The following is a 57,154-nucleotide window of genomic DNA, read 5'->3' as shown; positions in this document are numbered from 1 at the left end:
AGCGGGTGTTCCCCGACCCGGAGGGGATGCTCGCGCGGCTGCACGAGCGGGGCCTCAAGGTGTCGCTCTGGATCAACCCGTACATCGCGCAGGCCTCCCCCGCGTTCGCCGAGGCGGCCGCCGCCGGCCACCTCCTCCGCCGCCCCGACGGGTCCGTGTGGCAGTGGGACCTGTGGCAGGCCGGCATGGGCGTCGTCGACTTCACGAGCGACGCGGCGGTCGCGTGGTTCCAGGAGAAGCTGCGCGTCCTGCTCCGCCAGGGCGTCGACGCCCTGAAGACCGACTTCGGCGAGCGGATCCCCGTCGACGTCGTGTACGCCGACGGCAGCGACCCGCGCCGCATGCACAACCTGTACGCGGAGCGCTACAACGCGGCCGTGCACGAGGTGCTCGAGCAGGAGCGCCCGGGCGAGGCCGTGCTGTTCGCCCGGTCGGCGACCGCCGGCGGCCAGCGGCACCCGGTGCACTGGGGCGGCGACTCCACCTCGACCTTCGCGTCGATGGCGGAGACGCTGCGCGGCGGCCTGTCCCTGTCGCTGTCGGGCTTCGGGTTCTGGAGCCACGACATCGGCGGCTTCGAGGGCACGCCCGCCGCGGACGTGTTCAAGCGGTGGGTCGCGTTCGGCCTGCTGTCGAGCCACAGCCGCTTCCACGGCTCGGACTCCTACCGGGTGCCGTGGCTCTTCGACGACGGCGACGAGGCCGACCCCGAGAGCGCCACCTCCGTCACGCGGCGGTTCGCGAGGCTGAAGAACCGCCTCTCCCCCTACCTGCTCGCCGCGGGTCGCGAGGCGGCCGAGACCGGCACGCCCGTCATGCGCCCGATGGTGCTCGCGTTCCCCGGGGACCCGACGGCGCGGCCGCTCGACCGGCAGTACCTGCTCGGCCCGGACCTCCTGGTCGCCCCCGTGTTCTCCGCGGAGGGCGACGTCGAGCTCTACCTGCCCGCCGGCACGTGGACGCAGCTGCTCACCGGCGAGCGCGTCACCGGGCCGGTGTGGCGGCGCGAGCGCCACGGCTTCGACTCGCTGCCCGTGTACGTGCGGGAGGGCGCGGTGCTGCCGATCGGCGAGCGGGACGACCGGCCCGACACGGACCACCTCGACGGGCTCGTGCTCGTCGCCTTCCCGGGCGGCGACGAGGTGCGCGAGGTGCGGGTCGGCGACGCGGTCCTCACCGTCGAGACGACCGACGAGGAGGTCCACGCGACGGGCCCCGAGGGCCGGTGGTCGCTGCGCGTCGGCGGCGCGCAGCAGGCGGCCGAGGCCGGCTCCGCGCACCTGCGCCGCACCGCCGAGCCCGCGCCGGGCGACGTGCTGCCGGAGGCGCGCTAACCTGGCGACGAAACAGCACCACGGCTGGTGCGAAAGTTTCGTGACGAGGGGGTCACCGTGCCGAACGCGCTGCAGCCGATCCGCACCGACGGATCGCGGTTCGTCACGCCGGATGGGGCGACCGTGCTGCTGCGCGGCGTCTGCCTCGGCGGCTGGCTGAACATGGAGAACTTCATCACGGGGTACTCCGCGAACGAGTCCCTGATGCGCCGCACGGTCGCGGAGCGCATCGGCCACGACCGCGCCGAGCGCTTCTTCGACCGCCTCCTCACGCGGTTCTTCGGCGAGGAGGACGCCGCGTTCCTCGCCGAGCAGGGCTTCACCGTGGTGCGGATCGCGGTCGGCTACCAGCGCCTCGAGGACGACGCGCGGCCGTTCGAGCTGCGCCCCGACGCCTTCGCGCACCTCGACCGGGCGATCGACGCGCTCGCGGCGCACGGCGTGTACTCGATCGTCGACCTGCACGCCCTCCCCGGGTCGCAGAACCAGCACTGGCACTCGGACAACGAGACGCATCGCGCGGAGTTCTGGCGGCACCCGCACTTCCAGGACCGGGTCGTGCACCTCTGGCGCGCGATCGCCGAGCACTACCGCGGGAACCCGGCGGTGGCCGGCTACAACCTGCTGAACGAGCCCGCGGACGAGACGCGCGCGGTCGTCGGTCCCTTCTACCGGCGCCTCGTCGCCGCGATCCGTGAGGTCGACCCCGACCACACCGTCTTCCTCGACGGCAACACGTACGCCACCGAGTTCGACCTCTTCGACGAGGACCCGTTCGACAACGCCGTCTTCACGCTGCACGACTACGTGCCCGCGGGCCTCGGCCGCAGCGACACGTACACGGCCGAGGAGGCGCGGGCGAAGTTCCTGCAGCGCTCGGCCTACGCGCGCTCGACCGGCACCCCGATCCTGATCGGCGAGTTCGGGCCGATCTACACGGGCGACGAGCAGCAGGACGCGCTGCGGCGCCGGATCCTCGACGACCAGCTCGCGCTCTACGACGAGTTCGAGGCGAGCTGGGCGCTCTGGATGTACAAGGACCTCGGGCGGCAGGGGCTCGTCTCGGTGCGCGAGGACACCCCGTACCGCCGCCGGTTCGACGCCTTCGTCGCGAAGAAGCGGCGGCTCGGCGTGGACCAGTGGGGCTCCGACGGGATCGATCCGGTCGAGGTCACCCGGCCGGTCCAGGAGCTCGTCGCGCAGGAGTTCCCCGACTTCGACCCGTACCCGTGGGGCCGCGTCGACTTCGTGCGGACCCTGCTGAACAACATCCTGCTCGCGCAGCCCATGGCCCACGAGTACGCCGACCTGTTCCGCGGCCTCGGCGACGACGAGCTCGACGCGCTCGCCGACTCGTTCGCGTTCGCCTCCTGCGAGGTGCGGACGCCGCTGCGCGACCGGCTCGTCGCCTCCCTCCCCGGGGCCCGCGCATGAGGGCCGCGGTGCTGCGGGCCGCGGGCGAGCCGCTCGCGATCGAGGACGTCGAGCTCGACGCGCCGGGCCCCGGCGAGGTGCTCGTGCGCATCGAGGCCGCGGGCGTCTGCCACAGCGACCTCCACTACATGACGGGCGACCTGCCCGCGCGGCTGCCGATCGTCGTGGGCCACGAAGGCGCCGGCATCGTGGAGGCGCTCGGGCCGGGCGCCGGCGACCGCGTCGCGATCGGCGACCGGGTCGCGCTGCTCTGGCGGCCGCGCTGCGGCGAGTGCGACGCGTGCGTCCGCGGCAACCCCGTGCTCTGCCGGTACGGCCGCGTGTTCGCGCAGACGAACGGCCTCTTCGACGGCACGACCCGCCTGCACGCGCCCGACGGGCACGGCGGCGACGAGCGGATCCACCACCTGATGGGCGTCTCCTGCTTCGCGGAGCGGGTCGTCGTCTCGGAGACCAGCGTCACGCGGGTACCGGACGGGGTGCCGCCCGAGGTCGCCGCGATCGCCGCGTGCGCCGTCATCACCGGCGTCGGCGCGGTGCTGAACGCCGTGCACTCCCCCGGCGGACGGCCGATCGGGATCATCGGCGCGGGCGGCGTCGGGCTCGCGGCCGTGATGGGCGCGCGCCTCGCGGGCGCCGAGCCGATCATCGCGATCGACCTCGACCCGGCGAAGCTCGCGCTCGCGCAGCGGTTCGGCGCGACGCACGTGATCGACGCCGGGAACGAGGACGTGGTCGCGCGGGTGGCCGAGCTGACGGACGGCGGCGCGCCGTGGATGATCGACGCGGTCGGCGCGCCGGCGACGATGCAGCAGGGCGTCGCCGCGCTGGCTCCCGAGGGCACGCTCGTCGCGATCGGCCTGTCGCGCGCCGACGCGACCTTCCCGGTGCCGATCAACGAGCTCGTGCAGCGGCAGAAGCGGATCGTCGGGTCGCTCTACGGCTCGAGCAACCCGCGGGTCGACCTGCCGCGGATCTTCGCGCTGTACCTCGCCGGGCGGCTGCCGCTCGACGAGCTGATCGGCACGCGCCGACCGCTGGACCAGGTCAACGAGGCGTACGCGGAGCTGCGGCAGGGCGCCGCGGGGCGCGGCATCCTGGTGCCGTAGGAGGGGATCACATGGTTGCGGAGAACATCGGCGGCGGATCGCGGGAGCGGCTGCGGAGCGACGAGTGGTACGGGTACGGCGACGGGGACGGCCGCGACGGCTACATCCACCGCGCGTGGATGCGGCGGGGCTACCCGGAGGACGCGTTCGACGGGAAGCGGCCGCAGATCGCGATCGCGAACACGGCGAGCGACCTGACGCCCTGCAACATGCACCTCGACGAGGTGATGCAGTCGGTGAAGCTCGGGGTCGCCGAGGCCGGCGGGATCGGGCTCGACCTGCCGGTCGTGTCCCTCGGCGAGACGCTCGTCAAGCCGACCGCGATGCTCTGGCGCAACATGGCCGCGATGGCGATGGAGGAGATGTTCCGCGCCAACCCGATCGACGGGCTCGTCCTGCTCGGCGGGTGCGACAAGACCATCCCGGCGCTGCTCATGGCCGCCGCGTCGGTCGGCATCCCCGCCGTGGTCGTGCCGGGCGGCCCGATGATGAACGGGATGTTCCGCGGCAAGCGGATGGGCTGCGGCACCGGCACCTGGCAGCTGAGCGAGGAGGTGCGGGCCGGCACCCTGTCGAAGGAGGCGTTCCTCGCCTCCGACCGCTCCATGATCCGCAGCAAGGGCCACTGCAACACGATGGGCACCGCCTCGACGATGGCGGTCATGGCCGAGGCGCTCGGCATGACCATCCCGGGCCTCGCGGGCACGCCCGCGCCCGACGCCCGCCTCCTCGAGGGCTCCCAGGCGACCGGCCGGCTGATCGTCGACATGGTGCACCAGGGCCGGACGATCGGCGACGTCATCACCCGCGGCTCCCTGCTGAACGCGATCACGGCGATCGCCGCGTGCGGCGGGTCGACGAACGCCGTCATCCACCTGATGGCGATCGCCGGGCGGCTCGGCATCGAGCTGACGCTCGACGACTTCGACGAGGTCGGGGCGCGCGTGCCGCTGCTCGTGAACCTGCAGCCGTCCGGCGCCTACCTCATGGAGGACCTCTACAACGCGGGCGGCCTGCTGGCCGTGCTCGCGGAGGTGAAGGACCTGCTCGACCCGGCGCCGATCACCGTCACGGGCCGGCCGCTCGTCGACTACCTCGACGACCGGGCGATCTGGAACACGGAGGTCATCGCACCCCGGGACGCGCCGCTCATCTCCGCCGCGAGCGACGACACCGCGGGCGCCGGCATCGCCGTGCTGCGCGGGAACCTCGCGCCGAACGGCGCGATCATCAAGCCGTCCGCCGCGTCCCCGCACCTGATGCAGCACCGCGGGAAGGCCGTCGTGTTCGACTCGATCGAGGACTTCCACGCCCGCGTGGACGACCCGGACCTCGACGTCACGCCGGACTCGGTGCTGATCCTCCGCGGCTGCGGCCCGATGGGCTATCCGGGCATGCCCGAGGTCGCGAACCTGCCGCTGCCGCAGAAGATCCTGCAGCAGGGCGTGCGCGACATGGTGCGCATCAGCGACGGCCGCATGTCCGGCACCGCCTACGGCACGGTCGTGCTGCACGTGGCGCCGGAGGCCGCGGCCGCCGGCAGCGTGCTCGCGCTCGTGCACGACGGCGACGAGATCGTGCTCGACGTGGCGAACCGCTCGATCGTGCTCGACGTGCCGGAGGAGGAGCTCGCCCGCCGCACGCCCTCCCCCGCCCTCGTCGAGGGCTACGCGAAGGCGACCCGCGGCTGGGAGCGGCTCTACATCGAGCACGTGCAGGGCGCCGACACGGGCGCGGACCTCGACTTCCTGGTCGGCGCGAGCGGCGGCGAGGTCTCCCGCGAGTCCCACTGACCCCACTGACGCCGTCTGCGCTCGCACCTCCCCCGCCGGTCGAGGTGCGAGCGCAGCGCGCCTCGAGACCACCGACGACGACACTTGCGCGCCGCAGTCCCAGTTGCGCCGGAGCGCTCCCGGACAACTGCGACTGGAGCGCGCAGCTCCGCCCCGCCCCTGCCGAGCGCAGCGGGCCTCGAGACCGGCCGGTCCCGAGGCCCGCGGGGCGCGAGCCGCCGCTCAGCGGCGGTGCGGAACGCCCTTCGCCGTGCGGAGCACGGTCTGCAGGGCGGTGTACTGCGGCTTCGCGACGAGGTTCTCGTCGTAGAGGTCGGCCGCGCCCTCACCGGGGAAGACGCCGGGGATCCACGAGTACTCGTCCCCGAAGCCCCACACCGTGTACGAGATGCAGGCCTTGACCAGCAGGCAGGCCTGCAGCGTCTCGCTGTAGCCGGCGTTCTGCGCCGACTGCTCGACCGGGGTCACCGGCAGGGTGGTGCGCACGTCGACCTCGGTCTCCGCGGTCTTCAGCCCGAGCTTCGCGAACTTCTTCATCGTGGTCTCGAGGTCCGGGATGCCGTACTGCGTGTCGAGGTGCGTCTGGAAGCCGACGCCGTCGATCGGCACGCCCTTCTTCTTCAGGCCCTTCACCAGCGCGTAGGCGGCGTCCTGCTTCGGGCCGCCGTACTCGATGTTGTAGTCGTTGTAGAAGAGGAGCGCCTTCGGGTCGGCCTCGTGGGCCCACCGGAACGCCTTCTCGATGTAGCTCGGGCCGATCTTCTGCAGCCAGAGGCTGTTGCGCAGCGTCCCGTCCTCCTCGAACGCCTCGTTGACGACGTCCCACTGCCAGATCCGGCCCTTGAAGTGCGTCACCTCGTCGATGACGTGCTGCTTCAGGATCGCGGTGGCCTGCTTCTTCGTCAGGCTCGGCCCGAGCTCCACCAGCCACTGGGGCAGCTGGTTGTACCAGACGAGCGTGTGGCCGCGGACGAGCTGGTGGTTCTTCTTCGCGAAGCGGATCAGCTCGTCGGCGTCGGCGTAGTCGAACTGCCCCCGCTGCGGCTCGACCGCGTCCCACTTCATGACGTTCTCGGGCGTGACGGAGCTGAACTGCCTCGCGGCGATCCGGTCGTAGCGGGCGTTCGACCCGAGCTCGTCGGTGTTGATGGCGGTGCCGATGCGGAGGCCGGTCGGCTGGGCGAGGGCGCGCAGCGTTGTGCGGCCGGTGCCCTCGGTGGCGGCGGAGGCGTTCATCGCGCCTCCTGCTGCGAGGGCGACGGCGAGCACCGCGGCGGCGGAGACGGCGGCGGAGCGCCGCGCGAGGGGTGGGCGGAAGGACATGGACGTGCTCCTAGCGGTGGTCGACTTCATCGTGACCGGGGCCGGCGCCGGCGGCGGTTGACCAGAAGGAGAAACGTTTTCCATAGCCCCTGTCAACGGTTTCGATCGGGTTTCGAAGGACGCGCCGGAGCCGCCCGGCACCGGGTGCGCACTCGGGGAGGATGCGCCAGGCTTGAGGTGCCCGCGCGATGCCGCCGGGCGGATCGGAGGAACCCCGTGAGTCCCGCTGACGTGCCCCAGGGCGCGATCCGGCACGTCCTGACCGCCGACGGCGACCGGTGGGTCGTGCGCCGCGACGGGGAGGACCGGCTCATCGAGGGGGGCCTCGCGGACCTGCTGGCGCTGCCGCTCGACGAGGCGCGGGCGCGGCTCGACGCGGCGACGCCGACCGACGCCGGCACGGGCGTCGCCGCCCCGGTCGACCTGCAGGAGGTCTGGGCAGCGGGCGTGACCTACGAGCGCAGCCGCGACGAGCGGATGGCCGAGTCGACGGAGGCGTCGATCTACGACCGCGTGTACGTCGCCGAGCGGCCGGAGGTGTTCTTCAAGGCGCCCGCGGGCCGCGTCGTCGCGCCCGGCGAGCCCGTCGGCATCCGCGTCGACTCCGACTGGGACGTGCCGGAGCCCGAGCTCGGCCTGGTCTTCACGAGCCGCGGCGAGCTCTTCGGGTACGTGCCCGGCAACGACATGTCGAGCCGCTCCATCGAGGGCGACAACCCGCTGTACCTGCCGCAGGCGAAGGTCTACGAGGCCGCCTGCGCGCTCGGCCCCGCCATCGTCCCGGCCTGGGAGGTCGAGGGCCCGTTCGACATCCGGCTCGAGATCGAGCGCGACGGCGCGACGGCGTTCGAGGGCACGACGTCGACCTCGACGATCACCCGGACCGCCGAGGACCTCGGCGCGTGGCTGTTCGCCGCGATGCCGTTCCCGGCGGGCGCCGTGCTGCTGACCGGCACGGGCATCGTCCCGCCCGAGTCGTTCACGCTCGCCGCCGGCGACGTCGTCCGCGTGACGATCGACCGCGTCGGCGTGCTGGAGAACCCCGTCCGCGAGGTCGGCACCGACCTGCGCGGCCGCGCCGCTGGAGGAGCCCGATGACCGACACCGCCCCGGACGAGCTCGACCGCCTGCTCGACGACGCCGTCGCCGCGGCCGCGGTGCTGAAGGGCCGCCCGCCGGCCGAGCGCGCGGGCTGGCTGCGCGCCGCCGCGGACGCGCTCGACGGCGCCGCCGACCGCCTCCTGCCGCTCGCGCGCCAGGAGAGCCGGCTGCCGCTGCCGCGCCTCACCGGCGAGCTGAAGCGGACCACGTTCCAGCTGCGGCTCTTCGCCGACGAGGTCGACGCGGGCGCCTACCTCCACGCCGTGGTCGACCACGCCGACCCCGACTGGGGCATGGGCCCGCGGCCGGACCTCCGGCGCGTGCTCGTGCCGCTCGGCCCCGTCGCGGTGTGGGCCGCGAGCAACTTCCCGTTCGCGTTCTCGGTCGCGGGCGGCGACACCGCCTCCGCCCTCGCCGCCGGCTGCCCGGTCGTGCTCGTCGCGCACCCGGGGCACCCGGAGCTGTCCCGCGCGACCGCGGCGGTGCTCGTCGCGGCCCTCGAGGGCGCGGGCGCCCCCTCCGGGATCTTCGCCGTCGTGGAGGGCCAGGAGACCGGCCGCGCCCTCATCCAGGACCCGCGGGTCGCGGCGGGCGCCTTCACGGGCTCGCTGCGCGGCGGCCGCGCGCTGTTCGACCTGGCGAGCGGCCGCGAGGTGCCGATCCCGTTCTACGGCGAGCTCGGCAGCACGAACCCGGCGTTCGTGACGGCGGCGGCCGTCGCCGCGCGGGGCGAGGAGATCGCGGCGGGCTTCGCCGGCTCGATGTCGCTCGGCGTCGGCCAGTTCTGCACCAAGCCCGGCCTGCTGTTCGTGCCGGCCGACTCCCCCGTGCCCGGCCTCGTCGCCGAGCGCCTCCGCGAGGTCGCCGGCGCGCCGATGCTGAACGACCGGATCCGCTCCGGGTACGAGTCCGCGCTGAGGACGCTCGCGTCGCACGAGGTCGTGGAGGTGCTCGAGGGCACGGTCGACCCGGCGGACGACCCGGCACCCGTGCTGCTGCGCACGAGCGCCGCCGAGGTCCTCGCGGACCCGCGACCCCTGACCGCCGAGGTCTTCGGCCCCGCCGCGCTCGTGGTCGAGTACCGGGACGACGAGGAGCTCCTCGCTGCCGCTCGGGTGCTCGAGGGGCAGCTGACCGCGACCGTGCAGGGCGAGCCGGACGACCAGGTCGTGCCGGCACTGCTCGAGGTGCTGACCGAGCGCGCGGGTCGCGTGCTCTGGGGCGGCTGGCCGACGGGCGTCTCGGTGACGTACGCGCAGCAGCACGGCGGCCCCTACCCGGCGACGACCGCCGTCGGCACGACGAGCGTCGGCACCGCGGCGATCGAGCGCTTCCTCCGCCCCGTGGCCTACCAGGACCTCCCCGAGGCGCTGCTGCCGGAGCCCCTCCAGGACGCGAACCCGTGGCGCGTCCCGCAGCGCGTGGACGGCGTCCAGCACCCCTGACCCGCACGTTCGCGGATCCGCACTTCCTCCGCGGATCCGCAGTTCTCGGCCGACACGCCGCTCCGAGCACCGCTCGGGACGGCGTGTCGGCCGATTTCTGCGGATCCGCGTCATCGCCGAGCCCGCGATCGCTCCCTCCCCACGCGGTGGAGGTGCGCGACGGGCTCGACCCGCGGATGCTGCTCGGCCGTGACCACCGACCTCGCGCCGCTCCTCCGGGCCGCCCGCGCCGTGCTCGCGGCGCACGACGGCGTCGCCCACCTGCAGCGGTTCCTCGAGGCGGGCCTCGCCCGCACCGAGGTGGCGCGGCTCCGGCACCTCGGCGTGCTCCTCCGCCCGCGCATCGGCTGGTACGTCGATCCGGCGACCCCGGCGGCCGGCGTGGAGGCGGTCCGGGTCGGCGGCGTCCTCGGCTGCGTCAGCGCCGCCGCGTCGTGGGGCATCGCGGTCCCGGAGCACCCCGACCATCGGCTCGAGGTCGCGATCGAGCCCGGCACGACGCGCCTCCGCCGCTCGGACGACGCCAGCCGCCGGGCGTGGGCGTCCTCGCAGCCCGACGTCCGATGGCACTGGGAGCGTCGGACCGACCCGATCCGGGGCTGGCGCGTCTCTCCCGTCGACGCGATCCTGCAGCTCGCCGCCTGCGTCGAGTGGCGGTGGCTCGTCGCCGCGATCGACTCCGCGCGATGCCCCGCGCGGCGCGAGCCGCTGCTGCCCGACTCCGACCTGTCGCGGCTCCGGTCGCTGCTCCCCGAGCACCTGCGCTCGGCCGTCGACCGCAGCGATCCGCGGTCCGAGACCTCCGGGGAGACGATGGTGCGGCTCGCCGCCGAGGACGCGGGGGTCCCCTTCGTCCCGAACCCGCGCCTCACGAGTGGCTACCGGACGGACGGCCTGGTCGACGGCTGGCTCCCGGTCGAGATCGACGGCATGGAGACGCACGCCGGTCGGGACGCGGTCGAGCGGGACCGGGTGCGGGACGCGACCGTCGCGCAGTTCGGCCAGCACCCCCTCCGCTTCACGCAGAACCAGGCCGTCCGGGAGACCGAGTGGGTCGTGGAGACGATCCGCCGGGTCTGGCTTCGCGGATCCGCAAGAACTCGCCGACACGCCGCGTCCTGACCCGACGGCATCGGCGTGTCGCGAAGGAACTGCGGATCCGCGAAGGAAATGCGGATCCGCGAAGGAGCCCGGGGCGGGGCTACATCCAGCCGCCGTCGACGATCCAGCGCTGCGCGGTGCAGGAGCGGGAGTCGTCCGCCGCGAGCCAGAGCAGCATGCGGGCGACGTCGTCCGGGTAGAGCTTCTGCGGCAGGCACTGGTTCCGGGCGATCGACTCCTCCGCCTCGGGCGTGACCCACTCGGTGAGCTGCTTCTCCGTCATGATCCAGCCCGGGATGATGCAGTTCACCCGGATCGCCCAGGGGCCGTACTCGCGGGCGAGCGTCCGCGTCAGGCCCTCCACCCCGGCCTTCGCCGTGATGTAGCCCGGCAGGTCCATCAGGTCGATGTGCGCGCTGATCGACCCGAGGTTGATCACCGATCCGCCGCCGGCGTCGCGCATGCCTTCCGCCGCCGCCTGCGTCGCGAAGAAGTGGTGCCGCACGTTGACGGCGATGCGGTCGTCCCACAGGGCCTCGTCCATGTCGGCGACCCTGTCGCGGTGGTCGTTCGCGGCGTTGTTCACGAGCACCCGGACGGGACCGAGCGCCGCCGCGACCTCCCGGATCGCCGCCTGCAGCGCCGGCACGTCCCGCACGTCGCAGGGCAGGAACCGCACGGTCCGCCCGGCGTCCGAGAGCCGCCGCTCGAGCGCGCGCCCCCGCTCCTCGTCGACGTCCACGAAGCCGACCCGCGCCCCCTGGGCGGCGAGCTGCTCCACGAACTCCGCGCCGAGGCCGGACGCGCCCCCGGAGACGAAGGCGGTCCGGCCGGCGAGGCTCGGGTAGACGGCGTAGGCGGCTTCTGCGGCGGTGTCGGTCATGCGGACCCCTTCGTCCGGATCGGGAGGCGGGCCAGGAGGCGGGCGGCGGCGCGGATCAGGCGGGCGGGTCGAGCCACCCGTCGGCGGCCGGCACGAGCGCCTCGAGCTCCGCCCACAGGTCGTCCGGCACCGGTACGGCGGCGAGCCCGGCCGTCGCGGCGACGCGCTCCGGCGACGACATCCCGACCACGGTCGAGTGCACGTGGGGCGAGCGCAGCGAGAACTGGAGCGCGGCCGCCGGCAGCGGCACGTCGTACCGAGCGCACGCCGCGGCCATCGCGCGGGCCGCGGCCGCGATCCCCTCGTCCCGCTCGCCGTACGCGTACTTCGTCTGCACGTCGGGGCCCTTGACGAGCATCCCGCCGCCGTAGGGGGCCGCGTTGATCACGCCGATCCCCGCCGCTGCGGCGGCGGCGAAGAGCCCTTCGGCCGAGCGGTCGAGCAGCGTGTACCGGTTGTGGCTCAGCACGACGTCGAAGGCCCCTGTGTCCAGGTAGCGCTGGAGCAGCGGCACCGGTCCTCCGGCGACGCCGATCCGGTCGACGAGTCCCTGCTCGCGGAGGGCGACGAGCGCCTCGAGCGGACCGCCCGGCGCGACGCCCTCCTCGAAGGAGATGCGCTCGGGGTCGTGCAGGTGCAGCAGGGGCACGCGGTCGACGCCGAGGCGCTCGAGGCTCTCCTCGAACGAGCGCCGCACCCGGTCGCCGGAGAAGTCGCTCGACCCGGGCGCCGGGTCGACCTTCGTCGCGAGGACCACGCCGGCGGGCAGCCCGCCCGCGCGCCGGATCGCGATGCCGATCCGGACCTCGGCCTCCCCGTGGTCGCCGTAGCCGTTGGAGGTGTCGACGAAGTCGAACGGCCCGGCGAAGGCGGCCTCCACGGTCGCGACCGCGCGGTCGTCGTCCACCTCGTACCCGTAGAGCCGGGGCATGGAGGCGAGCGGGCTCGTGCCCACGCAGATCGGCGTGACCGCGAGCCCCGTCCGCCCGAGCGGACGGGGTGCGATCGGCGGCGTCGTGCTCACGCGTCCACGGTGGCAGGCGCGTGCTCGGCGAACGCCGCACGGCCCGCGTGGTAGGCGGCCACGATCCGCTCGAGCACGGCGTCCGTGGTGGCGTCCCGCCCGGTCAGCTCCGGGTGCTCGGCACGCCACGCGAGCATGCGGCGCACGGCGCGGTGGAAGGTGAGGCGCTGCCCGAACGCGGGGACGAACCGCTTGATCTTCGTGTTGTCGAACACCGCGCTGTGGGCGAGGTCGCCGACCAGCAGCTCGGACCAGAACCAGTCCGGCGCCACGACCGGGTAGAGCTCGCTCGGCACGTGCACGAGCTTCGCCGGCACCCCGAGCGCCTCGGCGATGGTCGTGTAGATCTGGTCCCACGTCCACACGTCGTCGCCCGTGATGTGGAAGACCTCGCCGATCGCGCGCGGGTTGCCGAGCAGGCCGACGAGGCCGACCGCGAAGTCCTCCGCGTGCGTCAGCGTCCAGAGCGAGGTGCCGTCGCCGTGGACGGGGATCTCGTCGCCGTTCGCGATCCGGTCGACCACGGTCCAGTCGCCGGGCAGGGGCGGGTTCGCGTCGTCGTAGGTGTGCGAGGGCCGCACGATCGTCATCGGGAAGCCGTGCTCCGCGTACGCGTCCTGCAGCACCCGCTCCGCGCGGAGCTTCGCCCGCGCGTAGGCGAGGAACCGGTTGTGGGTCGGGGTCGACTCGGTGACCGGCGTCTGCAGCACGGGCTTGCCGTAGACGGAGGCGGAGGAGATGTAGACGTACTGCCGGGTCAGCGGCCCGAGCACGCGGACGGCCCGCTCGGCGTCGTCGCGGTCGTAGGACAGGAAGTTCACGATCGCGTCGAACGACCGGCCCTCGAGCGCCGCGGCGAGCGCGGCCTCGTCGGTCACGTCCGCGGTGATCCACTCGACGTCGTCGGGCAGGTCCCGCTGCTTCGTGTTGTTGCCCCGGTTCAGCACGGCGACGCGCATGCCGCTCTCGACCGAGAGCCGCACGCACGAGGCGCTGATGGTCCCGGTGCCGCCGATGTAGAGGACGGTCAGCGCCGCCTCGTCCTGCTCCAGCATGGTCTGGTCCTTCCTGGCCGGGCCGACCGGCCCGGGATCGATCGTCGAGCCGGGCCCCCGCGGTCCGGGGGCCCGGTGGTCCTGGTGGGGTCGTCAGCCCGACACGGGGTACGACACGTAGGCGAACCGGCGCGAGTCCGGGGCCCAGCTGTTCACGTTGACGGTGCCCTGCCCGCCCGGGATGCGGATCCGCTTCCGCGGTGCGCTCCAGTCCGCGACGTCGACGACGACGAGCGCCACGTCCTTGTCGGCCGGGTGCCCCTCCGTCCCCGGCGGGAACTCGATGTACACGGCGGTGCGGCCGTCCGGCGCGAGGTGCGGGAACCAGTCGACGGTGCCGCTCGAGTGCAGCCGCTCGACCTCGCCGCCGCCGCCGTCCGGGACGCGGGCGAGCTGCGCGTGCCCGGGCGCGGTGGCCCAGCGCTCGGTGTTGAAGTACAGCCAGGTGCCGTCCGGGCTCCACTCGGGGCCGTCGATGTGCCCCTCCCCCGTGTCGACGATCGTCGAGTCGCCGCCGTCGCTCGCGATCACGGCCAGCCGGCCGGGCTCCTCGAAGGACGCCATCCGCACGTACGCGAGCCGCCGCCCGTCCGGCGAGACGCCGTGGAGGAAGTGCCAGACGCCGTCGTCGCGCGTGATGCGCGCCGCCCGGCCGCCCGCGATCGGCGCGCGGTGGATGTGCCCGTCCATCGCGGACAGGTACACGTGCGCGCCGTCGGGGTCGAGGACGTGGTCGTTGTTGATCTCGGGCAGGTCCTCGTGCTCGATGCGGACGGGCCGGGCGCCCGGCTCGGGTGCGAGGGACCAGAGCACGCCCTGCCCGTTCACGAGCAGCGCGGCTCCGTCGGCGGTCCAGTTCGGCGCCTCGAGCAGCACGTCGGTGCTCTCGTGGACCACCACGTCCTCGCCCGTCACGGCGTCGTGCACGTGGACGCGGGCCGTCTGGCCGGGCGCGAGGGTGCGGAAGTGCGCCATGCGCGGGGCCGTCAGCCCTCGGCCGCGACGTCGTCGGCGGTCGCGAGCGGGTACCAGGCGGCGCCGTGCACCTCGAGGAAGTCGAGCATCACGTCGTCGCGCTTCACGCCGATCGCCTCCAGCTCCTCGACGATCGCGCGCATGCCGGCCTGCTTCTGCTCGTCGGTGTACCCGACCTGCGCGAGCAGCTCGATGAAGATGATGTCGTCGCGCTGCACGCCCGGGAACGTGCGGTTGAAGACGAGCTCGCCGGGCTGGTGGACGCGGAAGGACTGGAAGAGGTCCCACTCCGGCATCTCGAGCCCGCGGACCATCCCCTTGAGGATGGCGGCGCTGTACTCGGCGAGGCGGGGCCGGTGGTGCTCGTGGAGGTCGATCCGGGCGTGCGGCATGGGTGGTTCCTTTCGATGCGGGAGTTCGCGGGCGCGGCGGCGGGAGCGCCGGTGCGCCGATGGGGTCGTGCGGGGTCGGTCGGGGTCGGTCCGGGCGGCTACTTCAGGGCGCCGGCCGCGAGGCCGCGCTCGAAGAAGCGCTGGAGGGCGATGTAGGCGATGACGACGGGCAGCCCGGTGAGGACGGCGGCGGCGAGCACCTTGGTCTGGTCGTTGTTGTACTGCCCGACGAAGAACGACGGCACGAGGGTGATCGTCTGCTGGTCGGGGGTCTGCAGGAACAGGAGCGCGAGCAGGAACTCGTTCCACGAGTTGATGAACACGAGCACCAGCACCGCCGCCATGATCGGCCGGCTGAGCGGGAGCAGCACGTTCCAGAAGACCCGGACGATGCTCGCGCCGTCGACCCGCGCCGCCTCGATCAGCTCGCTCGGGATGCCGTCCACGAAGTTCCGCGCGAGCAGCGTCGTGAACGGGATCTGCAGCGCCGCGACCGGGATGATCACGGCCCAGAGGGTGTTGTAGGCCCCCACCTTCGTCACCGTCGCGAACAGCGGCGCGATCAGCACGACGCCCGGCAGCGTCAGGCAGATCAGCAGCAGCCAGAAGTACACCTCCTTGAACCGGATGTGCAGCTTCGAGAAGCCGAAGGCCGCGGTCATGGTGCAGAACATCACGATCACGATCACGGCCGCCGAGATCAGCGCGCTGTTGATGAAGAACCGCGGCAGCACGGGCAGCGAGAGCACGGTCGCGTAGTTGCCCCAGCCGAGGCCGGCGAGCGAGCCCTGCACCATCGCGTACAGCGGGAACACGAACGGCACGACGAGCACCGTCAGCAGCAGCTGCAGCCCGATGCGGGTCCGCAGGCGTCGCGTCTCAAACACCGCTCCTCGCCTCCCGTCGACGGGCGCCCGCCTGGATCAGCACGGCGGTGCCGACCGCGAGCACGAGCAGCACGATGGAGAACGCGGCGCCGAGGCCGACGTTCGAGTACTGCACGCTGATCCGGTAGATCCGGGTGCCGAGGAACTCGGTCGCGTACGTCGGTCCCCCGCTCGTGATGAGGAACGGGATGTCGAACGTCTTCAACGAGCCGATCGCGGACAGGATCGCGATCGCGATCGTGGTCCCCCGCACGCTCGGCCAGACGATCGAGCCGAGGATCCGCAGGTCGCCGGCGCCGTCGATGCGCGCGGCCTCCACCATCTCCGGCTCGATCTGGCCGATCGCGGCGAAGTAGAGGATGAAGACGACGCCCGTCGACTGCCAGATCTGCACCGACATGATGATGATCAGCGAGAAGGTGCCGTTCGCGAACCAGGCCGTCGAGAGCCCGCCGAGCCCCACGCCCTGCAGCAGGGTGTTGAGCGTGCCGGTCGGGGCGTAGATCTCGCGGAAGACCGGGGCGGTGGTCGCCGGCGCCAGCACCACGGGGATGAAGATCAACACCTTGTAGAGCGTCTTCAGGTACAGCCGCGAGTGCAGCAGGGAGGCGAGCACCACCCCGAGCACCACCTGGACCGAGAAGGTCACGACGTAGAAGACCGCCGTGTTCCCGATGGCCCGCCAGAAGATCGGGTCCTTGACCATCGTCGCGTAGTTCGCGAGCCCGACCGGCAGCTGCAGGGGCGACGCGCCGTCCCACTTCAGGGTCGAGAGGTAGCCGGTGTACCCGATGCAGTAGTAGAGGACGCCGACCGAGACCACGAGGGCCGGCAGCACCCAGGGCAGCCCGGGCGGCCGGGAGAGGCCGCCCCGCCGGCGTGACGACCTCTCGGTCGCCACGCCGGCGGCGTTGTTCGTCGTCGCCGACGTCGTCATGCCCGTCCCCGCTCGGTCGATGTCGCCGTCGTCGCCATCGATCAGCCCTGCGAGTCCGCGACGGACTGGAGGTCGTTCGCGACGTCGGTCGCGGACTTGCTCGTGCTCACCATCGCCTGGCTGGCGTCGATGATCGCCTGGCTCACCTCGGCCGACAGCGTCGTGCCGTACCGCGGGTCGAGCTTGCCGTCGAGCGAGGTCGCGAGCTTCTCCAGCTCGGGGCGCTGCACGTCGGGGGCGACCAGCTCGATCTTGTCGAAGTCCGGCTGCACGCCCTTCAGGGTGGCGACGGAGTCGAGGCCGTTCACGACGGCCTGCTGACCGTCCTTCGTGTGGCCCATCCAGAGCGCGAAGGTGATCGCCGCGTTGCGGTTCTTGCTCTTCGCGTTGACGGCGTGCCCGGCGTCGACGTCGGAGAACACGGTCGACGGGTTGCCCTGGCCGGCCACGTCCGGGAACGGGATCGGGAGCTCGACGACCGAGTCGCCGCCGGAGGACCCGCCGGCGCCCTCCACCGCGGCGGCGAGGTTCTTCTTGACGGAGTACTGGGAGTACCAGGTGCCCATCTGGACCATCGGGACCTTGCCGGTGAGGAAGGCGTTGTTGACGTCCGGGTACTGCATGATGCCGGTCGAGCCCTTGTCGAGGATGCCGTCGTCCTGCATCTTGCGCAGGATCTCGAACGACTTCACGAAGCCGGGGTCGTTCCACTTCGCCTTGCCGGCGAGGGCCTTCGCCCACAGGCCGGGCTCGACGCTGTCGACGATCGAGTGCATCGTGTCGACGATGAAGCCGGCGCTGCCCGCCATGCCCTCGCGGAAGCAACCGAGGCCGTTCGCGCGGAACGTCTTGCAGGCGGCGACCCACTCGTCGTAGGTCTTCGGCGGCGTGACCTTGTACTTGTCGAAGGTCGCCTTGTTGATCCACATGATGCCGGCGCCGACCTTCGCGAACTGGCCCGCGACGAGGCGGCCGTCGATGGTGAAGGCCTTCGTGCCGCCGTCGAACACCTTCGACTTCCAGTCGTCGCCGAGGAGCTTCGTGATGTCCGGCGTGAGGTCGACCGCGTAGGCGGCGAAGGTCTTCGCCGAGAAGGAGCCGGTCGCGTTGACCGAGAACACGTCGGGGCCGTCGTTCGACGCGAGCGCGGGCCGGAGCAGCGCCGCGTAGTTGTCGATCGGCACCTTGCGGTAGTTGACCTTGATGTCCGGGTACTTCTCATTGAAGGCCGCGATCTCCGCGTCCGCCACGTTGTTGTCCGGGGTCCAGCTCCACCAGGTGATCTCGCCCTTGGTGGCGGACCCGCCGTCACCGCCGCCCGAGCCGCTGCTGCAGCCGACCAGGCCCGCGGCGAGGACCGCCACGCTCGCGGCGGCGACCACCGCCTTCATCGTCGAGTGAGGAGAAAACCGCATCGTCTTCCGTCCGTCGGGGTGTGGACGGATCGCATCGCGCCACGTCCACGGGGCTGTGTGGGCGGCAGCCTAGGAGCGCCGACGGGCACAAAGCAACACTTGCGAACGAAAGGTTTCGTGTGTTTTCGTGACCTGTCGTGCCGCCCTGCGGCTCAGACGGAGCGATGGGGCGTCAGATGCCGGTGCAGCACGACGGAGGCCGCACCGAGCGCCGCCGTGTCGGGTCCAGCGACCGACTGCCGCACGACGATCGGGTGCAGCTCCCGCATGAAGGCGGTGCGCTCGACGCGCGCGCGGGCCGCGGTCAGGAACGCCTCGCCGGCGCCCGCGAAGCCCGGCCCGGAGAGCACGACGAGATCGAGGTCGAGCGTGTTGACGAGCGCGACGACCGCCGCGGCGAAGGACTCCGCGGCCCGGTCGAGGATCGCCGCGGCCTGCTGGTCCTCCCCCGCCGCCAGCTCGAGGAACCGCCCGTAGACGCGGTCCGGCGGCGTGCCCTCGTCGACGCCGAGGCGGCCGCGCAGCGCGTCGTCGGCGAGCGCGGTCCGCACGATCGCGCGGGGGCTCGACACGGTCTCGAGGCAGCCCCGCGACCCGCACCAGCACGGCAGGCCGTCCGGGTCGACCGTCGTGTGGCCGATCTCGCCGGCGTTGCCGGACGCGCCCCGGTAGATGGCGCCGTTGATCACGATCCCGGCGCCGATCCCGTGCGACATGTACACCGCGACGAAGTCGCGGGAGGCCTGCGGGCTCGTCCAGTACTCGCCGAGCGCGGCGGCGTCGGCGTCGTTCTCGCGCAGCACCGGGAGGCCCGTGCGCAGCTCGAGCTCGGCCTCCAGCGGGTAGGGCTCCCACACGTCGAAGAACGACGTGTCCACGACGCCGGCGAGCGGCGACCCGCGCCGACCTGCGGCGGCGACGCCGATCCCGGCGACCGACGCCCGGTCGACGCCCTCGCGCTCGAGCAGGCCGTCGACGGCGGCGGCCAGCCGGTCGAGCGCGACGCCGGGCTCGTCGAAGCCCGTGCCCTGCGCCTCGCTCCGCGCGAGCTCGGTGCCGTCGGCCCCGCTGAGCACGATCACGCAGCGGTGGAAGTCGAGCGTCAGGCCGAGCGCGTGCGCGCCGCCGCCGTTCAGGCGCAGCAGCACCGGGCGCTTCCCACCGGTCGACTGCGCGTAGCCGGACTCCACGACGATCCCCGCCGTCAGCAGCTCCCGCACGATCTTCGAGATCGTCGCCTCGGTGAGCGCGGAGCGCCGGGCGAGGTCGACCCGGCTGATGCCGCCGCTCGTGCGGATCAGGTCGAGCACGGCGCTGCGCGTCTCGGCGGACGACCGGCCGCGCAGCGTCGGCGTCGTCTCCGCGGTTCCGCTCATGCCTCGCTCCAGCCGTGGTCGCCCGGTCCGACACGCCGGGGAGGTCGACGGAATCTACACCGGCGCCGGGCCGCGGCCACCGCCGCGACCGGGCCCGCCCGCAGCCCCCGACACCGACACGGCCGGCCGAGGAGGCCGGCGGGAAGGAACCACGCATGACGCACGACGACGAGGGATCCCGCTCGGCGGACCCCCTCCGCCCCCTGCCGATGACCGCCGCGGTCCGCACGAAGGGGATCGAGCGGCCGGCGCGCAGCCGGTACGCGCTCGTCGGCTCCGGCTGGCGCTCCACGGCCTACCTGCGCCTCGCCCGCCTCCTCCCCGAGGTGTTCGAGGCGACCGGCGTCGTGACCCGGCGCGCCGAGTCGGGCGAGCGGGTCGAGCGCGAGTACGGCGTCCCGACGCACCGCAGCGTCGACGAGCTGCTCGCCGCCGACCGCCCCGACTTCGTGGTCCTGAGCGTGCCATGGCCAGTGACGCCCGTGCTGACGCGCGACCTCGTGGCCGCGGGCGTGCCCGTGCTCGCGGAGACGCCGCCCGCGCCGGACCTCGACGGCATGCGGGCGCTGTGGGCCGACGTCGGCGCCGCCGGGCTCGTCCAGGTCGCCGAGCAGTACGCCTTCATGCCGCTCCACGCCGCGCGGCTCGCGCTCACGCGGGAGGGCCTGATCGGCACCCCGGGCTCCGTGCACGTCAGCTCCACGCACCTGTACCACGTGGTCGCGATGATGCGCGCGTTCCTCGACGTCGGGCGCGAGCCGACGACCGCGGTCTCGCGGACCTTCACCGCACCGCTCGTCGACCCGATCACGCCGGAGGGCTGGACGCACGACGCCGCGGAGAAGCCGGCGCGGACGATCCTCTCGACGATCGACTTCGGCGCCGGGCGGTCCGGCCTCTACGACTTCACCGACAACCAGTGGTGGAACCCCGTGCGCCCCGACCACCTCACCGTGCGCGGGTCGACCGGGGAGATCCACGACGAGGCCGTCGTGCGGATGCTCGACCCGGTGACGCCGGTCGCCTCCCGGATCGAGCGGGCCGTGACGGGCATCGGCATGGACTACCAGGGCGTCGACCTGACGCACCTGCCCTTCGAGGGCCGCCTCGTCTTCCGGAACCGGTTCCAGGGCGCCGGCCTCTCCGACGACGAGATCGGGACCGCGGAGCTGCTCGCCCGCACCGGCGCGTGGGCGCGGGAGGAGGGCCCGGCGCCCTATCCGCTGGCCGACGGGATGCACGACCACCACGTCGGCCTCGCGATCGAGGAGTCCGCGCGGTCGGGGCAGCCCGTGCCCACCGGCGAGAAGCCCTGGGCCCGGGCCTGACGAGCCGGGGCCGCCCGGCGCCGGGTGCGGGACCTCAGCCCGCGAGGTCCCGCACCCGGACGTCGCGCCAGCGGCAGGCCGCGCCGACGCCCCAGCGCTCCTCGCCGAGCAGCGGGTCGTTGTCGTGCACCTCGAAGGCGATGTGGCCGCGCGGCCCCAGGGCGGCGAGCACCGCCGCGGGGTCGAAGCCGGGCCAGGTGATCGCGGCCACGTCCAGCTCCGCGACCAGCACGTCGTTCACCCAGGTGGTCAGCACGGGCAGGGCGCCGACGCAGCGCACCCGCAGGTCGTTCCAGTCGCCGAAGCGCCAGGCGGCGAGGAAGGCGTCCGGGTCCCCCGCCCGCGTCAGCAGCGCGCGCTTCTCGGGCGTCAGCGGCTCGACGCTCGTCGCCGGGTCCTGGAGCACCAGCCGGTCGGGCCGGCCGGCGGCGTCGAGACCGGCGTCGATCGAGAACGGCACCGCGTGGAAGCCCGCGAGCCCGTTGCCGTAGAAGCCGCCGATCGAGCCGGACCGGCGGTGGTCGACGAGGACCTGCAGCCCCTCCCACGAGTCGCGGAGCCGGCGCAGCATGACGCCGGTGTCGGCGGGCCAGTCCGGCCGCATCTGCAGCCGGAGCTCGATGTCCCCGAACGCCTCGTTGCTCACGAGGTAGCCCCCGAACCCGCTCCCCGGCGCATCCTGCTCCCCCACGATCGCGCCGTCCTCCACCCGCCAGACGGCCGCGTGCCGCACCGCCTCCGCGGGGTCGGGCAGGGGCTCGTCGCTCACGTCGGCGAGCATCGGGCCGCCCGGCCGGACCGTGCCGTACACGCGCGGGGCGGCGTGCCAGCCGTCGAGCGTGCGCCCGTCGAAGATCGCCCGGAACCCGGTCTCGTCGTGCGCGTCGTCGTCCATCACGGGACCCGGCCCTCCCTCCGCAGGGCCGCCCGGCCCGTCGCTCCCGTCCTACACGAGCGGCGTGGATCGCGAAACCTTTCTTCACGCGCTGTTGCTAAGTCCGACGCTCCCGCCCTAGGGTCGATGACCGAGCCGGGGCACCGCCGACGACGCCGCCGGCCCTGGAGACGAGGCCCGATGACGACCGCGCCGGCTGCGCCCGTGCCGCCGACCCCGCCGATCGGCCCGGACTCCGCCGCGTGGCTCCGACCCCTCGGCGCGACGGGGCTCACCGTCTCCGCCGTCGCCGCGGGCGGCGGCCCGCTCGGCGGGATGCCCGAGCTCTTCGGGTACGACACCCCCGAGGACCGGGCGGTCGCGCTGGTGCGCGACCTCGCCGCGAGCCCGATCCGGATGATCGACACGGCGAACGGCTACTCGGGCGGTCGGAGCGAGGAGCGCATCGGCGCCGCGCTGCGCGACCTCCCGGGCAGCGGCCTGCTCGTCGCGACGAAGGTCGACGCGAGGGACGGCGACTTCTCCGGCGCCCGGGTCCGCGCCTCGGTCGAGGAGAGCCGCGCCCGGCTCGGCCTGGCGCACCTGCCGCTCGTCCACCTCCACGACCCCGAGTTCCACCCCGACGCGGGGTTCGACCGGCCAGGAGGCGCGATCGAGGCCCTCCTCGCGCTGCGCGACGAGGGCGTCGTCGGGCACATCGGCCTCGCCGCCGGCCACGTGCCCACGATGGAGCGGCTGCTCGACACGGGCGCGTTCGAGGTCGTCCTCACCCACTCGCGCGCGACGCTGCTCGACCGGTCCGCCGACCCGCTGATCGACCGGGCCCGCGCCGACGGGCTGGGCGTGATCAACGCCGCCGTGCTGGGCGGCGGCCTGCTCGCGTCCCGCGGCGCGAAGCCGCTCTACGGCTTCCGCCCCGCCCGCCCGGAGGTGCTCGCGGCCGCCGCCGCGCTGCACGACCTCGCCGACGAGCTCGGGGTCGCGCTCGCCGACGCCGCCGTGCAGCACTCGGTGCGCGACCCCCGCATCGACGCGACGGTCGTCGGCTTCTCGAAGCCGGACCGCGTGCCGCGCCTGCTCGCGGCGCTGACCGCGCCGATCCCGCAGGCGTTCTGGGACCGCGCCGCCGCCCTGCTGCCGGACCCCGCCGTGTGGCTCGACGCCCCGGCGGCCTGACCGACCCCGCCGACCGTCCCCTGATCGACCCCGACCGACCCGCGACCGAACACCCGAGGAGCACCGCATGAGCGACGAGGACCTGCCCGACTTCGACCGGTTCGACCACGACGACGCGTGGCGCGTCGGGAGCGCGCTCGTCGAGCACTGCCGGGCGGAGCGCCTGCCCGTCGTCATCGACATCACGCTCGGCGAGCAGCGCGTCTTCCACGCGGCGCTGCCGGGCGCCACCGCCGACAACGACGTCTGGGCGGAGCGGAAGGCCGCGGTGGTGCGGCGCTTCGACCGCTCCTCGGCCGCGGTCGCGGAGCACTACGGCGTCGACGACCGGCCCGAGTTCTACGAGGTGTTCGCGCTGCCGCGCGCGCGGTTCGCCGTCGGCGAGGGCGCGGTGCCGATCCGCGTCCGCGGCGCCCAGGTGGGCGTGCTCGCGATCTCCGGGCTCGAGACCGGCGGGGACCACGACCTCGCGGTCCTCGGGCTGCGCCTGCCGCACGGCGCGGGCACCGACCGCGCCTGAGCGCGGGGCCCGTGGGCGGGGCTCAGCCCGCGGCGTCCGGCGCGGGCGCGGTGGACTGCCGGACGACCAGGGACGTCGCGAGGTCGATGTGCGAGACGGCGAAGCCGGGCTCGTCCCGCAGCCGCACCAGCAGCCGGGTCGCCTGCTCCGCCATCTCGGCGAGGGGGACGCGGATCGTCGTCAGCGCGGGCACCACCCACGCCGCGGCCTTGAGGTCGTCGTAGCCGACGACCGAGAGCTGCTCGGGGATGCGCACGTCGAGCGCCCGCGCGGCCTCGTAGACCCCGAGGGCCTGCAGGTCGTTCGACGCGAACACCGCGGTGGGCGGCGCCGCGAGCTCGAGCAGGGCCCGGCCCTGCTCGAGGCCGTCCTGCCGGTGGAACTCGCCGTGCCGCACGTACTCCTCCGGCAGCGGCACGCCGGCGGCGTCGAGCGCCGCGCGGAAGCCGGACACCCGCGCGACCGAGGCGATCATGTCGTCCGGGCCCGTGATGATCGCGATGCGCCGGTGCCCGAGGTCGAGCAGGTGGCGCGTCGCGGCGAAGGCGCCGCTCCAGTCCGCGGACCCGACGGAGTGCTCCGCGAGGCCGGTCCGGCCGCCCTGGTCGATGGCGACGACGGGGATCTGCCGCGACTGCAGCTGCCGCTGCTGCGACTCCGGCAGCTCGGCGCCGACGAGCAGCACCCCGACCGGCCGGCGCGCGATCACGCCTTCCAGCCAGCGCGCGTCGGACACCTTGCGGTCCTGCGTGTTCGAGACGACCATCCCGAGCCCGTGCTCGCGGGCGATGCGCTCGACGCCGGCGATGAGCTCGACCGCCCACGTGCTGTCGATCTCCCAGACGAGCACCTCGACCAGGGAGGTCGGCCGCTGCGCCGCCTGCCGCCGGCTGTACCCCTGCTCCTGGAGCAGCGCCTCGATCCGCGCGCGGGTCTCGTCGGAGACGCCCGGCCTGCCGTTCAGCACCTTCGAGACGGTCGAGATGGACACGTCGGCGAGCGCGCCGATCTCCGACAGCGTCGCCGACGCGGCCTCGCCGTCCGGGTCCTTCATCGACATGGGCCCGAGCGTAGCGAGGCGCGCGCCCGCGCCCGGATCAGGCCGGCAGGCGCACCTGCGAGCGCGGCTCGTCGTGCCGGAGCGGGAAGGCCGCGGCCGTGTCGCCCGCGGTGACGCGGTACGCGCCGGTGAAGCCCTCGACCGCCACCCGGCCCTCGCCGTCCGTGCGCACGGTCGTGGGGGCGTGCCACCACTCCTCGCGGACCAGCGACCGCAGCGCCTCGTAGGCGGGCTTCCGCGACCCGTCGGCGCGGAGCAGCCCGGAGGGCGCGCCGAGCCACGAGCCGGCGTCGGTGAGACCCCAGTAGTTGACGACCTGCACCGCGGGGTGCCCGACGAGCGTGCGGTAGTGCCGGACGATCTCGTCCGCCTGCCGCTCCTCCCCCTCCGGCGTCGACGGCCACTCGGGGATCCGGTAGTCGTTCAGGTCCTCGATCTCCGGCGGCATGAGGTGCCCGGAGACGAGGGTCGTCTCCGTCATGTGCAGCGGCAGGCCGAAGCGGGCGAACCGGTCGAGGATCGCCGTGATCGCCTCCTCGCCGCGGAAGCCCTGGTGCATGTGCGTCTGCAGGCCGATCGCGTCGATCCGCACGCCGGCCTCCAGCACCTCCTCGAGCAGGCGCTCGTAGGCGGGCGAGAGGTCGAAGTCGTTGATGAGCAGCACGGCGTCCGGGTTGCCGGCGCGCGCCTCGTCGAACGCCATCCGGATCATCCCGAGCCGCCCGCGCTCCTTCGCGAGGTCGGTGATGCGGTTCGCGCCGTTCTCGAACACGGGCATGATCACGGCCTCGTTGATGGCGTCCCAGACGTCGATCAGCCCGCGGAACCCGGCGGTGAGGTCGCGGCTGCGCGCGCGCTGCAGCGCCTCGACCTCGTCGAGCGGCAGGTCCGCGTGCCAGGCCGGCTGGACCGTGTGCCAGAGGAGCGGGTGCCCCTTCACGGTCACCCCGCGCGCCACGAACCACTCGGCCGTCGCCCGGAGGCGCGCCTCGTCGGGGTGCCCGCGCCGCGGCTCGTAGCGGCCCCAGTAGAAGGGCAGCGTCGTCTGGTTGAAGATCCCGACGTAGGCGTCGGCCAGCGTCTCGAGGCCGATCCCCTCCGCGGTGCCGAACGCCTCCACCTCGTCGGCGCCCTCGGGCGCCGGGCCGCCGACGAGCGGCAGGAAGTCGAAGCCGATGTTGCCGAAGCCGAAGGCGTGGCCCGTCTGCTCGACCACCACCTCCGCGTCGGCCAGCGGGCGACCGGCCGCGTCCTCGACCGTCACCTCGGTCCGGGCTCGCCGGTGCTGCACGGTCCGATCGTCCTGCGTCATCGCAGCCGCCTTCCGAGGGGGAGGTTTGTGGTGCCCTCCAACATAGTCGCCCCGACCGGCGCGCTCCTCCGGAGACGCCGGACGGCGGCGTCAGACGGCGGCGATGGTCCAGGCGAGCCCGTGCGATGCACCGGGCTCGAGCACGACGAGATCGGTGCCCGAGTTGAAGGCGTCCGGCGGGCAGGTCATCGGCTCGACGGCCAGGCCCGCCCGGTCGTACTCGGGCTCCGGCCGGTCCGCCGTGTGGATCTGCACCCACGGCGCGGTGGCGTCCCAGCGCAGCTCCGCCCCGTGACCGTCCGCGGCGCGCACGGTCGCCCGGTGCGCGCGGAGGCCGGTGAAGGCGTGGTCGATGAAGAGGTCGCCGATGGGGCGGGCCTCGGCGAAGTCGAAGGTCCCGCCGGGCACGTCGGCGAGGCCGCGCGGGGCGAGCCGCTCGTCGACCTCGAGCACCCGGTCCGCCGCGAGCTCGAGCGTCCAGTCGTCGACGCGGCCGGGACCGCCGACGAGGTAGGGGTGCCCCGACGACCCGTAGGGCGCGCGCGTCGGGCCGGTGTTCGTCGTCGTGATCGTCGTGGTGAGGCCGTCGTCGCCGAGGCGGTGCTCGACGCGCACGCGCAGCCGGTGCGGATAGCCGGCCTGCGCGACGATCTCGGTCTCGAGCACGACCGCGTCGGAGGAGCGGGTGACGACGCGGTAGTCGCTCCAGGCGGCGAGGCCGTGGAGCGCGTGGCCGCGGTCGGGCTCGGTGATCGCGAGCTGCTGCACGACGCCGTCGAACTCGTAGCGGCCGTCGACGACGCGGTTCGGCCACGGCACCAGGGTCACGCCGCGGAAGAGCGGCCGCACCTCCCCCTCCGCGAACGGCACGACGAGGTCGCGGCCGGCGTGGGTCAGCGCGCGCAGGGCGGCCCCGACGGAGACGACCTCCGCGGCGTAGGCGCCGCGACGGAGCGCGATCGGGGTGCCGCTGATCGGCAGCGCGGCGCTCACGCGGACACCGCCGCGGCGAGCAGGCCGGCGGTGGAGCGGCCGACGAACTTGCCGTCGGGGTCGACGCGGCGCACCAGGTCGGCGAAGTCCGCGAACCGCGGGTAGCGCGAGGCGAGCACCTCCGGCGCGACCGTGTTCACCTTGCCCCAGTGCGGGCGCGGCGCGAACGGCTCCAGCGCCGCCTCGATCCGCGGGCAGAGGGCCTCCACGGCCGCGGTGTCGTTCTTGAACGTGAAGTGGATCGCGAGCGAGTCGCGGCCGTACGCCGTGCTCATCCACAGGTCGTCCGCCGCGATCGTGCGCAGCTCCGTGATCAGCAGGTGCGGCGCGATGTCGGGGCCGAGCTCGCGGACGGCCGCGAGCGCCGCCGCCGCGTCGGCGTGCGCGACGAAGTACTCGGTCTGGATCTCGTCGCCGTTGCTCGGCGTGGACTCGATGCGGAAGTGCGGCAGGTGGGCGGACCAGGCGCCCGCGACCCCCTGCTGCGTCGTGTTGTCGTCCTCGGACTCGAGGATCTGCGACGCGTTCCCCGGGTCCCGCTGCGCGCCCGCGAGCTCGTCGGGCACCGGCTCGTCCGCGGTGGCCAGCCTCCGCTTCACCCAGACCTGCCCGATGGGGTCGGTCACCCAGTCGGTGAACACGCTGACGCTGTAGCCCGCCGAGGTGACGGCGGGGACGTCGGCGAGCAGCGTCGCCCACGGCAGGCCCTTGTAGACGTCCTGCCGCACGAGGTACGTCGGCTCGATCGCGAGCTCGAGCCGCACGAGCACGCCGAGCAGGCCGAGCGCGACGACGGACCCCGCGAAGTCCGGGTCGCCGTGGCGGACCCAGCGCAGGTCGCCGTCGGGGCCGACGAGCTGGAGCCCGCGCACCGCGGACGACAGGTTGCCGTTGAGGTCGCCGGAACCGTGCGTGCCGGTCGAGATCGCGCCGCCGACGGAGATGTGCGGCAGCGACCCCATGTTGTGCAGGGCCCAGCCCTGCTCCGTCAGCCAGGTGGCGACCGCCGCGTAGCGCGTGCCGGCGCCGATCGTGACGACGCGGCGCTCCTCGTCGATCGCGAACTCCGGCGCGATCTCCGTCGTCGTGACAAGCACGCCGTCCGTGTCCGCGAGGTCGTTGAAGGAGTGCCGCGTGCCGAGCGCGCGGATCCTCGGGGAGCGGGCGACGAGCGCCTGCACCTCCTCCACGGTCGTCGGCGCCTCCACCGACTGCGCCCGGTACTCGTAGGTGCCCGACCAGTTCCGCACGTGAACCTCCTCGTCCTTGTCCACCCATCCTCGCGGATGGCGGCGCGGTCGACCGACGCGCGCCGTCGCGGGACGACCCGGGACGCGTCCGGGACTTCAGGACTACCGTTCTCGCGAGCGCACGGAGGGGTTCGCATGGGCGTGGGCACCGCAGGGGTCGAGGACCGGGTCGACGAGGCGGTGCTCGACCGGCTGCTCGGCGAGCTCGACGCGGGCGCGGAGCGCTGGGCGGTGACCCCGCTGCCGGAGCGGGCCGCGCTGCTGCGCCGCACGCACGCGGCGGTCGCGGAGCACGCCGAGGACTGGGCGCTGACCGCGGCGCGGATCAAGGGGCTCGACCCCGCGTCGCCGCTCGTCGGCGAGGAGTGGCTCTCCGGCCCCTACGCCGTGCTCACCGCGATCGACCGCCTCGCACGGACCCTCGACGCGCTCGCCGAGGGGCGCAGCCCGCTGCGCGACCTCGCGTTCCACGCGGCGCCCGGCGGCCGGCGCGCGGTCGACGTCATGCCGCTCGGCGCCGTGGAGGGCCTGCTGCTGCACGGCTTCCGCGCCGAGGTCTGGTTCCCGCCCGGCGTCACCGACCAGCGCGCGAAGCTCACCGCCGGGCTCGGCGCCCTGCGGGTCGGCGAGTCGGCCGGCGTCGGCCTCGTGCTCGGCGCCGGGAACATCACCTCGATCCCGCCGCTCGACGTGCTGTACGGCCTCGTCGCGGAGAACCGGGCCGCGGTCCTGAAGCTGAACCCGGTCCTCGCGGACCTCGCCGGCCCGTTCGAGGCGGCGTTCGCGCCGCTCGTCGACGCCGGCCTGCTCCGCGTCGTGCAGGGCGGGGCCGCGGTCGGCGGCTTCCTCGCGCACCGGCCGCTCGTGCGGCACGTGCACATCACGGGCAGCATCGTCAGCCACGACGCGATCGTCTGGGGCACCGGTCCCGAGGCGGATCAGCGGCGCCGGGCCGGCACGCCGCTGCTCGACGCGCCCATCACGAGCGAGCTCGGCGGCGCCTCGCCGATCATCGTCGTGCCCGGCGAGTGGACCGCGTCGGAGCTCGCCTTCCAGGCCGAGCACGTCGCCACGATGCGGCTGCACAACGGCGGCTACAACTGCATCGCCGGGCAGGTGCTGCTGCTCGCCGCGGACTGGCCGCAGCGCGAGGCGTTCCTCGACGCCGTCCGCGGCGCCCTCGCCGCCGCTCCCCCGCGACCCGACTGGTACCCGGGCAGCGCGGACCGCTGCGCCGCCGCCGTCCGCGCCTACCCCGGCGCGGAGCGGCTGGGACCGGACGGCGACCGCCTGCTGATCGAGGTCGGCGACCGCGACGCGACGGCGATGGAGCGCACCGAGTGGTTCGCGCCCGTGCTCGGCGTCGTCGACGTGCCCGGCACCGGACAGGCGTTCCTGGACGAGGCGGTCCGCCGCGCGAACGACGGCCTCGTCGGCACGCTCGGCGCGAACGTGCTGATCCGGCCCGAGGACCGCGCCGCGCTCGGCGCCGGGTTCGGGCGCGCGATCGCGGCGCTGCGCTACGGCACGATCGCGATCAACGCGTGGACGGGGCTCGGCTTCCTGCTCGCGGCCACGCCCTGGGGCGCGTTCCCCGGCGGCACGCTGCAGGACGCGGGCAGCGGGATCGGCGTCGTGCACAACGCCCTGCTCGTCGACGGCGCGGAGCGGACCGTGCTGCACGGACCGTTCCGCCCCTTCCCCGCGTCCGTGCTCGCCGGGGAGCGCGCGCTGTCGCCGCGCCCGCCGTGGTTCGTGACGGCGCGGACGGCCGCGACGACCGGGCGCCTGCTCACCGGGTTCGCGGGCGGCCGGGCGCCCTGGCTGCTGCCCGCGGCGCTCGCCTCCGCGTTCCGCGGCTGACCGCCCGGCGGGGCCGGCGGCTCAGCGGGGCTGATAGGCGGAGGGGTCCGCGAGCAGCGGCGCGAACGCGAGCTCGGCGGCCCCGATCAGCATGATCCGGGAGCCCAGCTCGCTGCGGCGCACCTCGAGCCGCTCGCCGATGCCGGGCAGCGCCCGGTCGGCGACGAGCGCGTCGAGGCGCTCCCCCGCGACGGCCGCGAGCGCGGAGAGGAAGCCGCCGAGGATCACGCGGGCCGGGTTCAGCACGCTGACGACGTTGGCGAGCGCGGACGCGAGCGCGTCGACCTGCACGGCGACCGTGCGGGCGACGTCCGCGTCGGTCGAGGCCACGAGCGCGGCCTCCAGCTGCTCGGGCGTCGCGTGCTCGAGCCGCAGCGCGCGCAGCAGCGCCGCCCGCGACACCGCGGCCTCGAGCGTGCCGTGCACGCCCAGGGTGTCGACGCCGCCCGGCGTCCCGATGATCATGTGCCCGAACTCGCCGGCGTGGCCGGCCGCGCCGGTCAGCGGGACGCCGCCCGCGATCACGCCGCCGCCGATGCCGCTCGCGCCGCCGTTCAGGAAGACGAGGTCGGCGACGCCGCGGCCCGCGCCGAAGAGCCCCTCCGCCCGCGCCCCGAGCGCCGCGTCGTTCGCGGCGGCGGTCGGCAGGCCGAGCGCGTCCGCGAACCGGTCGGCGAGCGGCACGTCGCGCCAGCCGAGGTGCGGCGCCAGCCGGACGAAGCCGTCCGCCGGGCGGACGACGCCCGGCACCGCGAGGCCGGCGCCGACCGGCCGGCGCTCGGGCGCCTGCGCGAGCAGCCGCCGCACGGCGTCGGCACCGGTGCGGACCGTGTCCTCGACGGAGGGCGCGGCGCGGAACGGCGCGCGCTCCACCGCGAGCACCTCGCCGCCGAGGTGCACGAGCGCGACGGTGACCGCGTCGAGCTCGGGGTTGATCGCGACCGCGACCGGCAGCTCGCCGGCGCGGACGACCGGGCTCGGCCGACCCACCTGGCCGCCCGCCGCGGGCTCGTCCTCGACGACGAGGCCGCGGGCGGCGAGGTCCGCGACGAGGGTGCCGACCGTCGAGCGGTTCAGCCCGCTCTCCCGCGTCAGCTCGCTCCGCGTCGCGGGCGCCACGTGCACCCGCTGCAGCACCAGGGCCAGGTTGCGCCGCCGCTCCGCGCCGCCGGAGCGGGCGCTCGCGTCGGTCGTCAGCACGGCGGCAGTCTAGGGACCGGGCGGTCCGGCGCCGCGACCGCCTCCCCGCCGGCGGCCGTCGGCGACGCGCTCAGGCCGCCGTGCGCGCGGGCTCGAGGCGGCGGAAGGTCGAGCCGTGGAAGACGAGCGGCGACGCCGCCGGATCGGTCGCGAGGGCGTGCACCCGCAGCAGCACGAGGTCGTGGTCGCCGGCCGGCGTCTCGCCCTCGACCGAGCACTCGAGGTGCACCGGCGCCCCGTCGACGAGCACGGCGCCGCGGGCGGTGCGGGTCACGGGGATGCCCGCGAAGCGGTCCGGCTCGCGGGCGGCGAGCTGTCGGCAAGCGTCCTCGTGCGCCTCGCCGAGCACGGACACGCCGAGCCGCTCGGCCCGCCGCAGGACGGGCCACGACTCGCTCGTCCGCTGGACGGCGAACAGGACGAGGGGCGGGTCGGCGGAGATCCCGACCTGGAACGAGGACGCGACGAGCACCCGCCGCACCCCGTCCACCTCCGCCGCGATCGCCGCGACGCCGGAGGGGAAGAGGGCGAAGGTGCGGCGCAGCGCCGCCGCGTCGTCGCCGAGCTCGGTGAGCCGCGTCACGGGACCTCCTCCGTCTGAACCGGACGGTTCAAGGCTAGGGAGGCGGTGTTTCCGCCGGGTTACCGGCCGGGCGCCGGGAAGGCGTCGACGAGGCGCTCGTGCGCGCCGCGCAGCAGCGCGGGGTCCGTCCCGGAGAGGAGCGCGAACTGCAGCCCGCGCCAGGCCGCGACGAGCTGGGTCGCGAGCTCGTCGGCGGCGTCCCCGCAGCCCTCCCGCTCGAGCACCGCGCGGACCTCGGCGACCCATTCGGCGCCGAGCCGCACGAGCAGCTCCTCGTGCCGTTCGGGCCGGTAGAGCGCGACGCCGAACTGCTGGAAGAACAGCGCGAGGAACGGGCGGTTCTCCGGGTGGGCGATGTCGTCCCACACGCGCCGCAGCCGGTCGCGGAGGCCGGGCTCCTCGTCGGCGAAGCGGCGCAGCGCGCCCTCGAGGTGGGGGAAGCGGGCGAAGGCGACGTCCGCCGCCAGCCGCAGCGCCTCCTCCTTCGAGCCGAAGTAGTAGAGCAGCATGCGGTTGTTCGAGCCCACGGCCCGAGCGAGCTCGCTGAGGCTCAGGTCCGACCGGCCGTGCTCGAGCACGTGGTCCGCGATGCGGTCGAGCAGGCGCTGCCGCGCCGCGCTCGGGACGCCGGGCTCCGTCACTCGGCGTGGAAGTACGAGCGGGCGTCCGGCGGCCGGATGTCCGCGACCGCGTCGTCGAAGATGCGCATCGGGTGCGGGGTGAAGGGGTGCAGGGCGATGGCGTCGAGGTCGAGCTCGATGCCGAGCCCCGGACGGTCGGGGATCAGCACGTCGCCCTCGGGCGTGAGCACGAGGTGCTCGTCCGAGATGTCGCCGCGCCAGGGCACGTCGACCGCCATGATCTCGAGGTAGCGGAAGTTCGGCACCGCCGCGCCCACCTGCAGCGTCGCCGCGGTGCTGAGCGGGCCGCTCGGGTTGTGCGGCGCGAACGGCACCGAGTACGCCGACGCGAGCGTCGAGATGAAGGACAGCTCCGAGACGCCGCCGGCATGCGTGACGTCGGGCTGCACGTAGTCGACCGCGCCCCGCGCGAGCAGGGGCACGAACGCGTCGCGGCCGAAGAGGCGCTCCCCCGCGGCGATCGCGACCGGGGACTTCGAGCGCACCTCGGCGAGCGCGTCGATGCCGAGCGGCGGCGTCGGCTCCTCGAGGAACACGATGCCGTAGGGCTCGAGCGCCCGTGCGACGCGGATCGCGGTCGGCACGTCGAAGCGGCCGTGCGCGTCGATGAAGAGCTCGACGTCGTCGCCGACCGCCTCGCGCACCGCGGCGACGGGCTCGAGCATGCGGCGCAGGTCCCGCGGCGCGACGGTGAGGTCGGCCGCCTCGAACGGGTCCCACTTGAGGCCTTTGAAGCCCTGCTCGACCGTCCGCACGGCCGCGGCGGCGAAGTCCTCGGGCGCCTTCGCCCCGGAGAACCACCCGTTCGCGTAGGCGCGCACCCGGTCCCGGCCGCGGCCGCCGAGCAGGCGGTGCACCGGCACCCCGAGCGCTCGGGCCGACACGTCCCACATGGCGGTCTCGAGGGCGGAGAGCGCGGTCATGGTGACCGGGCCGCCCCGCCAGTAGCCGTCCCGGAGCAGCTCGTACACCGTGGCGTGGATCCGCGTGGGGTCGAGGCCGACGACCTTCTCCGCGAGGAGGCGGACCGCGCCGACGACCGCGTGCTCCTGACCCTCGAGCGTCGCCTCCGCGACCCCCGTCACGCCCTCGTCCGTCGTGAGGACCACGAGGACGAGGTTGGTCCGGTAGAAGTCGACGAGCACCGTGTCGAAGCCGGTGATCCGCATGTCTGCGCCTCCACTCCGCGAGCCGGTCCGGGCGACCGCCGCGCCCATCATCACCCGCCGCCGGACCGCTCCGCTGAGGGCTGCGCGACCGGTCCCGCCGGAATGCCCGCGAGTCGCTCTTGATCGAGGACCGAAAGTTTCGACACAATGACCGGAAGACCCGCGCCGACGCGCGGGGGTGGGAGCACACCATGAGCGGCGACGCGGCCGACGGCGGGCGGACGACGCTCGCGATGCTGGCCGAGGAGGCCGGCGTCTCCCTGTCGACGATCTCGAAGGTGCTGAACGGGCACGCGGACGTCGCGCCGACGACGCGGCAGCGCATCGAGGCCCTGCTCGACGAGCACGACTACCAGCGCCGCGGGTCCGTCTCGAAAGGCTCCACCCTGCTCGAGCTCGTCTTCTCCGACCTCTCGAACCCGTGGGGCTCCGAGATCATGTCGGGGGTGCAGGAGGTCGCCCACCGGGCCGGCATGAGCCTCGTGCTCTCGCCGAGCGGGGAGCACCACGCGCCCGCGCCGCACTGGCTGAGCGGCGTGCTGCGCCGCAGGCCCGCCGGCGTGCTGCTCGTCTCGACCGACCCCACGCCGAAGATGAAGGACCGCCTCACCTCGCGCGGCATCCCGGTCGTCGTGATCGATCCCGCCGGCGAGCTGCCGCCGGACGTCCCGTCCGTCGGCTCCACCAACTGGGCGGGCGGTTTCGCGGCCACGCGGCACCTCATCGAGCTCGGGCACACGCGGATCGCCGCGGTCAGCGGCCACACCCACATGCTCTGCTCGTGGGCGCGGCTCGACGGGTTCCGGTCGGCCATGGCCTCCGCAGGGCTGCCGGTGCTCGAGCACGAGGTGCTCATGGGCGACTTCCTCCCGACCGGCGGACGCGCCGCCGCGGAGCGCCTGCTCGCGGGGGCCGACCGGCCCACCGCGGTGTTCGCCGGCAACGACCTGCAGGCGCTCGGCGTCATCGAGGTCGCGGCCGAGCGCGGGCTGCGCGTGCCGGAGGACCTCTCGGTCGTCGGCTACGACGACACCCAGGTCGCGACGTGGGCGCGGCCGCGGCTCACGAGCGTGCACCAGCCGATCCGGCGGATGGCCGAGGAGGCGACCCGGATCGTGCTGAAGTACGCGGCGGGCGAGCCGGTGGACCAGCCGCGGCTCGAGCTCGCGACGCACCTCGTGGTGCGCGACAGCACGGCGGCGCCCGCTCGGGCCGCCCTCGCAGCCGCCCCGTCGTGACCGGATCGAGATGTCGACTCGCGGAAGTTTTCGTTGACATCGTCGGGAACCGCAACAAAACTGACCCCCGCCGGACCGCCGTGGTCCCGGCGAAGCACAGCAGTTCGACGACGAACGACGACGCACCGGGCGAAGAAGCACCGGGCGTCGGAGAGGACACCGACGATGGCATCTCTTCCCTCCGGATCCGGCTTCACCAGGCGCACGCTGCTCGGCGCGGGCGTCAGCGCGGCCGCAGTCGGCTTCCTCGCCGCCTGCAGCTCGAACGGTGGTGGCGGTGGCGGTGGCGGCGGCAACGCCAGCAAGCCGCTGAAGTTCTGGAACATGCCGTGGGGCCCCCCGGCGTTCCTCACCGAGGACAAGCGGATCGCCGCGGCCTACAAGCCGAAGAGCGGCTTCGGCTCGGTCCAGTACCAGCAGATCCAGTGGGCGAACTTCATCCAGTCGTTCTCCACCGCGGTCGCCGCGAACAACGGCCCGGCCGTCTCCTCCGGCGGCGGCACCCAGGCCTTCCTGTTCGAGAGCCAGGGCAAGATCGCGTACGCGGACGACCTGCTCGACTCGTGGAAGAAGAACGGCATCTACGACGACTTCCTGCCGGGCGTCGTGGACACCCTGAAGTCGGACAAGGGCTACGCGGCCGTCCCCTACAACCTCGACATGCGCGTCCTCTGGTACAACAAGGCGCTGCTCGAGCAGGCCGGCGCGGACACCCCGACGGACTGGGACTCCTACGAGGAGATGTGCCGCAAGGTCAAGAAGCTCGGCGTCTACGGCTACGGCACGCGCTCCGGCGCGGGCGCCTTCACCGGCTTCCACCAGATCGTGGCGCACATGATCAACAACGGCGGCGGTCTCTTCAACGCCGACCAGAAGCCGGACGTCGTCACCGAGGCGAACATCCAGGCGGTCGACTGGGTGATCAGCCTCGTGAAGAACGGCTACTCCGACCCGCGCGCGGCCACCTACACGAGCGACAACTTCTACGCGCAGGTCAGCGCGAAGAAGTTCGCCGGCATCTGGGACGGCGCGGGTGCGAAGCCGAACATCAAGGCCGACGTCGCGAAGGACCTCGTGGTCGCCGACCCGCTGACCGGGCCGACCGGGAAGAAGGGCGCGCTCTACTTCCCGAACAACATCATGATGTACAAGAACACCCCGAGCCAGGAGGCCTCGGAGGCGTTCCTGACGTACTACTACCAGAACATGAAGACGCTCTGGACCAAGAAGACCGGCATCGGCCTGCCGGTGCTCAAGTCCATCGCGGATGAGGCGTACAAGAACGACGTCGACAACAAGAAGATCCTCGACGTCTGGCAGCCCATCTCGAAGACGTGGGGTGCGCCGGGTCAGAACACGGTGTTCCTGAACGTCACGAAGGTCGACGGCACGCAGCCGACGATCAACTTCGCCCAGGCCGTCCTCGGCGGCAAGGTGACGGCGAAGGCCGCCCTCGAGACGCTGCAGAAGGCGCTCGAGTCGGCCGCCTGATCCGCTGATCGTTCCGAGACCGGACCGGGTGGCGGGGCCCCAGCGGGGTCCCGCCACCCGGCGTTCGAGAAGAGGCACCCTTGTCGACTGACACCCTCCCCGAACGGCTCCAGAAGGCTCGGCGCGGCGTCGCGCCGGGCGGCCGCGGGCCGCAACCACGTTCCAAGAGGCCGAGCTCGCCGCTCGGCCGCGCAGGCCTGACGCTGACGCTCTTCGCGCTGCCGTCCCTGATCCTGCTCGTCCTGCTCAACGTCTTCCCGGTCGTCTACTCCCTGCTGCAGTCGCTGCAGAACGGGACGCCGTCGACCCTGCCGACGGACGCGCCGTTCGTCGGGCTGCAGAACTACGTCGACGTGCTCACGTCCGACCAGTTCCGTGCGAGCGCGATCTTCACGCTGATCTTCACGATCACGGGCGTGTTCGGCTCGTGGGCCATCGGGCTCGGGCTCGCGCTGCTGCTGCGCACCCGCATCCCGGGCGGCGGCGTCTTCAAGGTGCTGCTCCTGCTGCCCTGGATCGTGCCCGTCGTCGTCTCGGCGACGAGCTGGAACTGGCTCGTCGCGACGCCGCAGTCGCCGATCCCGACGATCCTCGGCAACTTCGGCCTCGGCGACGCGAACTTCCTCGGCGACCCCGTGCTCGCTCAGGTCGTGGTCTGCGTCTTCAAGGTGTGGATCAGCTTCCCGTTCATGATGATGATGATGTCGTCGGCGCTCGCGTCGGTGGACACCAACGTCTACGAGGCCGCAAAGATGGACGGCGCCACCGGGTGGCAGGCGTTCACCGGCGTCACCCTGCCGATCATCTCGAGGACGACCTACATCAGCTGGGTCCTCATGACGATCTTCTGCGTCAACGACTTCCCGACGATCTTCCTGCTGACCCAGGGCGGCCCCGTCGGCGCGACGAGCTCGCTGATCGTGCTCGCGTACCAGTTCGCGTTCCAGAACCTGCAGACGGGACCCGCGACGGCGATCGCGTTCCTGATGACCGCCGTGCTGGTGATCATCTCCACCGTGCTGTACCAGCAGATCAAGAAGGTGAACATCGAATGAGCGGACAGCCCATCGCGGTCGGCGGCGCCACCTCGGCGACGCTCGGCCAGGTCAAGCGCCGGTCGGTCCGCGAGCGCGAGCAGAAGGGCCAGTGGTGGCGCTTCGCGCTGATCCTCGTGATCACCGCGATCGTGATCGTGCCGATCTTCGTCGTGTTCCTGCTCTCGGTGCAGCCCGGCCAGGGCAGCACCCAGACCGGCTTCACCTTCGAGAACTTCGAGCGCGTGTTCACCGGCACCGACGTGCTGCTGTGGCTCGGCAACAGCCTGCTCGTCGCGGTCGTCACCGTGGTGGTCGCCGTGGCGATCGCCGCGCCGGCCGGCTACGTGCTCTCGCGGCTCCGGAACCGGCTGGTGTCGGGGTACTCGCTGGTCCTGTTCATCGTCCAGGCGCTGCCCGTCGTGACGGCGGCGATCCCGCTGTTCATCACCTTCTCGGTGCTCGGGCTGATCAACACGCTCCCGGGCGTCGCGATCGTCTACATCGGGTCGACGATGTCGGTCGCGATCTGGATGATGGCGGCCTACTTCGACTCCATCCCGATCTCCCTCGAGGAGGCGGCGTGGATGGACGGCGCCAGCGTGTTCGGCGGCTTCCGCCGCATCGTGCTGCGCAACTCCCTGCCGGGCATCCTGTCCACCGCGATCTTCTCGTTCCTGCTGGCCTGGAACGACTACCTGATCGCGCTGCTCTTCCTGCAGGACTCCACGAAGTACACCCTGCCGATCGGCCTCAACACGTTCTTCCAGCAGAACGCGGCCGACTGGGGATCCGTCATGGCCGTCGCGGTCGTGATGATGCTGCCGCCCGTCCTGCTGTTCGTGTTCCTCAACCGCTACTTCAGCGTCGGGGGCATCGGCGGGTCGCTCGCCGGCCGCTAGCACCTCCGCGGATCCGCATTTCCTCCGCGGATCCGCAGAACCCGACCGACACGCCGCGGGGTCGCCCCGACTCCGCGGCGTGTCGGTCCGTTTCTGCGGATCGGCGCCACCTCCTGGAGCTGCTGTGCACGTCCCGAACGCGATTCGCGCCGCCGTCGACCGCGTCATCCCCGCCGACCGGTGGCCCGGCGGCTGGGAGGGCGGCGTCGACGCCTACCTCGCCGACTCCCCCGACCTCGCCTGGGCCGAGCCCGCGCTCGCCCGTCTCGCGGAGCGCCTCGACGGCCTCGCGGGCGATCGGCCGTTCGCCGACCTCCCGCCCGCGCGGCAGGACGAGCTGCTGCGCGGGATCGAGCACGACGACGACTTCGCGGCCCTGCGCCGCGTGACCTTCGAGGGCTACTACGCGGCGCGCGAGGGCGCGGCACCCGCCGGCCTCGACCTCGTCGGCTTCCGCGCGGTGCCGGTCGGCGTCACGCCGGTCGAGCCGGACCTCGTGCCCGACGTCGGCCCGGGCGGCGTCCGCCGCTCGTACGACGCGGTCGTGATCGGCAGCGGGCCGGGCGGCGGCGTGGCCGCCCAGCTGCTGACCGAGGCCGGCCGCAGCGTCCTCGTGATCGAGCGCGCGGCCCGGGTGCCGAACGCCGCGCTCCGCGGCGACCACCTCCGGGGCAAGCGCAACGCCGTCTACCGCCCGACCGCCGGCCCCGGCGCCGGCCACCCGCGCGTCGCGATCCTGCCCGAGGGCGATCGCGTGCTCGACGGCACCGACGACGCCTGGCTGTACGGGCTGAACGCCGACATCATGGGCGGCGGCACCCGCATCTGGCAGGGCATGGCCTGGCGGTTCATGCCCGACGACTTCCGGATGCGGTCGGTCTACGGGAACCCCGACGGTGCGAGCCTCGTCGACTGGCCCGTCTCCTACGACGAGATGGAGCCCTACTACTTCCGCGCGGAGCAGGAGCTCGGCGTCGCCGGCGAGGAGGGCGCGCTCACCGCGCGGACCCCGCGCACCGCCGGCTACCCGATGCCGCCGTTCGGCACCGAACCCGCCCGCGAGCTGCTCGCCGACGCGGCCGACCGCCTCGGCTGGGGCTGGGGGCCGATCCCGCTCGCGCTGAACAGCGTGCCGCACGCCGGCCGGCCCGCCTGCGTCCGCTGCCCGCAGTGCGTCGGCCACGCCTGCCCGGTGAACGCGAAGAACGGCAGCCACAACACCTTCCTCCCCCGCGCGGCCGCGACCGGGAACCTCGACGTGCTCTACGACTCCGAGGTGGTCGAGGTGCGCGACGGCGCCGACCGGGCCGCCGTCACGGTGATGGCGGGCGCCTCCGGGACCCCCGTCGAGCTCGAGGTGGACGCCGAGGTCGTCGTGGTCGCCGCCGGCGCGGTCGAGACGGCGAGGCTGCTGCTCGCGAGCGGCATCGGCAACGACCACATGGGCCGGCACCTGCACGACCACCGGTTCGTCACCATGCTCGGGACGGTGCAGCGGCCGGTGAAGCCGTACATCGGCCCCGGCCACTCCGTCGCGACGCTCGACCACGTGCACGCCGAGACGATCCCGTGGGGCGGCGGCGTGCTCGTCGACCTGATGGGGCTGCTGCCGCTCACCTGGGCGTCGAACCCGCTGCCCGGCGTGCCCCGCTGGGGCGCGGGCCACAAGTCGTGGATGGCGGGCGACCGCGCCAACGTCTTCGGCGTCTTCGGCATGGGGCAGGAGGTGCCGATGCCGACCTCGCGCGTGACGCTCGCCGACGTGCGCGACCGGTGGGGGCGGCCGGGCGCCGCGCTCCGCAAGCTCGTCCACCGCGCCTCCGTCGAGGTGGAGGACGGCATGGCCGTGCACGGCGAGGAGTGGCTGCTCGCCGCGGGCGCCGGGGACGTGTTCCGCCAGCGCGGCACCGCCACCGCGTCGGCCGCGGGCGAGCACTCATGCGGGACGGCCAGGATGGGGAAGGACCCCGCGGACAGCGCGACCGACCCGTTCGGCCGGCCGTGGGGCTCGCGGCGGATCGTCGTGTGCGACTCGTCGCTGCACCCGACCAACGGCAGCGTCAACCCGACGCTGACGATCGTGGCGAACGCGTTCCGCGTCGCCGAGCACCTGGTGTCGGCCTGGCCGGCCGGCGCCGCAGGAAGGACCGCATGACCACGCGCAACGCCCTGATCGTCCGCGGCGGCTGGGACGGGCACATGCCCGTCGAGACCACCGACTCGTTCGTCGGCTTCCTCGAGGACCACGGCTTCTCCGTCGTGATCGAGGAGTCGAACGAGGTCTACGCCGACGCCGAGCGCATGGCCGGGGTCGACCTGATCGTGCAGGTCGTCACGATGTCCGAGATCTCGAAGGAGGCGCTCGCCGGCCTCATCGCGACGGTCCGCGCCGGCACCGGGATGGTCGGCTGGCACGGCGGCATCGCCGACTCCTACCGGAACAGCGCCGACTACCTGCAGCTGATCGGCGGGCAGTTCGCGCACCACGCCTCCGTCCGGCCGCCGGAGGAGGCGACGGGCGAGCAGTCCGACAACTACGAGGACTACACCGTGAACATCACGGACCTCGGCCGCAGCCACCCCGTCACGGCGGGCGTCGACGACTTCGAGCTCACCACGGAGCAGTACTGGGTGCTGTCCGACGAGTACAACCAGGTGCTCGCGACGACCACGCAGGCGAAGCGCGACTGGGACGCCTGGGACCGCCCCGTCACCTTCCCGGCCGTGTGGACCCGCCAGTGGGGGAAGGGCCGGATCGTCGTCTCGACGCCTGGCCACCGGCTCGAGATCGTGCAGGACCCGTCGGTCCGGAAGATCATCGAGCAGGGCCTGCTCTGGGCCGCCCGCCCGGCCGCGGACTGATCCCGTCCGCCGACCCACCCATACCCAGAGAAAGAGGAGAAGGAGGAGCGCGATGACGCGACCCGTGACCCTGTTCACCGGCCAGTGGGCCGATCTGCCGTTCGAGGAGGTGGCGCGGATGGCGGGCGAGTGGGGCTACGACGGCCTCGAGATCGCCAGCTGGGGCGACCACCTCGACGTCGTCCGCGCAGCGGAGGACCCCGACTACGTCGCCGACCGCAAGGCGATCCTCGAGCGGAACGGCCTGCAGGTCTGGACGATCTCCAACCACCTGCTCGGCCAGGCCGTGTGCGACTCCCCCATCGACGAGCGGCACCGCGACATCCTGTCCGACCGCGTGTGGGGCGACGGCGACCCCGAGGGCGTGCGGCAGCGCGCGGCCGCGGAGATGATCACGACGGCGAAGGCCGCGAAGGCGATGGGCGTGAAGACGGTCACCGGCTTCACCGGCTCGTCGATCTGGCACGCGGTCGCGATGTTCCCGCCCGCCTCCGACGCGTTCGTGCAGAAGGGCTTCGACGACTTCGTCACGCGCTGGACGCCGATCCTCGACGCGTTCCAGGAGAACGGCGTGCGGTTCGCGCTCGAGATCCACCCGACCGAGATCGCCTACGACTACTGGACGGCGAAGCGGGCGCTCGAGGCGATCGACCACCCGGCGTTCGGGTTCAACTTCGACCCGTCGCACTTCGTGTGGCAGCAGCTCGACCCGTCGATGTTCCTCCAGGACTTCGCGGACCGGATCTTCCACGTGCACTGCAAGGAGTCGGTGACGCACCTCGACGGCCGCAACGGCCGCCTCGGCAGCCACCTGCCCTGGGCGGACCCGCGCCGCGGCTGGGACTTCGTGTCCGTCGGCCACGGCGAGGTGCCGTGGGAGCGCATCTTCCGCACGCTGAACGCGATCGGCTACGACGGCCCGACCTCGGTCGAGTGGGAGGACGCCGGCATGGAGCGCACCGTCGGTGCGCCCGAGGCGCTCGAGATCGTCCGGAAGCTGAACACCATCCAGCCGCCCGCCGCCGCGTTCGACGCGGCCTTCTCCACGAAGGCGTGACCATGCCCGAGACGCTGAACGTCGCCGTCGCCGGCTACGCCTTCATGGGCCGCATCCACACGGCCGGCTGGGCGCAGGCCGCGAAGTTCTTCGGCACGCCCGCCCGCGTCACGCACGTGATCGGGCGGAACCGGAAGAACACGCAGGCCTTCGCGGACGCGTTCGGGATCCCGAACGTGCTCGCCGACTGGCGCGACGCGGTCGCCGATCCGGACATCCACGTCGTCGACGTGTGCACGCCGGGCGACAGCCACGTCGACATCGCCATCGGCGCGCTGGAGGCGGGCAAGCACGTGCTGTGCGAGAAGCCGCTCGCGAACTCGGTGGCGGGCGCGGAGCGCATGGTCGCGGCGGCCGAGGCCGCCAGCGCCCGCGGGGTCCGGTCGATGGCCGGGTTCTCCTACCGCCGCACGCCCGCGCTCGCGTACGCGAAGCGGCTCGTGGACGAGGGGCGGATCGGCGAGATCCGGCACATCCGCGCGGTGTACCTGCAGGACTGGATCGCCGATCCGGAGTTCCCGCTCGTGTGGCGGCTCGACAAGGACGCGGCGGGCTCCGGCGCGCTCGGCGACATCGGCGCGCACATCATCGACCTCGCGACGTTCCTGACCGGGCAGCGCCTCACCGGGCTGACCGGCATCACGGAGACGTTCGTGAAGACCCGGCCGAAGCTGGCGGAGCAGACCGGCGGCCTCACCGCCCGGGGCTCCGAGGAGCGCGGCGAGGTCACGGTCGACGACGCGGCCGTCTGGGTCGGCCGCACCGACGGCGGCGCGCTCGCCACCTTCGAGGCGACCCGGTTCGCTGCGGGCCGGAAGAACGCGATGCGGATCGAGCTGAACGGCTCGAAGGGCTCGCTCGCGTTCGACTTCGAGCGGATGAACGAGCTGGAGTTCCTCGACTTCACCGAGCCGGCGGTCGAGAGCGGCTTCCGCCGCATCCTCGTCACGGAGCCCGAGCACCCCTACGTGGGCGCCTGGTGGCCGGCCGGGCACGGCCTCGGCTACGAGCACACCTTCACGCACGAGGTGAAGGACTTCACCGACGCGATCGTCGAGGGCCGCGCCCCCGAGCCGTCGTTCGCCGACGGCCTCGCGGTGCAGAAGATCCTCGCGGCGATCGAGGACAGCCGCGGCGACTGGGTCACCCTCTAGCCGTTCCTTCCTCCATCCGGGGATCTGCGCACGAAGCGCCCGGATCCCCGGATGGAGGAAGGAACCGCGCGGCTACCAGGAGTCGGGGGTCGCGCCCTCCGGGACCGCCTCGGGGCGGTCGACCGTCGTCGTCAGCGTGATCACCGCATGCTCGGTCGAGCTGCGCGGGATCGCGTCCATGATCTCGAGCACGTGCTGCGCGAGCGCCCCGGAGGCGCGGTGCGGCCGGTCGGTCGCGATCGCGCGCGCCATGTCCGCGAGGCCGTAGCCGCGGCCGGCGCCGGCGTAGCCGGCGTTCGGCTCGACGGTCCGCCACTCCTGGTCGGCCGTCGTCCACGCCTCCACCGGGTCGTCGAACCGGTTGGGGTCCGGCACGGCGATCGTGCCCTCGGTGCCGTGCACCTCGAACAGCGGCGTGCGCGTCGCCCAGGTGTCGAACGAGAACGAGACGCGGGAGACCGCGCCGCTCGCGTGCTCGAGGATGCCGGAGACGCCCGTGTCGACGGACACCGGCACCGCCTCGCCCGCCCGCGAGCCGGTGCCCACGGTGCGCTCGCGCGGCGACCGGATGCTGACGCCCGAGACGCGGACGACCGGGCCGAGCATCGTGACGAGCGCGGTCAGGTAGTACGGGCCCATGTCGAGCAGCGGCCCGCCGCCCGGCAGGTAGTAGAAGAACGGGTTCGGGTGCCAGCGCTCGTGGCCGGGGGCGCTCCAGTGGGCGTCCGCCGTGAGCACCTGCCCGATCGCGCCGTCGTCGATCAGCCGACGGGCCGTCTGGATGCCCGTGCCGAGGACCGTGTCCGGCGCGCTGCCGACCCGCAGGCCCCGCTCCTCGGCGAGCGCCAGCATGGGCGCCGCCTCGTCCGGGCTGAGCGCGAGCGGCTTCTCCGCGAAGACGTGCTTGCCGGACTCGAGGATCCGGGTGCCGACCTCGACGTGCACCGCGGGGATCGTGAGGTTCAGCACCGCGTCGACGTCGTCGGAGGCGAGCAGCTCGTCCACCGTCCGCGCCTCGACGCCCTGCTCCTCGGCGACCTGCGCGGCGCGCGCCATGTCGAGGTCGGCCACCGCGACGAGCCGGAGCCCGGGCAGCGACGGGAAGGAGGCGAAGTACTGGGCGCTGATCACGCCCACCCCGATGACCCCGATGCGGAGCGGGGCGGTGGTGGGGGCGTCCGTCATGCGAGGGTCCTCTCGGTGGGGTTCCAGTCGGCCGGCAGCGGCGCGGGCGCCGCGACCCGGCTCGCGACCTCGACCGCGCGGTGCGTCTCGGACGCCTCCGCCGCTGCGAGCATCACGTCGAGCACGTGCGCGGCGAGCGCGCCGGACGCGCGCTCGGGCACGCCGGCCCGGATCGCGCGGGCGAGCTCGAGCACGCCGAGGCCGCGCGACTGCGTGGCGCCCTCGGCGGGGATGCGCTCGGGCGTCGGCCGGTCGTGGCCGGTGACGCCCTTCCACGACGCGAGCGTCCACAGCTCGCTGTCGCCCTCGAACATGTTCGGGTCGGGCAGCACGATCGCGCCGGTCGTCCCGGTGATCTCGAAGAAGCCCGGGCGCGGGATCGCGGACTGGAAGGAGAACGTCGCCTGCGCGGAGGCGCCGCCTTCGAACTCGAGCAGCAGCGCCGAGTGCGTGGGCACGGTCACCTCGAACGTCGTACCGGCGCGCGGCCCGGACTCGACGACCCGCTCGGGGCGGGCGATCGAGCCGATGGCGGACACGCGCACGACCGAGCCGAACACAGTGACGAGCGTCGACAGGTAGTACGGGCCGAGGTCGAGCAGCGGGCCGCCGCCGGCCTGGAACAGGAACTCGGGCGCCGGGTGCCAGCGGTCCGGCCCCGGGTTCAGCACCATCGTGGTCGCGGTCTGCGGGTCGCCGATGCGGCCGTCCGCGATCGCGCGGAACGCGGTCTGCAGGCCGGCCCCGAGCAGGGTGTCGGGCGCGACCGCGACGCGGAGGCCCGCCTCCTCGGCGGCGGCGAGCACGCGCCGGGCGTCCTCCGCGTTCGTCGCGATCGGCTTCTCGCTCCACACGTGCTTCCCGGCGGCGAGGATCGCCAGGTCCACCTCGGCGTGCACGGAGGGCAGCGTCAGGTTGACGACGATGTCGATGCCGTCGTCGGCGAGCAGCTGCTCGACCGTGCCGGAGGCGGGCACGCCGAACTCGTCGGCCCGCGCCTTCGCGCGCTCCAGGTCGATGTCGGCCACGAAGCGGACCTCGAGGTCCGGGAACGTGGTCAGGTTGCCGAGGTACTGCGCGCTGATGACGCCGGCGCCGATGACGCCCACCCCGACCGTCCCGCTCGTCGTGCTCACTCGCCCGACCCCGCGTCCACCGTGTTGACGTAGGCGAGGGAGGCGGCGAGGCCGTCGACCGTGTCGCCCGCGTAGTCGTCGAACTCGAGCACGCGCACGGCCTGCGGCGCGGCGGCGAGCACCGCGGGGATGTCCATCGCGCCCTCGCCGGCCGGCTGCTGCGCCTTGACGTCGCGGCTCTTGTCGCCGTCCTTGACGTGGATCAGCTGCACGCGGTCGCCGAGGCGCGCGAGGAGGTCCGGCGCGCTCACGCCGCCGACCTCGACCCAGTACGTGTCGACCTCGAGCACGACCGAGTCGTCGAGGCGCTCGGCGAGCAGCTCGAGCGCGGGGGTGCCGTTCGGGCGGGCCTCGAGCTCCCACCAGTGGTTGTGGTAGCCGAAGGTCAGGCCGTACTCGCGCGCCTGCTCGGCGGCCCGGTTGATGCGCTCCGCGATCCGCGCGACGCCGTCGATGGACTCCCAGTCGTCCGTGCGGTGCGCCGGGTCGATCAGGGTGCGCACGCCGATGGCGCGCGCCGCCTCGAACGCCGGCGACGGGTCGTCGAGGGTGAGCACGCCCGCGTGGGCGGAGGGCGCCGAGAGGCCGGTGTTGGCCAGCGCGGCGACGTACGCGTCGGACCCGACGACGAACGCGCCGTAGGGCTCGACGCTCGTGAAGCCGAGGTCGGCGAGGCGCTGGAGCGTGCCCTCGAGGTCCTCGGAGAGCCGGTCCCTGACCGAGTACAGCTGGACGGACACGGGACCTCGAGGCATAGGGCGCTCCTTCGCACTCCGACTGGCCGATCCGGCTTCGATCGGCGGACCGCCCCATCCAACCACGCGGATATGGTGCGAACCACAACATTCGCGGGGTGCGGGCACGGCTCGGCGCGGGCGCGGCTCAGCTCGGGCGCGGATCAGCTCGGGGGCGCAGAGGGCGGCGCGGTCGTGCGGCGCTCGACCAGCCGCGTCGCGAGGGTGACGTGCGGGCGCCGCAGCTCCTGGCCCGCGATGAGCGCGAGCAGCATCGCCACGGCCTCGTTCCCGAGCTGCTGCATGGACTGCCGCACGGTCGTCAGCGGCGGATCGGCCCGCGCCGCCTCGGGTACGTCGTCGAAGCCGACGACCGACAGGTCGCGAGGCACGACCAGCCCGCGCGTCTGCGCGACCTGCACGGTCGCGATGGCGGAGAGGTCGTTCGCGGCGAACACCGCGGTCGGCCGCTCCGGCAGGTCGAGCAGCGCGGTCGCGGCCTCGCGGCTCGTCTTCTGCTCGTAGTTGCCCTGCCGCACGAGGGAGGCGTCGAAGGGGATGCCCGCGTCCTCGAGCGCCCGGCGGTAGCCCGCCTCGCGCAGCAGCGCGGAGCGGAGGTCGGGGCGGCCCGCGACGAACCCGATCCGCCGGTGGCCGAGCTCCACGAGGTGGGACACGGCGAGGCGGGCGCCGGCGAACCCGTCCGAGTCGACGGTCGGCAGACCGGCCGGGCCGGTGTGCGGGTCGATCGCGACGAGCGGGATGGCGCCCGGCAGGTCGACGACCGTCGGCGCCACGAGGATCGCGCCGTCGAGGGTGCCGGAGAGCCGCGACAGCGAGCGGCGCTCCCAGCCGTCGTGCTCGTTGCCGGTCAGGCTGCTGTAGGCGAGCAGGTCGCTGCCGCTGCCCCCGAGGGCGACGCCGATCCCCTTCATGACCTCGGTCGAGAACGGCTCGAACGCCGCGATGAAGACGCCGACGACGCCGGTGCGGGACGACCGCATGCTGCTCGCGCCGAGGCTCGAGGCGTAGCCGAGCTCGTTCGCGACGGCGAGCACGCGGGCCGCCGTGTCGCTGCCGACGCCGTACCGGCCGTTGATCGCCTTCGACACGGTCGCCACCGAGACGCCGGCCGCCGCGGCCACGTCGCCGATCGTCGCCCTGTGCTGCACGAGGCGATGGTAACGAGCGAAGAACGTTTTCGAAAACGTTTGACTGAATGCGACCGGTCGCGCAACCTCATGGCGCCGCGATCCCCTCGGCATCCCTCAACGAAGAGAAGACAGGTGCACCAGTGAGACCCTCACGCCTCATCGCCGCCTCTGCCGTCCTGCTCGCGAGCGCAGCCGCGCTCACGGGCTGCAGCGGATCCGGCGGTTCCTCCGACGGCCCGCAGACGCTGACGCTCTGGCAGAACTCCACCACCGGCCCCGGCCTCCAGTTCTGGAAGGACGCGGCCAAGAGCTTCGAGAAGACGCACAAGGGCGTCACCATCGACGTCCAGACGGTCCAGAACGAGGACTTCGACGGCAAGCTCCAGACCGCGATGAACTCGGGCGACGCGCCCGACATCTTCCTCCAGCGCGGCGGCGGCAAGCTGCAGGCCATGGTCGAGGCCGGCCAGGTCAAGGACATCACCGGCGGCATCACCGCCGCGACGAAGAAGGTCGTCCCGGCCGCGTCGCTCGGCGCCGAGTCGCTCGACGGCAAGGTCTACGCGATGCCGCTCTCGGTGCTGCCCTCCGGCATCTGGTACTCGAAGGACCTCTTCAAGGAGGCCGGCATCGACGGCACGCCCACGACGCTCGACGAGCTGAACGCGGACATCGCGAAGCTGAAGGCCAAGGACATCGCGCCCGTCGCGCTCGGCGCGAAGGACGCGTGGCCCGCCGCGCACTGGTACTACAACTTCGCGCTGCGCGAGTGCGCGCCCGCCGCGCTCGAGAAGGCCGCGAAGTCGAAGTCGTTCGACGACCCGTGCTGGCTGAAGGCCGGTCAGGACCTGCAGCGGTTCAACGACACGAAGCCGTTCAACCAGGGCTTCCTCACCACCGCCGCCCAGCAGGGCGCCGGCAGCTCGGCCGGCCTCGTCGCGAACCACAAGGCCGCGATGGAGCTCATGGGCGCGTGGGACCCGGGCGTGATCGCGTCCCTCACGAAGGACGAGAAGCCGCTGCCCGACCTCGGCTGGTTCCCGTTCCCGGAGATCTCCGGCGGCAACGGCAAGCCGGGCTCGATCCTCGGCGGCGTCGACGGGTACTCCTGCTCGCAGAACGCCCCCGACTCCTGCGTCGACTTCCTGAACTACATCGCGACGACCGAGCAGCAGACGGCGTACTACAAGGCCTACAACTCGCCGCCCGTCAACACCGAGGCCCAGAAGGCCGTCACGGAGCCCTACCTGCAGGACGTCGTGGCGACCTACAACAAGGCCCCGTTCGTCTCGCAGTGGCTCGACACCGTCTACGGCCAGAACGTGGGCAACGCGCTGAACGTCGGCGTGGTCAACCTGCTCGCGGGCAAGAGCGACGCCGCCGGCATCGTCAGCGCGACGAACGACGCGGCCAAGAAGGGCTGAGCGCACCGATCATGACCGTCCGCGAGCAGCTCCCCACGGGTCGCTCGTCCGGACCGCGCTCGACCACGGGGGGCGGCGTCACCTCGCCGCTCCCCGTGGCGCGCCGCCGCTCCACGGGTTCGTGGCGCAGCCGGCTCGAGATCGCGGTGCTGACGGGCCCGGCCCTCGCCGTCTTCCTCCTCTTCGTGATCTTCCCGGTCCTGGCGGCCGCCTACTACGGCTTCTACCGCTGGGCCGGCTACGGCGTGCCGACGCAGTTCGTCGGCCTGCAGAACTACGTCACGATCGTCCAGGACCCCACGTTCCTCGCGGCGCTCGGCCACAACACCGTGATCGTCGTGCTGTCGCTCGTCCTCCAGGGCCCGATCGCGGTCCTGCTCGCGCTCCTGCTCAACCGGAAGATGCGCGGGCAGACCCTCATCCGGGTCCTGATCTTCATCCCCTACGTGATCTCCGAGGTCGTCGTCGGCACCGGCTGGTCGCTGATCCTGCAGACCTCCGGCGCGCTGAACAGCGCGCTGCAGGCCGTCGGGCTCGGCGCGCTGAAGGTCGACTGGCTCGCGAACCCCGATGTCGCCATCTGGACGCTGATGGGGATCATCACCTGGAAGTACGTCGGCTTCGCCGTGATCCTCTTCCTCGCCGGCCTGCAGGGCATCCCGGAGGAGCTGACCGAGGCCGCCTCGATCGACGGCGCGACGTTCTGGCAGATCCAGCGCCGCATCACGCTGCCGCTGCTCGGCCCGACGCTGCGCATCTGGGCGTTCCTGTCCGTGATCGGCGCGCTCCAGCTGTTCGACCTCGTCTACATCATCTGGGGCCAGTACGTCGCCTCCACCGCCGGCACCTCGACCATGGCGACCTACCTGGTCGTCAACGGCCGCAACGCCGGCAGCTACGGGTACGGCAACGCCGTCGCGGTCGTCCTGTTCGTCATCTCCCTGATCGTCGCCCTCGTGTACCAGCGCTTCGTGCTGCGCCGGGACACGGAGGGCGCGCTGACCGGAAAGGGCCGCTGATGGCCGTCGAAGCCCTCCCCTCGAACGCGCTCCGGCGCCCCCGACGATCCCGGCCGACCGGGCACAGCGCCGCCTCCAACGGCGTCGTCTACGTGGTCGCGGCGGTCGTGATCGTGCTCATGCTCGCGCCGGTCGCGTACATCGTCATCGGCGGCTTCCGCACGAACTCGCAGATCACCGACTCCCCCGCCGGCTTCCCGGCGCCGTGGGTGGCGAAGAACTACGTCGACGTGCTCACGGGCGGCCTGTTCTGGCGGCTCGTCGGCAACTCGCTGATCGTCGGCCTGCTCACCACGCTCGGCGTGGTGGTGCTGGGCCTGATGGCGAGCTTCGCGATCGCGCGGTACGAGTACCGGCTGCGCGGCGCGATGTACGCGCTGTTCGCGGCCGGTCTGATGTTCCCCGTCACGGTCGCGATCACGCCGCTCTACATCGTGGTGAAGAACCTCGGCCTGACGAACACGCTCGCCGGCGTGATCCTGCCGCAGATCGCGTTCGGCCTGCCGACCACGATCATCATCCTGGTGCCGTTCCTCCGGGCCATCCCGGTGGAGATCCAGGAGGCGGCGGAGATCGACGGCGCCAGCCGGCTCGGCTTCTTCTGGCGCATGGTCGTCCCGCTGTCGCTGCCCGGCGTCGTGACGGTCGGCATCCTCGCGTTCATCGGCAGCTGGAACGGCTACCTGCTGCCGCTGTTCATCCTGAACAACCCGTCGACGTTCACGCTGCCGCTCGGCGTGCAGCAGTTCTCGTCGCAGTACTCCGTGGACACCGCGCGGGTGCTCGCGTTCACGTCCCTCTCGATGCTCCCGGCGCTGATCTTCTTCTCGATCTTCCAGCGACGCATCGTCGGCGGCCTCACAGGCGCGGTGAAAGGATGACGACCGTGACCGGCAGCGCAGCAGCACCGGCGGAAGCGTCCGCCTTCTCCGAGCGGGTGCTGGACCTGCTCTCCCGCATGACGCTGGACGAGAAGCTCGCCCAGCTGGTCGGCTTCTGGGTCGACCAGGGCGGCGAGGCCGTCGCGCCGATGCAGGGCGAGATGGCGCCGTCGCCGGCGTACGAGGAGGCGACCCGGCACGGGCTCGGCCAGCTCACCCGCGTCTACGGCACCCGTCCCGTCGACCCGCTGGAGCGGGCGCGCTGGCTGCGTACCGAGCAGCGGCGGCTGAAGGCGGAGACGCGGCTCGGGATCCCCGCGCTCGTGCACGAGGAGTGCCTCACCGGCCTCGCCGCGTGGCAGGCCGCGACCTTCCCGACGCCGCTCGCCTGGGGCGCCTCCTTCGACCCGGAGCTGGTCGAGCGGATGGCGGCGCTGATCGGCGACTCGATGCGCTCGCTCGGCGTGCACCAGGGCCTCGCCCCGGTGCTCGACGTCATCCGCGACCCCCGCTGGGGCCGGGTCGACGAGTGCATCGCCGAGGACCCGGTCGTCGTCGGCACGATCGGCACGGCCTACGTGCGCGGGCTGCAGTCGGCGGGCGTGCACGCGACGCTCAAGCACTTCGTGGGCTACTCCGCCTCCCGGGCGGGCCGGAACCACGCGCCGGTCTCGATCGGGCGGCGCGAGCTGCAGGACGTGTTCCTGCCGCCGTTCGAGACCGCGGTCCGCGACGGCGGCGTGCGGTCGGTCATGAACTCGTACACGGAGCTCGACGGCGAGCCCGTCGCGGCCTCCCGCGCCCTGCTCACGGACCTGCTCCGCGACCGGTGGGGCTTCGACGGCGTGGTCGTCTCCGACTACTTCGCGGTCGCCTTCCTCGCGGTGATGCACCGCGTGGCGGCGGACCGCGGCGAGGCCGCGGCGCTCGCGCTCGAGGCGGGCATCGACGTCGAGCTGCCGACCGGCGACGCGTACCTCGCGCCGCTCGCCGAGCGGATCGAGGCGGGGCTCGCCGGCACGGACGCGGTGGACCTCGCCGTGCTGCGCGTGCTCGCGCAGAAGGAGTCGCTCGGCCTGCTCGACGAGACGTTCGACGCCGAGCCGGAGCCGGTCGACCTCGACTCCCCCGCGCACCGGGCCGCCGCGCTCGCGCTGGCGGAGGAGTCCGTCGTGCTGCTCGCGAACGACGGCGCCCTGCCGCTGGCCGGCGACGCGCGCTCCCGGATCGCGGTGATCGGCCCGAACGCGGACCGGTCCGAGGCGCTCATGGGCTGCTACTCGTTCGCGAACCACGTGCTCGCGCACCACCCGGGCGTCCCGCTCGGGTTCGAGATCCCCTCCGTGCTCGAGTCGCTGCGCACCGAGCTGCCGGGTGCCGAGCTCCGCTTCGCCGCGGGCTCGGCGGTCGAGGGCGACGACCGCTCCGGGTTCGAGGAGGCCGTCGCCGCCGCACGGGAATCGGCGGTCGCGATCGTCGTCGCCGGCGACCAGGCGGGCCTGTTCGGCCGCGGCACGGTCGGCGAGGGCAACGACGCGGAGTCGCTCGACCTGCCCGGCGTGCAGCGCGAGCTCGTCGAGGCGGTCGTCGCGACCGGCACCCCGACGGTGCTCGTGCTCCTGACCGGCCGCCCCTACGCGATGGAGTGGGCGCTCGACGGCCCGGCCCGGCCGGCTGCGGTCGTGCAGGCGTTCTTCCCCGGCGAGGAGGGCGGCACCGCGATCGCCCGCGTGCTGTCCGGCACGACGGCGCCGTCCGGCCGCCTGCCGATCTCGCTGCCGCGGAGCGCCGGCGCGCAGCCGTACTCCTACCTGCACCCGGTGCTCGGCGGCCCCTCCGAGGTGACGAGCGTCGACCCGACCCCGGTGCGGCCGTTCGGCTTCGGCCTCGGCTACACGACGTTCGCGCACGAGGACCTGCAGGTGGCGGGGCGGGTCGCCGCCGGCGGCACGATCGAGGCGACCGTGCGCGTGCGGAACACCGGCGACCGCGCGGGCACCGACGTCGTGCAGCTCTACGCGAACGACGTCGTCGCCTCGGTCACGCGGCCGGTCGCGCAGCTGCTCGCGTTCCGCCGCGTCGACCTGGAGCCGGGCGAGGAGGCGACCGTGACGTTCTCCGTCCCGACCGCCCTGCTCGCCTTCAGCGACCGCCGGTTCGTGCGGATCGTCGAGCCCGGCGAGGTGCGCCTCTGGGCGGGCCCGTCGTGCGCCGAGGAGGAGACCGTCGCGACGCTCGAGATCACCGGCCCCGTGCACGAGGTCGGCCCCGAGGACGGCCGCTCGGCGACCGTCCGCGTCGACCGGACGGACGTCTCCGCCGCATCCTGACCGTCGCCCGGACCCCGGCGTGCCGACGCTTGCCGGGGGCCGGGCGAACCCGTATGTTGTGACCTGCAACATTTTCGCTTCAACGAGGAAACGGAGCCTCTCATGGCCGAGAAGCCGACCCGCGACGACAAGTTCTCCTTCGGTCTCTGGACCGTCAACTACAACGGCTCGGACCCGTTCGGCGGCCCGACCCGCGCGCACCTCGACACGGTGCACGTGGTCGAGAAGCTCGCCGAGCTGGGCGCCTACGGCCTCACGTTCCACGACGACGACCTGTTCGCCTTCGGCTCGACCGACGCCGAGCGCCAGACCGAGATCGACCGCCTCAAGCAGGCGATGAGCGACACCGGCATCGAGGTGCCGATGGTCACGACCAACCTCTTCAGCGCGCCCGTCTTCAAGGACGGCGGCTTCACCTCCAACGACCGCGCCGTCCGCCGCTTCGCGCTGCGCAAGGTGCTCCGCAACATCGACCTCGCCGCCGAGCTCGGCGCGAAGACGTTCGTCATGTGGGGCGGCCGCGAGGGCGCCGAGTACGACTCCGCCAAGGACATCCGCGCCGCGCTCGAGCGCTACCGCGAGGCCGTCAATCTGCTCGGCCAGTACGTGACCGACAAGGGCTACGACATCCGCTTCGCGATCGAGCCGAAGCCGAACGAGCCCCGCGGCGACATCCTGCTGCCGACGCTCGGCCACGCCCTCGCCTTCATCGAGACTCTCGAGCGCCCCGAGCTCGTCGGCATCAACCCGGAGGTCGGCCACGAGCAGATGGCGGGCCTGAACTTCGCGGCCGGCGTCGCCCAGGCCCTGTACGCCGGGAAGCTGTACCACATCGATCTCAACGGCCAGCGCGGCATCAAGTACGACCAGGACCTCGTCTTCGGCCACGGCGACCTGCAGAACGCGTTCGCGCTCGTCGACCTGCTGGAGAACGGCGGCCCCGACGGCGGCCCGACGTACGACGGCCCGCGCCACTTCGACTACAAGCCGAGCCGCACCGAGGACGAGACCGGCGTCTGGGACTCGGCCGCCGCGAACATGCGCACCTACCTGCTGCTGAAGGAGCGCGCCGCGGCCTTCCGCGCCGACCCCGAGGTGCAGGAGGCGCTGCAGGCGTCGAAGGTCACCGAGCTGAGCACCCCGACGCTCGGCGAGGGCGAGACCTACGACACCTTCCTCGCCGACCGCAGCGCGTTCGAGGACTTCGACGCGAACGCGTACTTCAACGGCAAGGGCTTCGGCTTCGTGCGCCTGCAGCAGCTCGCGCTCGAGCACCTGCTCGGCGCCCGCTGATCGCCCTCCGCTGAGAGCAACGCCGGCATGACGCTCGTCGCCGGGGTCGACTCGTCGACCCAGAGCTGCAAGGTGGTCGTCCGCGACCTCGACTCGGGCGCCGTCGTGCGCTCGGGTCGGGCGTCGCACCCGGACGGCACGGAGGTGGACCCCGAGTCCTGGTGGACGGCGCTGAACGCCGCCATCGAGGACGCCGGAGGGCTCGCCGACGTCGCCGCGATCGCGATCGGCGGGCAGCAGCACGGCATGGTCGCGCTCGACGGCGAGGGCCAGGTCGTGCGCAAGGCGCTGCTGTGGAACGACACGCGCTCGGCGCAGGCCGCGCTCGACCTGATCGAGGAGGCGGGCGCCCAGGCGCTCGCCGACGGCACCGGCACGGTGCCGGTCGCGTCGATCACGTCGACGAAGCTGCGCTGGCTGCGCGACGCGGAGCCGGACAACGCGGCCCGCGTCGCCGCCGTCGCGCTGCCGCACGACTGGCTGACGTGGCGTCTGCTCGGGTACGGGCCGGAGGCGGTCTCCCCCTCCGGCCCCGTGCTCGAGGCGCTGACCACCGACCGGTCAGACGCCTCCGGCACCGGGTACTTCGACTCGGTCCGGAACCGCTACGACCGCGGGATGCTCGAGCTCGCGCTCGGGCACGACGTGGTGCTGCCGCGCGTGCTCGGCCCGTCCGAGGTCGCCGGGCGCACCGTCGACGGGCTGCCCGGCATCCCCGCCGGCATCGTCGTGGGCGCGGGTGCGGGCGACAACGCGGGCGCGGCGCTCGGTCTCGGCGCGAGCGCCGGCGACGTCGTCGTCTCGATCGGCACCTCCGGCACCGTGTTCGCGGTCAGCCCGACCCCGACGCACGACGCCTCCGGCACGGTCGCGGGCTTCGCCTCCGCGTCGGGCGAGTTCCTGCCGCTCATCGCGACGCTGAACGCGGCGCGCATCCTCGACGTGACCGCCCGCCTGCTCGGCGTGGACCACGACGAGCTCGGCCGGCTGGCGCTCGCCGCGGAGCCGCGCTCCGGCGGCCTCGTGCTCGTGCCGTACTTCGCGGGTGAGCGCACGCCGAACCTGCCGGACGCGACGGCGTCCCTGGTCGGGATGACCCTCGGGTCGACGACCCGGGAGAACCTCGCCCGCGCCGCTGTCGAGGGCCTGCTCTGCGCGCTCGCCGACGGGCTCGCCGCCGTGCAGGGGCAGGGGGTGACCGCGGAGCGGCTGCTGCTGATCGGCGGCGCCGCGCTGAACCCGGCCGTGCAGGCCGTGGCCGCGCAGGTGTTCGCGGAGCCGGTCGTCGTGCCGCAGCCGGGCGAGTACGTCGCGGCGGGCGCCGCCGTGCAGGCCGGCTGGGCGCTGAGCGGCAGCCGTCCGCAGTGGCCGGTGCCCGACGTGGCGTCGCCCGCGCCGGATCACCACCCGGAGATCCTCGAGGCCTACCGGGCCGCGGCAGCCCGCGCCGTCTGACCTCCGCGCGGCTCGGTGGAGCGGCGCCCGCCGCCCCACCGAGCCGCGGCTCACGGCGCTCCCACTGACGCGCTGATTCCGCCCGCTCGCGAGGTGGTTTCGGCACGGGCGCGGAGCGCCCGGCTCAACCACCGTGTCCCGTTGGTCGAGGTGCGAGCGCAGCGAGCCTCGAGACCAGCACGCACCTTCGAGCTCGGTCAGGCGGAGAGGTTCACCGGCGGCACGGGGCCGCCGGGCCTGCGCCTGCCTCGTGGATCGACGTGGGGTGGCGGTGTCCACCACCACCTGCCGTCTTCGCGTTGCACCTGCCATCCGTGCTCGTCGTGGAGTCGGTGGCATCGCCAGCAGAGGAGGATCCCGTTCTCGATCGAGGTGGATCCGTATCCGGCGGGGTCGATGTGCGCGGCGTCGCACCAGGACAAGGGTGCGTCGCAGTTCGGGCCCGCGCACCCTTGGTCCCGGACCGCCATCGCACGCCGTTGCGCCTCGGAGAAGAACCGACGGCCGGTTCCGAGGTCCAGGGGCTGGCTGTCGCCACCGAGGACGACGGGGATGATCTCCGCCTCCTCGGCGAGCATGCGCGCGGTCGCGGCGGGGATCGTCTCCATGCACCCGGGCAGCAGGGCGTGGCTGATCCCGCTCCGCAATGCCTCTTCGCTGATCGTGACGAGCATCGTCACGGCGGTGCCGGCGACGCGCCCGTCGTCGATCTTCAGGACCTTCTTCGCGATCCGCTGAACACCGTCGACGCGGCGCTTGTTCAGCGGGCGGAGGTCCTTGTCGTCGAGCTTCGGTGCGTCATCCAGGACGAGCTGGAATCGACGCTGGGACGTGTTGGCGTCGAGGGCGGTCTCGAAGAAGCCCGCCGTCAGCGGGTCGAGATCGAGCACCCACCGGGTGAGCCCGTTGTCGAGCTTCCGCTTCGTCACCGTCGCCTGGCCTGCCAGCTCGCCGTCACGCGGCCCGTTGCCCTCCGGGTGCGCGTACGCGGGCACCAGGCGGAAGTGCTCCAGCAGCTCGTCGGCGGTGTAGCCCTCCTGCGACCGCTCCACCAGCTGGCGTTCGAGCTCCTCCAGCTCGAGCGGGGTGAGGCCGTTCTCGACCTCCTTCAACGCCCGGACGAGCGCCGCTGCGACGGAGACGTCGAGGCAGCCGGCCTCGAGGGCTGCTGCGACATGAGCGCGCTTCGCCGGCAGTCGCGTTCCGTCGATCGCCTCGCGGGGACGGACCG

Annotated in this window: 49 protein-coding genes (2 of these 49 cut by a window edge); 25 read left to right on the top strand and 24 right to left on the bottom strand. The window is 73.3% G+C overall.

Annotated elements, in window-relative coordinates:
* The 4 genes in view from yicI to D1781_RS05040 are tightly spaced (at most 57 nt apart) and all read left to right on the top strand, a layout consistent with a single transcriptional unit that may run on beyond the window.
* Positions 1-1,334, top strand: partial view of an alpha-xylosidase gene (gene yicI / locus D1781_RS05055; RefSeq protein ID WP_119481135.1) — the 3' portion only. It extends 994 nt beyond the left edge of the window; the window shows 1,334 of its 2,328 coding nt (coding positions 995-2,328); its start codon lies beyond the left edge, outside the window; it ends in the stop codon at positions 1,332-1,334.
* A 57-nt stretch (positions 1,335-1,391) separates the two neighbouring features.
* Entirely contained in the window at positions 1,392-2,768 is a 1,377-nt protein-coding gene (locus tag D1781_RS05050) for a glycoside hydrolase family 5 protein (protein ID WP_199706390.1), read from the top strand.
* Positions 2,765-3,877: a zinc-binding dehydrogenase gene (locus D1781_RS05045; RefSeq protein ID WP_119481134.1), complete on the top strand. Its 1,113-nt coding sequence runs from the start codon at positions 2,765-2,767 to the stop codon at positions 3,875-3,877. Before D1781_RS05050 ends, D1781_RS05045 begins: the two co-directional genes overlap by 4 nt.
* 11 nt (positions 3,878-3,888) lie before the next feature.
* Positions 3,889-5,670 (top strand): dihydroxy-acid dehydratase, encoded by a 1,782-nt coding sequence (locus D1781_RS05040; protein ID WP_119481133.1) that lies wholly within the window; start codon positions 3,889-3,891, stop codon positions 5,668-5,670.
* Positions 5,671-5,892: 222 nt separating this feature from the next.
* Here D1781_RS05040 and D1781_RS05035 read toward each other — a convergent pair whose 3' ends face one another.
* Positions 5,893-6,993, bottom strand: coding sequence for an endo-1,4-beta-xylanase (locus D1781_RS05035; protein WP_119481132.1), 1,101 nt, complete (start codon positions 6,991-6,993; stop codon positions 5,893-5,895).
* Between the two features lie 216 nt (positions 6,994-7,209).
* Here D1781_RS05035 and D1781_RS05030 point away from each other — a divergent pair, with 216 nt between their 5' ends.
* The 3 genes from D1781_RS05030 to D1781_RS05020 all read left to right on the top strand — a co-directional run bounded on the left by D1781_RS05030 (position 7,210) and on the right by D1781_RS05020 (position 10,661).
* On the top strand, positions 7,210-8,091 hold the full coding sequence (locus D1781_RS05030; protein WP_233551014.1) for a fumarylacetoacetate hydrolase family protein: 882 nt from the start codon (positions 7,210-7,212) through the stop codon (positions 8,089-8,091).
* Positions 8,088-9,539: an aldehyde dehydrogenase (NADP(+)) gene (locus tag D1781_RS05025; RefSeq protein ID WP_119481130.1), complete on the top strand. Its 1,452-nt coding sequence runs from the start codon at positions 8,088-8,090 to the stop codon at positions 9,537-9,539. Before D1781_RS05030 ends, D1781_RS05025 begins: the two co-directional genes overlap by 4 nt.
* 189 nt (positions 9,540-9,728) lie before the next feature.
* Positions 9,729-10,661 (top strand): PDDEXK family nuclease, encoded by a 933-nt coding sequence (locus tag D1781_RS05020; protein WP_119481129.1) that lies wholly within the window; start codon positions 9,729-9,731, stop codon positions 10,659-10,661.
* Between the two features lie 79 nt (positions 10,662-10,740).
* On the opposite strand, the gene D1781_RS05015 is transcribed toward D1781_RS05020, so the two are convergent.
* The 9 genes from D1781_RS05015 to D1781_RS04975 form a co-directional block, all read right to left on the bottom strand.
* Positions 10,741-11,523, bottom strand: coding sequence for an SDR family NAD(P)-dependent oxidoreductase (locus D1781_RS05015; RefSeq protein WP_119481128.1), 783 nt, complete (start codon positions 11,521-11,523; stop codon positions 10,741-10,743).
* Positions 11,524-11,578: 55 nt separating this feature from the next.
* Positions 11,579-12,547, bottom strand: a complete 969-nt coding sequence (locus D1781_RS05010) for an aldo/keto reductase (RefSeq protein WP_233551006.1) — start codon at positions 12,545-12,547, stop codon at positions 11,579-11,581.
* Positions 12,544-13,602, bottom strand: a complete 1,059-nt coding sequence (locus tag D1781_RS05005) for an NAD-dependent epimerase/dehydratase family protein (RefSeq protein WP_119481127.1) — start codon at positions 13,600-13,602, stop codon at positions 12,544-12,546. Before D1781_RS05005 ends, D1781_RS05010 begins: the two co-directional genes overlap by 4 nt.
* A gap of 93 nt (positions 13,603-13,695) precedes the next feature.
* Entirely contained in the window at positions 13,696-14,577 is an 882-nt protein-coding gene (locus tag D1781_RS05000; RefSeq protein ID WP_119481126.1) for a TolB family protein, read from the bottom strand.
* Positions 14,578-14,588: 11 nt separating this feature from the next.
* Positions 14,589-14,969, bottom strand: a complete 381-nt coding sequence (locus tag D1781_RS04995) for a tautomerase family protein (protein WP_119481125.1) — start codon at positions 14,967-14,969, stop codon at positions 14,589-14,591.
* Positions 14,970-15,067: 98 nt separating this feature from the next.
* Positions 15,068-15,856 (bottom strand): carbohydrate ABC transporter permease, encoded by a 789-nt coding sequence (locus tag D1781_RS04990; protein WP_119481124.1) that lies wholly within the window; start codon positions 15,854-15,856, stop codon positions 15,068-15,070.
* Entirely contained in the window at positions 15,849-16,793 is a 945-nt protein-coding gene (locus D1781_RS04985) for a carbohydrate ABC transporter permease (RefSeq protein WP_119481123.1), read from the bottom strand. The genes D1781_RS04990 and D1781_RS04985 overlap by 8 nt, the downstream gene beginning before the upstream one ends.
* 41 nt (positions 16,794-16,834) lie before the next feature.
* Positions 16,835-18,175 (bottom strand): ABC transporter substrate-binding protein, encoded by a 1,341-nt coding sequence (locus tag D1781_RS04980; RefSeq protein WP_158590001.1) that lies wholly within the window; start codon positions 18,173-18,175, stop codon positions 16,835-16,837.
* Between the two features lie 185 nt (positions 18,176-18,360).
* Positions 18,361-19,584: an ROK family transcriptional regulator gene (locus D1781_RS04975; protein WP_119481121.1), complete on the bottom strand. Its 1,224-nt coding sequence runs from the start codon at positions 19,582-19,584 to the stop codon at positions 18,361-18,363.
* 155 nt (positions 19,585-19,739) lie between these two features.
* Between D1781_RS04975 and D1781_RS04970 the strand changes: the two genes are divergently transcribed.
* Complete coding sequence (locus D1781_RS04970) at positions 19,740-20,912, top strand: Gfo/Idh/MocA family protein (protein ID WP_233551005.1); 1,173 nt, start codon at positions 19,740-19,742, stop codon at positions 20,910-20,912.
* 34 nt (positions 20,913-20,946) lie between these two features.
* Here D1781_RS04970 and D1781_RS04965 read toward each other — a convergent pair whose 3' ends face one another.
* Positions 20,947-21,807 (bottom strand): 3-keto-disaccharide hydrolase, encoded by an 861-nt coding sequence (locus D1781_RS04965; RefSeq protein ID WP_119481120.1) that lies wholly within the window; start codon positions 21,805-21,807, stop codon positions 20,947-20,949.
* A 180-nt stretch (positions 21,808-21,987) separates the two neighbouring features.
* Between D1781_RS04965 and D1781_RS04960 the strand changes: the two genes are divergently transcribed.
* Both D1781_RS04960 and D1781_RS04955 read left to right on the top strand, forming a co-directional pair.
* Positions 21,988-22,983: an aldo/keto reductase gene (locus D1781_RS04960; protein WP_119481119.1), complete on the top strand. Its 996-nt coding sequence runs from the start codon at positions 21,988-21,990 to the stop codon at positions 22,981-22,983.
* Positions 22,984-23,050: 67 nt separating this feature from the next.
* Positions 23,051-23,503, top strand: coding sequence for a heme-binding protein (locus D1781_RS04955; RefSeq protein ID WP_119481118.1), 453 nt, complete (start codon positions 23,051-23,053; stop codon positions 23,501-23,503).
* A 22-nt stretch (positions 23,504-23,525) separates the two neighbouring features.
* Here the strand turns inward: D1781_RS04955 and D1781_RS04950 are convergent, their stop codons facing one another.
* From D1781_RS04950 to D1781_RS04935, 4 genes are all read right to left on the bottom strand, one after another.
* A complete protein-coding gene (locus D1781_RS04950; protein WP_119481117.1) occupies positions 23,526-24,563 on the bottom strand; it encodes a LacI family DNA-binding transcriptional regulator in 1,038 nt (345 codons plus the stop codon).
* Between the two features lie 37 nt (positions 24,564-24,600).
* Complete coding sequence (locus D1781_RS04945) at positions 24,601-25,875, bottom strand: endo-1,4-beta-xylanase (protein WP_119481116.1); 1,275 nt, start codon at positions 25,873-25,875, stop codon at positions 24,601-24,603.
* 90 nt (positions 25,876-25,965) lie between these two features.
* A complete protein-coding gene (locus tag D1781_RS04940) occupies positions 25,966-26,868 on the bottom strand; it encodes an aldose 1-epimerase family protein (protein WP_119481115.1) in 903 nt (300 codons plus the stop codon).
* Positions 26,865-28,118, bottom strand: a complete 1,254-nt coding sequence (locus D1781_RS04935) for an FAD-binding protein (RefSeq protein ID WP_233551003.1) — start codon at positions 28,116-28,118, stop codon at positions 26,865-26,867. Before D1781_RS04935 ends, D1781_RS04940 begins: the two co-directional genes overlap by 4 nt.
* 135 nt (positions 28,119-28,253) lie before the next feature.
* On the opposite strand from D1781_RS04935, the gene D1781_RS04930 reads away from it, so the two are divergent.
* The gene (locus D1781_RS04930; protein WP_119481113.1) at positions 28,254-29,981 is read left to right on the top strand and encodes an aldehyde dehydrogenase family protein; all 1,728 of its coding nucleotides are present in this window, start codon (positions 28,254-28,256) and stop codon (positions 29,979-29,981) included.
* A 21-nt stretch (positions 29,982-30,002) separates the two neighbouring features.
* Here D1781_RS04930 and D1781_RS04925 read toward each other — a convergent pair whose 3' ends face one another.
* The 4 genes from D1781_RS04925 to D1781_RS04915 all read right to left on the bottom strand — a co-directional run bounded on the left by D1781_RS04925 (position 30,003) and on the right by D1781_RS04915 (position 33,574).
* Entirely contained in the window at positions 30,003-31,181 is a 1,179-nt protein-coding gene (locus D1781_RS04925) for an ROK family protein (protein ID WP_233551001.1), read from the bottom strand.
* 70 nt (positions 31,182-31,251) lie between these two features.
* Positions 31,252-31,764: a flavin reductase family protein gene (locus tag D1781_RS04920; RefSeq protein WP_233550999.1), complete on the bottom strand. Its 513-nt coding sequence runs from the start codon at positions 31,762-31,764 to the stop codon at positions 31,252-31,254.
* A gap of 59 nt (positions 31,765-31,823) precedes the next feature.
* Positions 31,824-32,405, bottom strand: a complete 582-nt coding sequence (locus D1781_RS17865) for a TetR/AcrR family transcriptional regulator (RefSeq protein ID WP_233550997.1) — start codon at positions 32,403-32,405, stop codon at positions 31,824-31,826.
* Positions 32,402-33,574, bottom strand: a complete 1,173-nt coding sequence (locus D1781_RS04915) for a mandelate racemase/muconate lactonizing enzyme family protein (RefSeq protein ID WP_119481111.1) — start codon at positions 33,572-33,574, stop codon at positions 32,402-32,404. The genes D1781_RS17865 and D1781_RS04915 overlap by 4 nt, the downstream gene beginning before the upstream one ends.
* A gap of 191 nt (positions 33,575-33,765) precedes the next feature.
* On the opposite strand from D1781_RS04915, the gene D1781_RS04910 reads away from it, so the two are divergent.
* From D1781_RS04910 to D1781_RS04875, 8 genes are all read left to right on the top strand, one after another.
* Entirely contained in the window at positions 33,766-34,812 is a 1,047-nt protein-coding gene (locus D1781_RS04910; protein ID WP_119481110.1) for a LacI family DNA-binding transcriptional regulator, read from the top strand.
* 165 nt (positions 34,813-34,977) lie between these two features.
* Positions 34,978-36,303 carry an ABC transporter substrate-binding protein gene (locus D1781_RS04905; protein ID WP_119481109.1) on the top strand — a complete coding sequence of 442 codons (1,326 nt, stop codon included), beginning with the start codon at positions 34,978-34,980 and terminating at the stop codon, positions 36,301-36,303.
* 80 nt (positions 36,304-36,383) lie between these two features.
* Complete coding sequence (locus tag D1781_RS04900) at positions 36,384-37,358, top strand: carbohydrate ABC transporter permease (RefSeq protein WP_119481108.1); 975 nt, start codon at positions 36,384-36,386, stop codon at positions 37,356-37,358.
* Positions 37,355-38,239, top strand: a complete 885-nt coding sequence (locus tag D1781_RS04895) for a carbohydrate ABC transporter permease (protein WP_119481107.1) — start codon at positions 37,355-37,357, stop codon at positions 38,237-38,239. The genes D1781_RS04900 and D1781_RS04895 overlap by 4 nt, the downstream gene beginning before the upstream one ends.
* A 124-nt stretch (positions 38,240-38,363) precedes the next feature.
* Positions 38,364-40,394: a GMC family oxidoreductase gene (locus D1781_RS04890; RefSeq protein ID WP_158590000.1), complete on the top strand. Its 2,031-nt coding sequence runs from the start codon at positions 38,364-38,366 to the stop codon at positions 40,392-40,394.
* The gene (locus D1781_RS04885) at positions 40,391-41,101 is read left to right on the top strand and encodes a ThuA domain-containing protein (RefSeq protein ID WP_119481105.1); all 711 of its coding nucleotides are present in this window, start codon (positions 40,391-40,393) and stop codon (positions 41,099-41,101) included. The genes D1781_RS04890 and D1781_RS04885 overlap by 4 nt, the downstream gene beginning before the upstream one ends.
* Positions 41,102-41,153: 52 nt before the next feature.
* Positions 41,154-42,158, top strand: a complete 1,005-nt coding sequence (locus D1781_RS04880) for a sugar phosphate isomerase/epimerase family protein (RefSeq protein WP_119481104.1) — start codon at positions 41,154-41,156, stop codon at positions 42,156-42,158.
* A 2-nt stretch (positions 42,159-42,160) separates the two neighbouring features.
* The gene (locus D1781_RS04875; RefSeq protein WP_119481103.1) at positions 42,161-43,312 is read left to right on the top strand and encodes a Gfo/Idh/MocA family protein; all 1,152 of its coding nucleotides are present in this window, start codon (positions 42,161-42,163) and stop codon (positions 43,310-43,312) included.
* A 72-nt stretch (positions 43,313-43,384) separates the two neighbouring features.
* On the opposite strand, the gene D1781_RS04870 is transcribed toward D1781_RS04875, so the two are convergent.
* The 4 genes from D1781_RS04870 to D1781_RS04855 form a co-directional block, all read right to left on the bottom strand.
* The gene (locus D1781_RS04870) at positions 43,385-44,497 is read right to left on the bottom strand and encodes a Gfo/Idh/MocA family protein (RefSeq protein WP_119481102.1); all 1,113 of its coding nucleotides are present in this window, start codon (positions 44,495-44,497) and stop codon (positions 43,385-43,387) included.
* Positions 44,494-45,633, bottom strand: coding sequence for a Gfo/Idh/MocA family protein (locus tag D1781_RS04865; RefSeq protein WP_119481101.1), 1,140 nt, complete (start codon positions 45,631-45,633; stop codon positions 44,494-44,496). The genes D1781_RS04870 and D1781_RS04865 overlap by 4 nt, the downstream gene beginning before the upstream one ends.
* Positions 45,630-46,388, bottom strand: a complete 759-nt coding sequence (locus D1781_RS04860; RefSeq protein ID WP_119481100.1) for a sugar phosphate isomerase/epimerase family protein — start codon at positions 46,386-46,388, stop codon at positions 45,630-45,632. Before D1781_RS04860 ends, D1781_RS04865 begins: the two co-directional genes overlap by 4 nt.
* Before the next feature lie 143 nt (positions 46,389-46,531).
* Complete coding sequence (locus D1781_RS04855) at positions 46,532-47,539, bottom strand: LacI family DNA-binding transcriptional regulator (protein ID WP_119481099.1); 1,008 nt, start codon at positions 47,537-47,539, stop codon at positions 46,532-46,534.
* A 122-nt stretch (positions 47,540-47,661) separates the two neighbouring features.
* Between D1781_RS04855 and D1781_RS04850 the strand changes: the two genes are divergently transcribed.
* From D1781_RS04850 to xylB, 6 genes are all read left to right on the top strand, one after another.
* Positions 47,662-48,945: an ABC transporter substrate-binding protein gene (locus D1781_RS04850; protein WP_119481098.1), complete on the top strand. Its 1,284-nt coding sequence runs from the start codon at positions 47,662-47,664 to the stop codon at positions 48,943-48,945.
* A gap of 11 nt (positions 48,946-48,956) precedes the next feature.
* Positions 48,957-49,964: a carbohydrate ABC transporter permease gene (locus tag D1781_RS04845; protein ID WP_119481097.1), complete on the top strand. Its 1,008-nt coding sequence runs from the start codon at positions 48,957-48,959 to the stop codon at positions 49,962-49,964.
* A complete protein-coding gene (locus D1781_RS04840) occupies positions 49,964-50,845 on the top strand; it encodes a carbohydrate ABC transporter permease (protein ID WP_119481096.1) in 882 nt (293 codons plus the stop codon). The genes D1781_RS04845 and D1781_RS04840 overlap by 1 nt, the downstream gene beginning before the upstream one ends.
* The gene (locus D1781_RS04835; RefSeq protein WP_119481095.1) at positions 50,842-53,175 is read left to right on the top strand and encodes a beta-xylosidase/alpha-l-arabinosidase; all 2,334 of its coding nucleotides are present in this window, start codon (positions 50,842-50,844) and stop codon (positions 53,173-53,175) included. The genes D1781_RS04840 and D1781_RS04835 overlap by 4 nt, the downstream gene beginning before the upstream one ends.
* Before the next feature lie 102 nt (positions 53,176-53,277).
* Positions 53,278-54,468, top strand: a complete 1,191-nt coding sequence (gene xylA, locus D1781_RS04830; protein ID WP_119481094.1) for a xylose isomerase — start codon at positions 53,278-53,280, stop codon at positions 54,466-54,468.
* 27 nt (positions 54,469-54,495) lie between these two features.
* A complete protein-coding gene (gene xylB / locus D1781_RS04825; protein WP_119481093.1) occupies positions 54,496-55,923 on the top strand; it encodes a xylulokinase in 1,428 nt (475 codons plus the stop codon).
* Between the two features lie 197 nt (positions 55,924-56,120).
* Here xylB and D1781_RS04820 read toward each other — a convergent pair whose 3' ends face one another.
* Positions 56,121-57,154 carry the 3' portion of an HNH endonuclease signature motif containing protein gene (locus tag D1781_RS04820; RefSeq protein ID WP_119481092.1) on the bottom strand. It continues 343 nt past the right edge of the window, so only the last 1,034 of its 1,377 coding nucleotides appear in the window; its start codon lies off the right edge, out of view; its stop codon occupies positions 56,121-56,123.

Origin of the sequence: Amnibacterium setariae, assembly GCF_003581425.1 — a bacterium.
GTDB classification, from domain to species: domain Bacteria; phylum Actinomycetota; class Actinomycetes; order Actinomycetales; family Microbacteriaceae; genus Amnibacterium; species Amnibacterium setariae.
This window is presented reverse-complemented; position numbering and strand designations above follow the sequence as displayed.

What these genes read in the sequence shown, in the direction of transcription:
- D1781_RS04960 (WP_119481119.1), top strand. Translation starts at nt 21,988, where the DNA reads ATGACGACCGCGCCGGCTGCGCCCGTGCCGCCGACCCCGCCGATCGGC.
- D1781_RS04875 (WP_119481103.1), top strand. Translation starts at nt 42,161, where the DNA reads ATGCCCGAGACGCTGAACGTCGCCGTCGCCGGCTACGCCTTCATGGGC.
- D1781_RS04970 (WP_233551005.1), top strand. Translation starts at nt 19,740, where the DNA reads ATGACGCACGACGACGAGGGATCCCGCTCGGCGGACCCCCTCCGCCCC.
- D1781_RS05000 (WP_119481126.1), bottom strand. Translation starts at nt 14,577, where the DNA reads ATGGCGCACTTCCGCACCCTCGCGCCCGGCCAGACGGCCCGCGTCCAC.
- xylA (WP_119481094.1), top strand. Translation starts at nt 53,278, where the DNA reads ATGGCCGAGAAGCCGACCCGCGACGACAAGTTCTCCTTCGGTCTCTGG.
- D1781_RS04975 (WP_119481121.1), bottom strand. Translation starts at nt 19,584, where the DNA reads ATGAGCGGAACCGCGGAGACGACGCCGACGCTGCGCGGCCGGTCGTCC.
- D1781_RS04905 (WP_119481109.1), top strand. Translation starts at nt 34,978, where the DNA reads ATGGCATCTCTTCCCTCCGGATCCGGCTTCACCAGGCGCACGCTGCTC.
- D1781_RS04950 (WP_119481117.1), bottom strand. Translation starts at nt 24,563, where the DNA reads ATGTCGATGAAGGACCCGGACGGCGAGGCCGCGTCGGCGACGCTGTCG.
- D1781_RS04945 (WP_119481116.1), bottom strand. Translation starts at nt 25,875, where the DNA reads ATGACGCAGGACGATCGGACCGTGCAGCACCGGCGAGCCCGGACCGAG.
- D1781_RS04930 (WP_119481113.1), top strand. Translation starts at nt 28,254, where the DNA reads ATGGGCGTGGGCACCGCAGGGGTCGAGGACCGGGTCGACGAGGCGGTG.
- D1781_RS05045 (WP_119481134.1), top strand. Translation starts at nt 2,765, where the DNA reads ATGAGGGCCGCGGTGCTGCGGGCCGCGGGCGAGCCGCTCGCGATCGAG.
- D1781_RS04860 (WP_119481100.1), bottom strand. Translation starts at nt 46,388, where the DNA reads ATGCCTCGAGGTCCCGTGTCCGTCCAGCTGTACTCGGTCAGGGACCGG.
- D1781_RS04885 (WP_119481105.1), top strand. Translation starts at nt 40,391, where the DNA reads ATGACCACGCGCAACGCCCTGATCGTCCGCGGCGGCTGGGACGGGCAC.
- D1781_RS05040 (WP_119481133.1), top strand. Translation starts at nt 3,889, where the DNA reads ATGGTTGCGGAGAACATCGGCGGCGGATCGCGGGAGCGGCTGCGGAGC.
- D1781_RS04895 (WP_119481107.1), top strand. Translation starts at nt 37,355, where the DNA reads ATGAGCGGACAGCCCATCGCGGTCGGCGGCGCCACCTCGGCGACGCTC.
- D1781_RS05025 (WP_119481130.1), top strand. Translation starts at nt 8,088, where the DNA reads ATGACCGACACCGCCCCGGACGAGCTCGACCGCCTGCTCGACGACGCC.
- D1781_RS04870 (WP_119481102.1), bottom strand. Translation starts at nt 44,497, where the DNA reads ATGACGGACGCCCCCACCACCGCCCCGCTCCGCATCGGGGTCATCGGG.
- D1781_RS04840 (WP_119481096.1), top strand. Translation starts at nt 49,964, where the DNA reads ATGGCCGTCGAAGCCCTCCCCTCGAACGCGCTCCGGCGCCCCCGACGA.
- D1781_RS04955 (WP_119481118.1), top strand. Translation starts at nt 23,051, where the DNA reads ATGAGCGACGAGGACCTGCCCGACTTCGACCGGTTCGACCACGACGAC.
- xylB (WP_119481093.1), top strand. Translation starts at nt 54,496, where the DNA reads ATGACGCTCGTCGCCGGGGTCGACTCGTCGACCCAGAGCTGCAAGGTG.
- D1781_RS05015 (WP_119481128.1), bottom strand. Translation starts at nt 11,523, where the DNA reads ATGACCGACACCGCCGCAGAAGCCGCCTACGCCGTCTACCCGAGCCTC.
- D1781_RS04845 (WP_119481097.1), top strand. Translation starts at nt 48,957, where the DNA reads ATGACCGTCCGCGAGCAGCTCCCCACGGGTCGCTCGTCCGGACCGCGC.
- D1781_RS05005 (WP_119481127.1), bottom strand. Translation starts at nt 13,602, where the DNA reads ATGCTGGAGCAGGACGAGGCGGCGCTGACCGTCCTCTACATCGGCGGC.
- D1781_RS04985 (WP_119481123.1), bottom strand. Translation starts at nt 16,793, where the DNA reads ATGACGACGTCGGCGACGACGAACAACGCCGCCGGCGTGGCGACCGAG.
- D1781_RS04995 (WP_119481125.1), bottom strand. Translation starts at nt 14,969, where the DNA reads ATGCCGCACGCCCGGATCGACCTCCACGAGCACCACCGGCCCCGCCTC.
- D1781_RS04915 (WP_119481111.1), bottom strand. Translation starts at nt 33,574, where the DNA reads ATGCGGATCACCGGCTTCGACACGGTGCTCGTCGACTTCTACCGGACC.
- D1781_RS05035 (WP_119481132.1), bottom strand. Translation starts at nt 6,993, where the DNA reads ATGTCCTTCCGCCCACCCCTCGCGCGGCGCTCCGCCGCCGTCTCCGCC.
- D1781_RS04880 (WP_119481104.1), top strand. Translation starts at nt 41,154, where the DNA reads ATGACGCGACCCGTGACCCTGTTCACCGGCCAGTGGGCCGATCTGCCG.
- D1781_RS04965 (WP_119481120.1), bottom strand. Translation starts at nt 21,807, where the DNA reads ATGGACGACGACGCGCACGACGAGACCGGGTTCCGGGCGATCTTCGAC.
- D1781_RS04910 (WP_119481110.1), top strand. Translation starts at nt 33,766, where the DNA reads ATGAGCGGCGACGCGGCCGACGGCGGGCGGACGACGCTCGCGATGCTG.
- D1781_RS04835 (WP_119481095.1), top strand. Translation starts at nt 50,842, where the DNA reads ATGACGACCGTGACCGGCAGCGCAGCAGCACCGGCGGAAGCGTCCGCC.